Raw genomic sequence first — 56,293 nt, 5'->3', positions numbered from 1 at the left:
CCCCGTCCCTTCCGTGATCGCTGTGATGCGGCTAGTCGACGTCGGCAGGGTCGACCTTCTCGGGGCCGATCCCGAGCATCTCGAGCAGCATCAGGCACTCGTCGGCGTCTGCGGCGTACGAGGCCACGATCCTCTGGGCCTGATATGCGGTCTCGTCGGCGACGGGCTCGAGGTCGACGTCGAGCTCGGGCTCCTTGCTGGCCGCTGCGGCGGATGCCATGTGTGTCCTCCCGTGGTCGGTATGGGACGCAGGGCCCGTGTGGGCTCAGGCGTCCGACGTCATCTTACGTCACTGGTCGGCGGCGGCGGACCTGCGCAGATTACGCGTGACCCATTCGCCGAACACGATGCCGGCCGCCAGGGCCACCGCGATCGCCAGGGCCTGGAACATCAGTCCCACACCGATACCGGTCTGGTCACTGGTGAGGGCCGACAGTCCCCGATAGACGGACAGCCCGGGCAGGAGCGGTGTGATCCCCGCGATGGTCACGATCAGTGGCGGGACGGTCGCGATACGGGCGAGGATGCCGCCGAACAACCCCATCGCACAGGCCGCGAGCGCGGAACCCACCACCACGCCCAGCCCGGTCGTCGTGACCACCTGGAAGATGACCATCCCGATCGCCCCGACCGCCGCGGCGAGCCACGTCGCACGCACGGTGGCGTAACTGGCCACCGCGAAGCCGGCGGCCCCGACCCCCGCCGCGAAGACGGCGAGATACAGGGGCGCGTTGCCGGAGATGGTCGGGTCGATGGGGGGCGGGGACATGCCCAGCCGCGCGAACACCGCCAGGGCGATCGTGATGCCGCCGAGAACCCCTCCGGTGAGGATCATCGTCTCCACGCCGCGGCCGGCCGACGTCACGGGGAACCCGGTGATGGCGTCCTCGATCGCGCCGACGAGCGTGAGCCCCGCGAGGAGCACGATGATTCCCGCGGCGACGAGTGTGGATGGCTGGATGTCCACGAAGTTGTCGCTCAGGAACACGTAGGCCAACAGCGCCCAGGCGGCCGCGATGAACCCCCCGACGATCTGCTGGAAGAACTTCGGGAGGCGGTGGCCGTCCAGATAGCGGTTGGCGTACATCAGCGCGAACGTGGACACCATGGACAGGAGTCCGGCGAGCGGGCTGCCACCCAGTTGGATGACGACCGCGCAACCGAGCATCGCCCACCCCAGGACCGCGACCCGGAACGAGTGGGGGTGCGGGGAGGCGATGATCTGCTCGACCTCCGCCGTGGCCTGCTCGACGGTCAGTTGGCGCCGCACGATGAGGTCGGTGAGCCGGGCGACACGGGTCACCCGGGTCATGTCGATCGTGCGGTAGTTGACCACCCGGATGACGGAGATCGGCGGGCGACCACGTCGGCGGTTCACGCCGATGGTCAACGAGGTGAAGGTGACCTCGACGGTGGCGCCCGGCAGGCCGAACGCCGCCGCGACCGATTCCCCCTGGGCGACGGTGTCCGCCGCGCCCTCGCCGGAGGACAGGAGGATGCCGGCGATCTCGAGGGCGAGGTTCAGGACGTCGGTGACGGCGCCGTCGTCGTCCAGGTCGACCGGTGCCATCGGGGACAGGGGCGGCTCGACCGCCAGGTCCATCGTCGACTTGCGCAGACCCAGCCACGCCAGGGGGCGGGTGAACGGTGCGGGTGCGTCGCGGATCTCCACGTGGACACCGTAGTCAAGACCGCGGCGGTCGAGAGCGCGGCCCGGGGTCCGGTTAGGATGTGACCCGGACCCCGGCCGTGCCGGAGCCGTGCTGGAGTGGCGCAATTGGTAGCGCACCCGACTTGTAATCGGGCGGTTGCGAGTTCAAGTCTCGTCTCCAGCTCTCACCCGCCGCCCGGGGGAGCCGGGAGTGCACGCCACGCGCGCGCGGTATACGTTTAGTTTTCTCAGGTTTCTGGGTAGGATGTGGCAGGTGTTCAGCGACGGCGGGGGCTCCGGAGACGTGGACGGGGGCGTGGACGCTGAGTCCACCCGGCGGATCGCCGAGGCGTGGATGCGCGCCGTCACCTCATGTGACGTGGACGCCGCGCTGGCGCTCTCCTCGCCGTCGATCGTCTACACCAACGGCGGCCACCTCCGTCTCTACGAGGGGCACGACGGCCTGCGTGACATCATCGAGGATCTCGCGCGTCTGTCCGGGTTCCTCGACGTGGCCGTCCTGTCGGCGGTGGCGGAACCGGGGATCGTCGCGCTCAAGCGGCTGGAGACCTACACGCTGCCCGAGGGGGGCGTGGAGATCCCGGCCCTGTCGTTCGTCGAGGTGGAGGGCGGTGTGGTGACCCGCTGGGAGGACTACAAGGACCTACGTACTCTGAACACGATCTCGGAGTAGACGGTGGACGGGGGCGGTCCGATGGACCAGGACGAACGGCGCGGCGGCTCCGGAGAGGTGGCCAGGGCGCTCGTGGAGGCCACGTTCCGTGGTGACGTGGACACAGCGACCTCGCTGTGCACGCCCGACCTCGAGTTGCGGATCGAGGGCACCCAGGTGGTGCGCGGCCGCGACGGGCTGGCCCAGCTGATCGAGTTCAACGAGGAGGTCTCCACCGACGTCCGGGTGGAGATCCACCGGGTGCTGTCGTCGGGGGACACGGCCGCGGTGAGCAGGACCACGTTCCTCACGATCGGGGGCACACCCATCACACTCGCCGTCGGCGCGTTCTTCACGCTGCGTGACGGCCTGGTCAGCGAATGGTGCGACTACCAGGACATGGGCGAGGTGACGCGCGCGCTCGGGCACTGAGCCGGTCACCCGCCCGACCCGACCACCGGGGCGGCGAGTCGGGGTGGGCCGGTCAGTCCCCGGGCACGAACTCGTCGTGGCCGAGTTCCCGCAGAGCGCGACGGATCGTCGCGGCCGCCGCGTCCGACTCCTCCGCCGGGGCGTCGGGGTCCGCGCGGGACAGGTCGAAGCCGGACATGTCGTCGGCGGGGAAGACGTGGATGTGGGTGTGTGGGACCTCGAACCCCGCGATCAGATAGCCGGCCCGCGACGCCCCGAAACCCTCGACGACGGCCTCGCCGACCGCCTGGGCGACCTCGTTGAGCCGCGCCCACAGTCGGGGGTCCAGGTCGGTCCAGCGGTCGATCTCCTCTCGCGGGACGATGAGGGTGTGGCCGGCCGCGACGGGCGCGATCGTGAGGAAGGCGACCACCTCGGGGTCCTCCCAGACGAACCTTCCCGGCAGCTCACCGGAGATGATCTTGCTGAAAACGGTCGACATGCTCCCAGCCTAACCATCCGGGGCGGCCGCTTGCCGCTGATGCGCGGCGGTTCGTGATGTAATGAGGGGTACGCCACCCGGACATCGAGCGGCGAACGGTCCTTAGAGGATGGCGGAGGGACGGCAGATGATCGAGGCAACGGCACCGACGGCAGACGACACCGTCAAGAAGAAGTCCTACCACCACGGTGACCTGCGGAACGCGATCATCCACGAGGCCACCACGCGTGCGCGGTCCTCGGGGGAGAAGGCGATCGTGCTGCGGGAGATCGCGCCGGTCATCGGGGTGTCGGCCACCGCCGCCTACCGACATTTCACCAACCGGCAGCAGCTGGTCGAGGAGGTCTCGGCCCGCGGGTTCGCCGCGATGGGTGAGCGTGTCGCTCTCCCGGGTGTCACCGGCGCGGAGTCGGCCCCGGGGCTCGCGGCCTACCTGGACCTCCGCAACGCGGGGATCGCGATCGTGGCGTTCACGGTCGCGGAGCCCGCTTGGGCGCGGATGATGGTCGAGACTCTCGGGGAGTCGTCGACGGTCGCGTTCGCGGCCTCGGACGTCGCCGAGATCATGCAGCAGATCGTCGACCGCGGGATCACGGCGGGGATCTTCCGTCCGGGGACGAGGATCAGGGACCAGCGCGTCCTGTGGGCGGGGATCGACGGCCTCTGCTCGCACGCGATGTTCGGGCTCAAGCCGATGGGGACCCCGGAGGCGGACCACGCGACGGCGCGCACGCTCGATCTCTGCATGACGGACATGCTCACCGCGGAGGGGCTGCGGATCCGCGATGAGGCCACGTTGCCGGACGGGATCGCGACCGACCTGCCGAGCTGAGGTCCACCCGACGACGCCCGCACCGGCCGTGCCGGGTCACGTCGCCCGGGGGGCGCGACTACTGTGGTCGCTGTGCGAATTCTCGTGATCGGTTCCGGTGCCCGTGAGCACGCCATCCTCGTCGCCCTCGCAACGGATCCCGCGGTGACGGAGCTCCACGCCGCGCCGGGCAACCCCGGCATGGTGCAGGCCACGTGTCACGACGCGTCGGTGACGGATCCCTCGGCGGTCTCCGCGTTGGCACGGCGGCTCGAGGTGGACCTGGTCGTCATCGGCCCCGAGGTGCCGCTGGTGGCGGGGGTGGCCGATGCCCTCCGCGCGGCCGGCGTCCCGGTGTTCGGTCCCTCGGCCGAGGCCGCCCGGATCGAGGGCTCCAAGGCCTTCGCCAAGGACGTCATGGCCGCGGCGGGGGTCCGCACGGCGCGCGCCGAGGTCGTCGACTCGCCCGCCGACCTGGACGAGGCGCTCGACCGGTTCGGCCCCACCTGGGTGGTCAAGGACGACGGTCTCGCGGCCGGCAAGGGGGTCGTGGTCACGCCGGACCGCGCCGCCGCGCACGCCCACGCGCTCGCCTGCCTGGACGACGGGCACCCGGTTCTGCTCGAGTCCTTCCTCGACGGCCCCGAGGTGTCGCTGTTCTGTCTCGTGGACGGCGAGACGGTGGTCCCGCTCCTCCCCGCTCAGGATCACAAGCGTGTCGGTGAGGGGGACCGCGGACCCAACACCGGCGGGATGGGTGCCTACACCCCCCTGCCGTGGCTGCCGCAGGGGATGGTCGACCGGATCGTCTCCGAGGTGTGTGAGCCGGTCGCCCGCGAGATGGTCGCACGGGGATGCGGCTTCTCCGGTCTCCTGTACGCGGGTCTGGCGATCACCGCGTCCGGCCCCGAGGTCGTGGAGTTCAACTGCCGTTTCGGTGATCCCGAGACGCAGGCGGTCCTGGCGCTACTGGAGTCGCCCCTCGGGCAGGCCCTCCACGCGGTGGCCACCGGCCGTCTCGCCGAGCTGCCTCCGCTGGTGTGGCGCGACGGCGCCGCCGTGACCGTCGTGCTGGCCGCGGAGAACTACCCGTCCTCGCCACGCCGGGGGGACGTGATCGAGGGCGCCGAGCAGCCGGGGGTCTTCCACGCCGGGACGGCCCGGGACGAGAACGGGCGACTGGTCTCGGCCGGGGGGCGGGTCCTGTCGGTCGTCGGGACCGGTCCCGACCTCGCCGCCGCGCGCGCGGAGGCCTACCGGATCCTCGACGGGGTCGAGCTGGGCGGCGGTCACTTCCGTCGCGACATCGGCCTGGCGGCCGAGGAGGGACACATCAGCATCCCGGGCTGACCGCGGCAGCCCGCCGGGCTGACGGCCGATCCGCCGTCCTCAACGCGCCTGTCCTCACCGAGCCCGTCCTCAACGAGCGTAGAGGGCCATGCGCGGCGCCTGCGCGACCAGCCAGGGGCTGAACGCGAACGGCGTCGCGTCGATGGCCTTGCGCACGTCCTCGGGCCGGGCCCAGTGGTGGGCACACACCTCGTCCGCCCGCGGGGCCAGGTCGGCGCGGATGCGGGCGGTGAACACGGGGCAGATCTCGTTCTCCACGATTCCGGAGTCGTCCACCGCCCGGTACCGGAAGTCCGGCAACGCCGGCTCGATCCCGTCCACGCGCGTCCCGAGTTCCTGTTCCGCCCGTCGCACTATCGCCTCGGCGGGGTCCTCGCCCGGTGCGGGGTGACCGCAGAACGAGTTGGTCCACACACCCGGCCAGGCGCGCTTGTGCAGCGCGCGACGGGTGAGCAGGACGCGGCCCTCCTCGTCGACCACGTGGCACGAGAACGCCAGGTGCAGCGGGGTGTCGGTGGTGTGGACGGTGGCCTTGTCCGCGGAGCCGACGGGCTGGCCGTCCTCCGAGAGGAGGACCACGTACTCGGTGCCCGCGGGAGCGGAGGCGTCGGGGAGGGAGGACATGCCGCCAACCTTAGGCGCTCCGGGCCGGACGGGCCGCCGGGGACTCAGACGGCGAGGTCGCGGGCGATCACCAGTCGCTGGATCTGGTTGGTGCCCTCGAAGATCTGGGTGATCTTGGCCTCGCGCATGTACCGCTCCACGGGGAACTCCCGGGTGTAGCCGACGCCGCCGAGCACCTGGACCGCGTCCGTCGTGACCTTCATCGCCGCGTCCGTGGCGGTGAGCTTGGCGATCGAGGCCTGGCGGGAGTAGGGACGGCCGGCGTCCTTGCGCCGGGCGGCGTCGAGGTACGTGGCGCGGGCGGAGGTCACGGCCGCGGCCATGTCCGCCAGCAGGAAGCCCAGGCCCTGGTGGCCGATGATGGTCTTGCCGAACGCCTCGCGCTCATTGGCGTAGGCGACCGCGTCGTCGAGTGCCCGCTGCGCGATGCCGGTGGCCACCGCGGCGATCCCGAGCCGGCCCGAGTCCAGGGCGGAGAACGCGATGCGCAGTCCGTCGCCCTCGGCGCCCAAGAGACGGGCGGCGTCGACCCGGGCGCCCTCGTAGGCGGCGGTGGTGGTGGGCACGCCGTTCAGGCCCATCTTGTCCTCGGGCTTCCCGAACGTCAGGTTCTCGGTGTCGCGGGGGACCAGGAGACACGAGATTCCGCGGGACCCCTCGCCGGTGCGGACGAAGGTGTTGTACACGTCGGCGATCCCACCGTGTGTGATCCAGGACTTGGTGCCGGTGACCACGAACTCGTCACCCTCGCGCTCGGCGCGGCACCGCAGCGCCGCCGCGTCCGACCCGGCCTGTGGCTCCGAGAGCGAATACGCGCCGATCTGCTCGCCGGCGAGCATCCCGGGCAGCCACTCGGCCTTCTGCTCGTCGGAGCCGGCGGTGGCCAGGGGGAAGCAGGACAGACCGTGCACGCTCGTCGCGACGGCGACAGCCGCCCACCGGGCACCGAGCTCCTCGAGCACCTGCAGGTACACCTCGTACGGCTGGTCGCCGCCGCCGAACTCCTCCGGATAGGGCAGCCCCAGCAGGCCCACCTCGCCGAGTTGCGCGAAGAGCCCCTCGGGATAGGTGTGGTTCCGCTCGTGCTCGGCCGCGATCGGCTCGAGCAGCTTGTCCGCGACCGAGCGGGTCATGTCGAGGAGTTCGTACGCCTCGTCGCTGGGGAGCAGTCGGTCGACGGCCATGGGAGTCCTTCCGGGTACGTGCGGGAATCGTCGGGTGGTCCCATTAGAGTGCACGGCTCCGGAGCAGTCGTACCAGCCCCGAAAGCGGGGGTGCCCGTCGGTGGGTGGTGTGCGGCGGGCCTCTGCAGCAGTATCTGCAGACATGTCTGCAGATACGACCGAGACCACGCCGCCCACCGGTACGCCCCTGTCCCCGGACGAGCTCCTGGCGATCTACGACGTCCCCGGTGCGAGTGCGGCGGAGTTCCTGTGCGACCGCCACGACCCTGACGCCGTGGCCTTCACCGTGATCGACGCCGACCTGTCCGGTCGCGACATCACCTACGGCGAGCTGAAGGTCGGGAGCGAGAAGGTGGCCGCCGCCCTGGCGGCCCTCGGTGTGGGCGAGGGGGACCGGGTCGCCACGCTCATGGCCAAGTCCGCGGACCTGGTGTTCACGCTCATGGGGATCTGGCGCCTGGGCGCGGTGCACATGCCGCTGTTCACCGCGTTCGCCTGGCCCGCCATCGAGATGCGGATCACCGGCGGCGACGCCCGGGTGATCGTGTCCGACGCCGACCAGCGGGGGAAGCTCGAGAGCACGTCCGTCCCGGTGGTCGTGGCCGGGCTGGCGGACTGCCCCGGTGCCCGGGAGGGAGACCTCGACCTCGACACGATCGTCGGCAACCAGGAGCCCGGTCGCGGCGCCGCGGTCACCGGCCCTGACGCCGGGATGGTGATGCTCTTCACCTCGGGCACCACCGGCACCCCCAAGGGGGTCGTCGTCCCCGTCCGCGCGCTCGCCGCGTTCCACCAGTACATCGAGACCGGTCTGGACGTGCGCGCCGACGACGTGTTCTGGAACGGTGCCGATCCGGGCTGGGCGTACGGCCTCTACTACGGCATCCTCGGTCCGCTGGCGGTGGGCCGCCGCAGCCTGCTCCTCCACGCCCGATACACCCCGGAGTTGGCGTTCGCCGTCCTGCAGTACTACGGGGTCACCAACTTCGCGGCGGCGCCGACGGTCTACCGGACGATGCGCGCCAAGCGCGACATCGCGCCGGACGTGAGGCTCCGCCGGGCCTCCGCCGCCGGTGAGCCGCTCACCCCGGAGGTGATCGAGTGGTCGATCGAGCAGTTCGGTGTCGAGGTCCGGGACCAGTACGGCCAGACCGAGCACGGGATGTTCATCATCAACCCCTGGCACGACTCGCTGCGCGAGGACGTCCGTCCCGGGTCCATGGGAGTGCCGCTTCCCGGGTGGGGGTGCACCGTGCTCGCGGCCGACTCCGACGAAACCGCGCCGGTGGGGGAGCTCGGCCGCGTCGCGATCGACGTCCCCGCCAGCCCGCTCATGTGGTTCACGGGGTACCACGACGCGCCCGAGAAGACGGCCGAGCGGTTCAGCGCGGACGGCCGCTGGTACTACACGGGCGACGCGGCCAAGCTCGACGCCGACGGTCATTTCTACTTCTCCAGCCGCGACGACGACGTGATCATCATGTCCGGCTACCGGATCGGCCCGTTCGACGTGGAGTCCGTCCTGGCCAAGCACCCGGACGTGCTGGAGTCGGCGATCATCGGCGTCCCCGACGAACTGGCCGGTGAGGTACTCGAGGCGTACGTCGTGCTGCGCGAGGGTGTCGAGGGTGACGACGACAAGGCGGAGGAACTGCAGAAGTGGGTCAAGACGGAGTTCGCGGCCCACGCGTTCCCCCGGAAGGTCCACTTCGCCCGTGAGCTGCCCAAGACGCCGTCGGGCAAGATCCAGCGGTTCCTGTTGCGCAAGGAGCGCGGGGCGAGATAGAGAGCGCGGAGCGGGGCTCCAACCGGGAGTTACGTACGGTCACATAAAGACGGTTCATGGGTCTATGCTCGGCCGATGAAAATCTCGCGAGGAGCGCGCGCCCTCGGCGCCGCCGCGCTGGCCGTCGTCGTCCCCCTCGTGTCCGCCACCGCGGCGGTGCCCGCGGCCGCGAACCCGGTGATCTCCTCCATCGCCCCGGACCCGTCGGTCCAGAGGGGAGCGGACGGCGCCTTCCACGTCTACGCGTCCTCGGACGACTGGTCGGACGGTGCCGGGTACCGGCTCGTCCCGCACTTCCGGTCCTTCGACCTGGTCGAGTGGGAGTACGTGGGGGACGCCTTCGGATCCCGTCCCTCGTGGGCACCGTCGGGGTCGTACCTGTGGGCGCCGGACGTCCACGTCGCCGACGCCGGAGCGGTCATGTACTACACGACCGGCGGGCCGGCCCCCTGTATCGGGATGGCCACCGCGCCCGGGATCGAGGGCCCGTGGACCCACGGCGGTGCGCCGATCGTCTGCTACGGGGCCGACGCGCCCTATCGGGATCTGGATCCGATGGACCCCGAGGTGGTGTTCACGGCAGACGGCCCGGTCATGTTCATGGGGAACTTCGAGGGGATCCACGCGGTGCGGATGAACCCAGCGGGGACAGCTCTGATCGGCGACCCCGTCCTGGTGGCCGGTACGGGCGTCGAGGCCCCCGCCATCGTCAGCCGCGAGGGCAGGACGCACCTGTTCACCAGTGCTGGACTGTGTTGCAACGGCGAGCAGTCCCAGTACCGGGTGTTGGGTGGCCGCGCCGACGACGTGATGGGCCCGTACTCCGATCGGCAACAGCGCCCGTTGGTGCAGGGGCCGGGTTCCCCGCTGCCCGGCGACGTGATCCTCAAGGGTGACGCCGACTGGGTGGGACCGGGTCACGTCGACGTGACCACCGACGACGCGGGGCAGGACTGGATGCTCTATCACGCCGCCCCCCGCGGCAGCGCCGTGCTCCCCAACGGGGTGCAGCGGAGGTACATGATGCTCGACCGCCTGGACTGGGTCGGCGGGTGGCCCGTGGTCGGGGACGGCACCCCGTCCTCGACCCGGTCCGCCGATCCCGTCGTCTCCCTTCCCGTACGGCTCACGGCGGTGGGTGGTGCGGTGCTCCGGCCGGACCGGGACGGACAGGTGCTCGACGCCTCGGTCCGGATGGACTCGACGGGGTCCGCCTACTCCGGCGACCTGCGCGCCGCGCTCACCGGACCCGACAAGCGCCGGGTCGCGTTGCCCGTGCTCGTCGACGGGCAGGCGCTGCCGTCCGTCCCCCAGGCCGTCGGTGCGGGTGCGACCGTGACCCGCGCGCTGACCCTGCGCCCCGCTGCCCCGATGGCCCCGGGGCGGTACGAGCTCGTCGTGTCCGTGGGCGACGCCGGCGGCCCGGCTCGCGAGCTGGCCGTGTTCGGCCTCGAGGTGGCCCCCGACGGGTCGCTCTCGATGGGCTCGGGGGCGCTCGGTTCGGCGCCGCTGGGGTCGCTCGGGGGCTGATCGGCTGACCCGCGCCGGGATCCCGTTTACGGTGAGTACACGAATGTCCCGGGGGGCCGCTCCGGGACGCGTGGCGCGCGACGGAGAAGGCGATGGCAACCGGCGACCGTGATCGGCCGAGGGGCCGGAGTATGGTCATGGCCCCCCACCTGAGCGGCCTGGACCCGGACCCGGACCGCGGCGCGGAGATCGAGCAGAAGTCGCCCGGTGAGCGCGACGGCGCCGTGCCCCGCGGCGAGTTCGTCCGCAGTGTGGTCGGGACCGTCGCCGGGGTCGCGGCCGCGGTGCTGGTCTACACGGTCATGCCGGGGGACCTGGAGCACAACGCGCGACTGACCGCTGCCGTGGCGGTGCTGCTGGGGATCTGGTGGATGACCGAGTGCATCCCCATCCCCGCCACGGCGCTGGTGCCGCTCATCGCGTTCCCGGTGCTGGGTCAGGACATCTCGGTCGACGACGTCGGCGCCCAGTACGGCAACAACATCATCTTCCTGTTCATGGGCGGATTCCTCATCGCGATCGCCATGCAGAGGTGGAACCTGCACCGACGGATCGCCCTGCTGACGGTCCGGGCGATGGGCACCCGCTCGACACGGGTCATCGCCGGGTTCATGATCGCGACCGGCTTCCTGAGCATGTGGGTGTCCAACACCGCCACGGCCGTGATGATGCTGCCGATCGGCGTCTCCGTCCTCATGCTCGCCTCCGAACTGGGCGGGAACGGGTCCGGAGGGCAGGAGGACGACCCCGAGGGGTCGATGCCCCGGATGGACTCCTCGTCGGACCCGACGTCCGACGAGGTCAAGAAGGCCGTCATCCGGTCGAACTTCGGGACCGCCCTCATGTTGGGCATCGCTTACGCCGCGTCGATCGGATCGCTGGCGACGATCATCGGAACCCCGCCCAACACCCTGCTCGCCGGCTACCTCGAGAGCGAGCACGGCATCATCCTGGGTTTCGGCCGGTGGATGATGGTGGGTCTCCCACTGTCGATCGTGATGCTCCTGGTCGCCTGGTTCCTGCTCACCAAGGTGCTGTTCAAGCCGGAGGTGGAGCGGATCCCCGGGGGGCGGCAACTGTTCGACGACGAGCTGCGCAGCCTCGGCCCCATCTCGTCGGGCGAGAAACGCGTCCTGGCCGTGTTCGTCGCCGCCGCCGTCGCGTGGGTGACCGTGCCGTTGGTGTGGGAGGACCCGCCCGTCTCCGACGCGGGGATCGCGTTGATCGCCGGACTCGTGCTGTTCCTGCTCCCCGCCGGCACCGCGCGTGGCGTTCGCCTGTTGACGTGGGAGGCCGCGCTCGCCCTGCCCTGGGGGGTGCTCCTGCTCTTCGGCGGCGGGCTGGCGCTGTCGGCCCAGTTCTCCGGGTCCGGGCTCACCGACTGGATCGGTGAGAAGTCCGCCGCCCTCGGTGGCCTGCCGGTCGTCCTGCTGGTCGTCGTCGCCGCCGGCGGGGTCCTCATCCTGACCGAACTGACCAGCAACACCGCGACCGCCGCGACGTTCCTGCCGGTCGCGGGTGGGGTGGCGCTGGGTCTCGGGCTCGACCCGATGCTGCTGGCGGTCCCGGTCGCCCTGGCCGCCACCTGCGCGTTCATGCTGCCGGTGGCGACCCCGCCCAACGCCATCGCGTACGGATCCGGATACGTGGCGATCGGCCAGATGATCCGCGGCGGGGTGTGGCTCAACCTCGTGGGGATCGTGCTCATCACGCTCGTCACCATGACCCTCCTGGTGTGGGTGTTCGGACTGACCTCCTGACGGGGGCGATAGCGTCGGGGGCATGAGCGTCGCGCGTACCCCCTCTCTCAGGTCGGCCGTCGAGCCGTTCCACGTCATGAGTGTCCTGGCCGCGGCGGCGCGGCGTCAGGAGACCCACGGCGACGTGATCTCCCTGTGTGCCGGGCAGCCCTCGACCCCGGCGCCCGGGCCGGTGCTGGAGGCCGCACGGCGCGCGGTGGACGGCGAGATCCTCGGCTACACCGAGGCGATCGGAATCCGACCGCTCCGGGAGGCGATCGCGGACCACCACCGGCGGGTGGACGGTGTCGAGGTGACCGCCGACGACGTCGTCGTCACCACCGGATCCTCCGGCGGATTCACGGTGCTCTTCCTGGCCGCGTTCGACCCCGGCGACACCGTCGTCATGGCCCGCCCCGGGTACCCCGCCTACCGCAACACCCTCCAGGCCCTGGGCTGCCGCGTCCACGAGATCGCCTGCGGGCCCGGGACCCGGTACCAACCCACGGTCGCGCAGCTCGAGGCGGTCACGGTGGAGCTGGGCCACCCACCCGCCGGCCTCATCGTGGCCAGCCCCGCCAACCCGACCGGGACGATCATCGACGCCGCCGAACTCGCCGCCCTCGCGCACTGGTGTGAGGCCAACGGCACGTTGCTGGTCAGCGACGAGATCTACCACGGTGTCACCTACGGCCGGGAGTGCGCGAGCGCGTGGCGGACCAGCCGTGAGTCCGTGGTGATGGGCTCGGTGTCCAAGTACTTCTCCATGACCGGGTGGCGGATCGGGTGGATGCTGCTGCCGCGGTACCTGCGCGCCCCCGTGGACCGGCTCATCGGCAACCTCACCATCTGCCCGCCGGCGCACGCCCAGTTCGCCGCCGTCGCCGCGTTCACCGAGGCCTCGGCCGCCGAGCTCGACTCCCACGTGGAGCGATACGCCCGGAACCGCGAGCTCGTACTCCGCCGGCTCGCCGGTCTCGGAGTGGGGGAGACCGCACCTCCCGACGGCGCCTTCTACGCCTACTTCGACGTCTCGGAGTGGACCGACGACTCGGTGGCGTGGTGCGCCGAGATCCTCGAGCGCACGGGGGTCGCGCTGACACCCGGCGTCGACTTCGACACCGTCGACGGTCGGCACACGGTGCGCCTGAGCTTCGCCGGGGACACCGCCGAGATCGCCGAGGCGATGGACCGGCTGGAGGCCGTACTGGTCCCGCGTCAGCCGCCCACGGGTTAACGTCGGCGCATGGGTTCCGCCGAGATCATCACCACCATCGTCTACATCACCCGCCCGTGGCTGTTGCTCGAGGCGCCGCTGACGGTGGATCAGGTCTACCTCAACGCGCGCGAGATCCTCGCCGGGTCCACCGGCGGCTCGATGATCTCCTGACCGGGCTGCGATACTGGGGGCGTGACCGCCCAGAACGCCGTACCCGCCCGGGCCACCAAGCCCCGGATCTCCAACGTCCTCGCCTCGCGCTACGCGAGCGCCGACCTGGCCACTCTGTGGTCCGCCGAGCACAAGATCGTGCTCGAGCGGCAGCTGTGGATCGCCGTCCTGCGCGCTCAGCGTGATCTGGGAGTCACCGTTCCCGACGGTGTGATCGAGGCCTACGAGGCCGTGATCGATCGCGTGGACCTGGCGTCGATCGCCGAGCGCGAGCGGGTGACCCGGCACGATGTCAAGGCCCGGATCGAGGAGTTCAACGCCCTCGCCGGACACGAGCAGATCCACAAGGGAATGACGAGCCGGGACCTCACCGAGAACGTCGAGCAGCTCCAGGTGATCCGCTCCCTCGAGTTGGTCCGCGACCGCGGGGTGGCAGCGGTTCGCCGGTTGGCCGAGCACGCGGTGGCGCACCGCGACCAGGTGATGGCCGGCCGCAGCCACAACGTCGCCGCGCAGGCCACCACCCTGGGCAAGCGCTTCGCCTCCGCGGCCGATGAGCTGCTGTTGGCGCTCGAGCGGGTCGACTCACTGATGGAGCGGTACCCCCTGCGCGGTATCAAGGGCCCGATGGGCACCGCGCAGGACATGCTCGACCTGCTCGGGGGCGACGCCGGGAAGATGTCGGAGCTCGAGAGCCGCATCGCCGGGCACCTGGGCTTCTCCCGGACCCTGGACTCGGTCGGCCAGGTGTACCCGCGGTCCCTCGACCACGAGGTCGTCTCCGCGCTGGTCCAGTTGGGCGCCGGCCCGTCCTCGCTGGCCCACACGATCCGGCTGATGGCCGGACACGAGCTGGTCACCGAGGGTTTCCAGCCCGGCCAGGTCGGGTCGTCGGCGATGCCGCACAAGATGAACACCCGGTCCTGCGAGCGGGTCAACGGGCTCCAGGTGGTCCTCCGCGGGTACGGCTCCATGGCCGCCGAGCTCGCCGGCGCGCAGTGGAACGAGGGCGACGTCTTCTGCTCGGTGGTGCGTCGTGTCGCTCTGCCGGATGCGTTCTTCGCGCTGGACGGCATGTTCGAGACGTTCCTGACCGTGCTCGACGAGTTCGGGGCGTACCCGGCCGTGATCGACAAGGAGCTCCAGCGCTACCTGCCGTTCCTCGCCACCACCAAGGTCCTCATGGCGGCCGTCCGGGCCGGGGTCGGCCGAGAGGTCGCGCACGAGGCGATCAAGGAGAACGCGGTGGCGGTGGCGTTGGCGATGCGGGAGGAGGGCCGCGAGCCCGACCTCGTCGACCGGCTCGCCGCCGACGACCGGCTGCCGCTGGACCGCGCGGCGCTCGAGGGGGCACTGGCCGATCGCGCCGCGTTCATCGGTGCCGCCGGTGATCAGGTCGACGCCGTGGCCGCCCGCGTCGAGGCACTCGTGGCCCGGTACCCGGAGGCCGCCGGGTACGCCCCGGGCTCGATCCTCTAGCGGGAGTCACGCCCCGCCGGCGACCCCCGTCCGGTAGGCCCACACCACGGTCTGCAGCCGGTCCCTGGTGCCGAGCTTGGTCATGGCCCGCCCCAGGTGTGACTTCACGGTGGACTGTTCCACGTGGAGGGCGGCCGCGATCTCGGCGTTGGACATGCCCTCGGCGAGCAGCCGGACGATGTCACGTTCGCGGGGGGTGAGGGGGCCGGCGGCCTCCGCGGGGTCGGGGGCCCGGCGCCGGCGGGCGAACTCGGCGATCACGCGCCGGGTCACGGACTGGTCGACCATCCCCTCCCCGCGGGCGAGGCGTCGGATGGCCTTCGCGAGCTCGGCGGGGTCGCAGTCCTTGAGGATGAATCCGCTGGCCCCGGCCTCCAGGGCCCCGAACACGTAGTCGTCGAGATCGAAGGTCGTCACCACGAGTACGGCGGGCAGGTCGCCGTCGCGTTCGGCGACGATCTGCCGGGTCGCGGTGAGTCCGTCCCCGCCGGGCATCCGCACGTCCATGCAGACGACGTCGGGTCGGGTGCGGCGCACCATGGTGACCGCCTCGGGGCCGCTGGACGCCTCCCCGACCACGTCGAGGTCCGCCGCCTCCTCCAGCAGCACCCGGAACCCGGCGCGCACCACCGCCTGGTCGTCGACCAGTGCCACCCGGATCATGCGCGCCCCCCGTCATCCGTGGGCACGGGGACCCGCAGCCGCACCCTCCACCCGCCGTCATCGGTCCCACCCGCGTCGAGGGTTCCCCCGACGAGGTCCGCGCGCTCGCGCATCACCGCCAGTCCGGTCCCGCCGTGCGTGCCGCGGACCGGTGCCGGACCCTCGAGGGCGGGACCGTTGTGCACCTCGAGCACCACCCCGTCGACCTCGTAGGTCACCCGCACCGTCACCTCCGCGCCGCCCGCGTGCTGCCGGGCGTTCGTCACGGCCTGCTGCGCCACCCTGAACACCGACACGTCCACGAGGGTCGGGAGGGGGACCGGGTCGCCGACGAACCCGACGGTCACCCGGTCCCCGAGGGCCCGGGCCGTCCTGGTCAGGTGGTCGAGCGCCGCGATCCCCGGCAGGGGCGCCAGTCCGTCGCGGTCCCCGGCCTCCCCGGAGTCCTCGCGCAGCAGCCCGACCATCTGTCGCAGGTTGTCGAGGGTCTCGCGGCCCTGGTCCCGCAACCACACGGCCCCGGCCCGCGCGGCGTCGGGGTCGCGGCCGACGAGCCGCTCCACCGCCGCGGCCTGGACCACCATCCCCGACAGGTGGTGGGCCGCGACGTCGTGCAGCTCGCGGGCCAGGCGGGCCCGCTCCTCGGCGACGGCCGACCTCACCCGGGCGTCCCGGTCCCGCTCGAGCCGGTCGGCGCGCTCCTGCACGAGCTGCAGGTGGTCCCGTCGCGTGGCGAGATACACCCCGATCAGTACCGATGCCATCCACACCACAACTGTGGAGATCACGTGCTCGATCACGAGCCCGACCCCTGCGCCCCGGGCGAGGGAGACCGCCGCGACCGCCGCGGCCTCCACCAGTGTCGCGGCGACGGCCATCCGCAGCGCCCGCCCGGCCGGGAACATCGTCCCGAGAGTCACCGCCACGACGACCCCCGCGACCCCTCTCACCGAGACCTCCGGGTCGAGCGCCACCAGGCCGACCTGGGTGCCGATCACCAGCGCCGCGCACCACCCCACGCGTACCCGCCGCAGCACGAGTGCCAGGGACTGGACCACGACGATCACCACGAACCACGTCACCGTCCCCTCGGCGGGGGCGAGGTCGGGCGGCGCGTACCGCATGGCCGTGAGGACGAGCACGGCCATGACCGCGGCGACCGCCACCGCGAGCAGCGCGTCACGGGCCACCGGCCCGCGGACCCCCAGCCTGGTCAGGCGTGCATCCCACCAGGCCCCGGGGGCGGTGAGCTGGTCGGTGCGCATGACGGACATCTTGTCGTACCGGGCCGTCAGTAGCTGATGTCAGGGGACAGGAGCAGCAACTCGACCGCGCCGAACGTGAACGCCGCGAACCCGAGCAGCACCACGGCCGCGGCGGTCGGGCGGACCCACCCCGAGCGGGTGCGGATCTCGGCGGCCACCCGCCACACCGAGGCGGGCAGGCCGAGTACTCCCAGGGCGGTGAGGGCTTGCGCCGTCCGGATCACCGCCGTCGGCACCGCCTCCATGCCCATGACGCCGACGACGACGTAGGCCCAGGTGAGCATTCCCAGGATCGCCGCCAGGGCCGCGAGCCCGGTCAACATGCGCGGGACCCGGACGGGACCGTCTGCCGGCGCGTCACCGTGGGGAGCCCCGCGGCGTGTGCGCACCCGCCGGATCACGGCCGCGACGGGCCACGCCAGGACGGTCACCAGCAGCACCACGAGTCCGCCGGCGAGCCCCGGCAGCGCCACCGCCCGGGCTGCGCTCACCGGCTCCAGCGACATCGCCGAGTCGTGGCCGATGAGCTGCACCCGACCGTCGGCGTCCGTCCGTACCGTGAGGACCCGGTGGCCGTCGACCTCCCGGTACAGCCACGGCTCCGCCTCCTGATAAACGGTGGGCCGAAGCGCCACCCCGGGGGAGAACCGCACCTTGTCGCCGTCGACGACCTCCGCCCGGATCGGTTGGAGGGGTCCGGCCACGGTGAGGAACGTGGTGTGGAATCCGCGCGTGCTCTCGTAGGTGCCGGCGAGGGTTCGGGCGTGCTCCGCCCGGGTCGCGGGGTCGACGGTGCCGTGGGTCGCCGGATCGACGGTGCCGGGGGTCGCGCCGCCGGAGGGGAGGTATCGGTCGGCGAACCCGTCGAGCAGGTCCTCGCGCAACAGCAGCGCGGCGGCGTCGACGCCGGTGCTGTTGAAGGAGACGAAGAAACCCGTGTCGTCGTCGGGCCACAGCTGCATGTGGGAGTGGAACGCGAGGGTGTCGCCACCGTGCCCGACGACGGCCCGTCCGTTGCGGGATTCGTCGAACCAGCCCAGACCCATCCTCGGGCCGGAGGCCAGGGCGCCCAGGGTGTCGGAGTCGAGGGCGGGCTCCCGCATGAGCTGGAGGGTCTCGTCGCTGAGGATCCCCGTGTCCGCGCCCGCGCCCGCGCCGCCGCCGGCGCCGGCGGGGTGGTCGAGATGGGCGAGCATGAACCGGGCCATGTCCGTGGCCGTGGCGCTCAACGCGCCCGCGGGCGGCACCCCGACCATTTCGAAGGGGATCGCCGCCTCGTCCGAGGTCGGGTACCCCTGGGCGACGTGCGCCGCCAGGTGATCCGGGAGGGGTTGGTCGAAGGACGACGACGTCATCCCGACCGGGGCGAGGATGTTCCGGTCGACGTAGTCCTCGAACGGCACGCCGCTCACGGCCTCCACCACGTACCCGGCGAGCGCGTTGCCGTAGTTGGAGTACGCGGGCGTGGTGCCCGGCTCGTACACCTGGGCGGGTGGGTCCTCCACCAGGGCGCGGCGCAGGTCCACGCTCGCTCCCGGCGTGACGAAGAGGCCGGCGGCGCGCTCCTCGTACCCGGGGGTGTGGCTGAGCAGGTGCCGCAGCGTCACGGGGTGGTCGTGGGGAAGGTCGAGGCCGGTGTACTGCTCGACGTCGGTGTCCAGGTCGACCTCGCCGCGTTCGACGAGCTGCATCACGGCGGTCGCCGTCACCATCTTCGACACCGACCCCACCCGGAACAGGGTGGTCTCCGGGTCGACGACGGTCCCGGCGGCGACGTCGGCCTCGCCGAAGCCGCGGGCGGTGAGGATCTCGCCGTCGCGCACGACGGAGACGGTCGCTCCCGCGATCCGTCCGGACTCGAGCGCCGGCGGGATCGTCCGGTCGAGCCACGCGTCCACGTCCGCTCGGGTCAGGTCGGCGGCGAGGGCCGGCGGGGAGGGGTGCGTGTCGGGCGGTGGTTCCGCCGATCCGCAGGCGCCGAGGGTCGCGAACACGACCGCGCCGAGCGCCGCGGCGGCCGCACGCCGAGTCCGGCGAGTGAGCCGGGTGCCGCGGCGACCGGAGGTGGGCTCCGGCGCCGGTGCGAGGGTGGTGGGAACCACGGGGACCTCCTGCGCTGTGGGTGTCCGGACCGCGTCCGGACAGAATTCTCTGACCGGTTCCATGCTCGTCCGCGCGCGGCCGCCGGTCTTGAGGCCGGAGGTGGAGAACCGGTTGGCACCTTTGGGGGAGGCCGGCGGCCTCCGGGCGCTAGTCTCGGCGCATGCGCGAGACCGTCATCCCCGTCCCCGGTACCTCCGGCCTGCAGGCGACCCTGCACCACGCCGAGACTCCCCGGGCCCTGCTCCTGCTGGTCCACGGCTTCGGTGAGCACTCCGGCCGGTACGGGCGGACGGTGGGGTTCCTGGTGGACCGCGGCGTGAACGTGGTCACCTACGACCTCCGGGGGCACGGCACGGCCCCCGGACCGCGGGCCAGGGTCGCGACGGAGGCCCACATCCGGGACAACCTGGCCGTCCGCGACGCCGTCGTGGAGTGGTGCCGCTCCCCGCGGGGCGGAGGGGCCGAGTCCCTGCCGCGACTGCTGATGGGGCACTCGATGGGCGGGTTGATCGCCGGGGAGTCCGCTCTCCGGCGTCCGTGGGACCTGGCGGGGCTGATCCTGTCCTCTCCCGGCATCGTCGTGGGCGAGAGCACACCCGCGCCGCTCCGGGCGGCGGCCCCGGTGATCGCCCGCCTCCTGCCGTTCCTCCCGGTGGAGAAGCTGGACCCGAACGAGATCTCCCGCGTTCCCGAGTACGTGGCGGACTACACCTCCGACCCGCTCGTGCACCACAAGGGGGTGCCGGCGCTGGCAGCCGGGACCCTCCTCGCGGGCGGGCAGAAGTTCCTGCAGCGCTCGAGCGCCCTGCGGTTGCCGACCCTGGTGATCAACGGGTCGGCGGACTCCATCACCTCGCCGACGGGCGCCCGTCGGTTCGCCCAGGTCGCGGGATCGGACCACGACCCGCGGCCGGAGATCACCTACCGGGAGTTCGAGGGCGGCCTGCACGAGCTGTTCAACGACCGGTGTGCGGACGAGGCGTACGCGGCGCTCGGGGAGTGGCTGGACGCGCGGCTGGGCTGACGTCCCCTGGGTCCGCGGAGCGGGGCGCACCGGAATCCGGTGCGCCCCGTGTCACGTGCAGAGCTGGAGAGCGTCAACTCCCCAGCGAACCCGCGCCTAGACCGGGCGCGGCGGCGGCCTCGATGCTCACCGTCTTGCAGCCCAGCGAGGTGTTGTTCCACCCGACGCCCGTATTGATGGCGTAGACACAGACCTTCTGGGTTCCGGTCTTCTTCACGGCGAGCCGGTTGTCGAAACCGTGGTTCCCGGAGATCCCATGTGCGTTGTTCACGTCGGACCTGGCCACATCGGCCCTGATCTTGTGGACCTCCACGTTGGCGCTCCCGGCCTCTCCGCCGACGTAGACGTGCATCTCTAGCGCAGTGCTCGTCTTACTCCGGTCGAATGACCACCCCTTGACGTCGATCGTTCCGGGGACGGACGACGCGGCGGTTTCGAATTTCCCCAGGGGGTTGGGGTCGGGGATGGTGATCGTCCTGCAGCTGATGAGCGCGTTGCCACCGTTCCCCACGCCGATCGCGTACGCGCAGACCTGCTGGGAGCCCACTTTCCTGGAGTTAATGAACGAGTCGAAGCCGTGGTTTCCCGAGATATTGTGGGTCGAGTTGACGTCGGGCCGGCTCTTGTCAGCGCGGATCTCGTGGCCCTCGACGCCGGGAGCGCCGGCTTGACCGCCGATGTAGACGTGGACCGCGAGCGAACGGGCGGCGTCGTCCCTGTCGAATGCCCAGCCGCGGACCGCGATCCGGCCGGGTTCGGCCACGGCGACCGAGTCGAAGTGGCCCACCGGGGCGTGCCCTGTCGGCGCTGGCGGAGTCAGGTTCTTCGGCCGTAGGTAGCCGATGATCCCTGCTTTGCTCATCGAGATGATCTCTGTCGGGGTGGTGCCGTTGTACGGGGCGTGGTTGTTCTGGCTGAGGATGCGGACGCTCCCGCCCTGGTCGGCCAGGACGATCCCGGCGTGGCCGTATCCACCTCCGACCGAGGCTCCCCACACCGCGACGTCGCCTTTGACGGGCGCGGTTCCGGATCCGAGCTTGTGATAGTGGGTCCCCGAGGCGTTTCCGAAGAGGTCCTTGGCGTTGCCGGACAACCGGGGCGCACCGACCACATCGCGGTTGTAGAACTGGATGAGGTCGACGCACTGGGCTCCGTAGGCTCCGTCGAAGTCCCACTTCCCACCATTGTGTTTGGCCACGAACTGGTCCACGGACATGGCGGCGTGGGCCGGCGCGGGGACGGCGATCGTCGAGATGGCCAGGGCGAAGAGAGACAGGAGTGCGGCCAGGAGGAAGCGGACTCTCCTGCCGGGCGCGAGCGGGGACAAGGTGGTCATGGCGACTCCATGGTCTCGGGTGCAGGGGGTGAGCTGCCGTCCTGCGTCGGTGATCGGGTCAGGCAATTCTCTGCGCCGTCTGTTCCGCTGTCTGTCCTGCGTTCGAGCGACATCAGTGCAGCCTGACTGCACCGTGGGCCGCACCGACCCCCTCCGACTACGCTGACGCCCATGCGACCTGAGCTCTCTTCCTACCGCCATCTCGCCGCCGGGAAGGTCCGCGAGTTATACGAGATCGACGGCGAGACGCTGCTCCTGGTGGCCACCGACCGGATCTCGGCGTACGACCACGTGCTCGGCACGCCGATTCCCGACAAGGGCCGTGTGCTCACCGCCATGAGCGCCTACTTCTTCGACGCCCTCGATGTGCCGAACCACCTCGCGGGGCCTCTGGACGACGATCGGATCCCCGCCGAGGTGCTCGGCCGGGCGATGGTCGTGCGCCGCCTGGACATGGTGCAGGCCGAGTGTGTCGCCCGTGGGTACCTGACCGGGTCCGGGATGGTCGAGTACCGCGAGTCGGGGTCGGTGTGCGGTGTCGAGCTCCCCGAGGGGCTCGTCGAGGCCAGCCGACTGCCGGAGCCGATCTTCACGCCCGCCACCAAGGCGGCGGTGGGCGACCATGACGAGAACATCTCGTTCGAGCAGCTCTCCGGGATCGTCGGCGACGAGCTGGCCGGCCGGCTCCGGACCGCCACCCTGGAGGTGTACGCGAGGGCGGCTGAGATGGCCGCCGACCGCGGGCTGCTGCTGGCGGACACGAAGTTCGAGTTCGGGTTGTCCGAGGGCGAGTTGATCCTGGCCGACGAGGTGCTCACCCCGGACTCCTCCCGGTACTGGCCGGCGGACCGGTACGAGGCCGGCCGCGTCCAGCCGAGCTTCGACAAGCAGTACGTGCGCGACTGGCTCACCGGCCCGGACTCGGGTTGGGACCGATCCTCGGATTCACCGCCGCCCCCGCTCCCACCGGAGGTGGTCGAGGCGACCAGGGCACGGTACGTCGAGGCGTACGAGCGGATCTCCGGCCTGCGGTTCTCGGAGTGGCTCGGCGGTGAGTCCGCATGAGCGCCTATGACGCCACCGGCAGCGGGACCGACACCACCGCCACCGATCAGCGGGTCCCCGCGCCTCCCCGGGCCGAGCGCCGCCCCCACCGCCGTGAGCACCACGGCCGCGTCTTCGTGGACGACTACGAGTGGCTGCGCGACAAGGACGCCCCGGCGACCCGCGAGTACCTGGAGGCGGAGAACGCGTACACGGACGCGATGACGGCCGGGCAGAAGCCGCTCGAGGACGAGGTCTACGAGGAGATCCGTTCCCGCGTCAAGGAGACCGACATGTCGGTTCCCGTGCGGGCCGCCGGCTGGTGGTACTTCTCCCGCACATCGGAAGGCCTGTCCTACGCGCGGCACTGCCGCGTCCCCGTGCCTCGCGAGTTCGTGGCGGATCCCGGCGACCCGGCCGGGTGGGTCCCGCCTGAGGTCTCGCCCGGTGTCGAGCTCCCCGGGGAGCAGCTGTTGCTGGACGGCAACGCCGAGGCCGAGGGGCACGAGTACTTCGCGCTCGGCGCGTTCTCGGTCAGCCACGACGGCCGCGTCCTCGCCTGGGCCACCGACACCGAGGGCGACGAGCGCTACACCCTGCGTTTCCGATCCCTGGATCCCGACTACACGGCGCCTGACGAGGAGATCTCGGGCATCGCGGCCGGCGTGACCTGGTCCCGCGACGGCCAGTACGTCTTCTATGTGACGGTCGACGAGGCGTGGCGCCCCGACACCGTGTGGCGTCACCGCCTGGGGACGACCCGGGACGACGACGACGAGGTGTTCCACGAGCCCGACGAGTCCTACTGGATCGGGGTCGGTGAGACGCGCAGCGAGAAGTACCTGCAGATCGCCGCGGGGTCCAAGATCACCACCGAGGTGTGGTGCCTGGACTCCGCCGACCCGGCGGGCGAGTTCTGGTGCGTACGACCTCGCGAGGAGGGCGTCGAGTACGACGTCGAGCACGCGGTCGTCGGCGGCTTGGATCGCTTCCTCATCACCCACAACGCGGGGTCGCCCAACTTCGCCGTGGTCGAGGCCCCAGCCGGACCGGTCGACCGTGACTTCCGCGAACTGGACCCGCTCGTGCCGCACCGCGACGACGTGCGGGTGGAGGGGGTCGACGCGTTCGCCCGCGTGCTGGTGCTCGGGTACCGGGAGCAGGCGCTGCCCCGGTTCTCCCTGATGCCGCTGGATCCCGCCTCCACCGCGGGTGTGGAGGCGTATTCGGTGTTCACCCCCGTGGAGTTCGACGAGGAGCTGTTCACCTCGGGCCCGGGGTCGAACCCGGAGTGGGACGCGCCGGTGCTGAGGTTCGGGTTCGGCTCGTTCGTCACCCCGGGCCGGATCTACTCCCTGGCGCTGGCCACGGGGGAGCGCACCCTGTTGCGCGAGCAGGAGGTGCTGGGCGGCTACGACCCGGCCGGGTACGTGCAGCGCCGCGACTGGGCCACCGCCGAGGACGGTACCCAGGTGCCGATCTCCCTGGTGATGTCCGTGGCCACGGCCGCCCGGATCGACGCGGGTGAGCAGGTGCCGACCCTGCTGTACGGGTACGGCTCGTACGAGACGAGCATCGATCCGGCGTTCTCGGTGGCCAGGCTGTCCCTGCTGGACCGGGGCATGGCCTACGCCGTGGCGCACGTCCGCGGCGGCGGCGAGATGGGCCGCCTCTGGTACGAGCGCGGCAAGACCCTGACCAAACGCGCCACGTTCACCGACTTCGTGGACTGCGCCCGCCACCTGGTCGACAGCGGGCTGACCGCCCCGGATCGCCTGGTCGCGGAGGGCGGCAGCGCCGGCGGGTTGCTCATGGGCGCGGTGGCCAACCTCGCGCCGGAGCTGTTCGCCGGCATCCAGGCCGTGGTGCCGTTCGTCGACCCGCTCACCTCGATCCTCATGCCGGAGTTGCCGCTCACGGTGATCGAGTGGGACGAGTGGGGCGACCCGCTGCACTCGGCGGAGGTCTACGACTACATGGCCTCCTACGCGCCGTACGAGAACGTCGAGGCCAAGGACTACCCGGCGATCCTGGCGGTGACCTCGCTCAACGACACCCGCGTGCTGTACGTGGAGCCTGCCAAGTGGGTGGCCAAGCTGCGGGCGGTGTCGACCTCGGCCAACTCAGCGGAGCGCCCCGTCCTGCTGCGCTGCGAGATGAGTGCCGGTCACGGGGGAGTGTCCGGACGCTACGAGCGGTGGCGTCAGACGGCGTTCGAGTACGCGTGGACCGTCCGCACGGCCGGCGCCGGCTAGGAGACTGCTGAACAAGCTGTCTTCTTGGGGGTGCGGGATGTGGCTCTCTGTGGGTGAGGGGCCGGTTGGCCGGGGCGCGGAGTGCGGGGCTTGAGATGCCCGGGGTCGGTGATCCGGTGGTGGTGCTCATGGCGGGTCGTTCGAGCCTCTGCCCGGGGGCGGCCCTGACATGCTGGTCAGGCCAGGGCCCAGGTTCCGTTCTGGTGGGTCAGGCCCATGGTGAGCAGTCGCCGCAGGTTGAGGGCGGCGACGCGGTGGTGGAGCCAGTTGTTGTTCTTGTCGACCCCGCGGTACGGCCCGCGGCGAGCGCCTCGGGTGAGCCAGGCGATCGAGCGCTAAACCATGGGGCGGTGCTGTCGGTAGACGGTCTTAAAGTCCTCGTCACCAGCCCGCTGGCGGTGCTGGCGCTGGAGAAGGTGATGCTCGCCGAGCAGCACGGTGCGTCCCGTGGCCGAGGTGGTGCACCGCTGGCGCAGCGGGCAGCCGCGGCAGGCTGCTTTGAAGGTGGCGCGGCCGTGCACTGTCACCGTCCGCGTGATGTTGCCGGGGCAGGTCAGCATGCCCGCCGCCGCATCGAACGTGAAGTCGTCGAGGGTGAACCCGCCCTCGACCGTAGGCCGTAGCGGCCACGGTTTGACCAGGGGCAGCCACCCTTTGTCGGTAAGGGTGGCCAGCATGCCGCCGCTGGCATACGCCGAGTCACCGAGCACCTCGACCTTCTCGTCGGCGCCGATAGTGGGATCGGCGGTGACCAGCTCCGCACCGATCGCGACATCGGAGTTGGTCGGCCCGTTTGTTTTGGTCAGCGCGCACATGGTGGTCAGGCCGGTGTCGGGCTCGACCACGATATGGGCCTTGAACCCGTCCTGGCGCCGTTGCCGGGTCTTGTGCGCGTGCCGGGAATCAGGGTCCACGGTGGAGATCACCCGATCCGGTGCCGTGCGGCAGGCGATCCGCCAACGCCCGTCCGTGCCATCAGAGTCGTCGGCGGGCTCGACGTCCTGACCGGCCACCAGCGCCAACAGCGCCACCGCCTCGGCCGGTCTGCCGCCGGCGGCGGTGATCGCCTGGGCATCCAGAGCCTCAAGCAGTGCCAGAGCGTCCGCGACCAGGGCAGAGACCAGCTCGTCGCGGGCAGCCTGGTCATCCCAGGCGATGCGGGGCTTACCGGGCGCGGTGTAGTCCTGCCCGCACACTGCCGCCAGCCGGGTGCACTCGCAGGCGATCAGTTCCTTCGCACCCGGCACCTCGCGGCCGACCCGACGGATCTGGGCGATGAGTTGGGTGATCGTGTCCTGACGGGCCACCGCGTCATCCAAGACCGTCGAATCCAGGGCGCGGCGGGTCTTGGTCTTGACCGCCCCGGTCTCGGCGATGACCTGGCGCACCACCTCGAAGATCCGCTGCGGTCGGTCACTGGCCGCCAACCGGCGCCGCCAGTAGGTCAACGTCGACGAATCGAACCCCTTCGCATCGACCGCATACCCGCACGCGGCCTTCCACCGCAGATCAAACGTCAACGCATCGACCGCCTCACGGTCCGAGTGGCCGAACAGCGCTTGCAGCACGATGACCGAGGCGATCACCTCACCCGGGATCGACGGCCGACCCCGGCCCGAGGGAAACAGATCTGCGAACAACTCCGCCGGAAACAGGCGGTCACGATGCTCGGCCAGCAACGCGAACACACTGCCGGGCTCGAGCAGATGCCCCGCCACCGACTCCACATCCAACAGTTCCCGCTGCCGATCCGACTCACCCTGCATGAGGCACATCATTTCAAACCGGCACCAACACCGCAGGCGAGCCACGTCCTTTGTTCAGCAGTCTCCTAGTCCGGCCGCGCCGGCCCGCCCAGTTCGGCAGTGCCGGCCCGGCCAGTTCGGCAGCCGCGCGCACACGCTGCAGCCGCCCACGAAATAACGTGAGCGGCTGCAGGTGTTGCGCGCGGCTGTGGTGGCGAGTGGTGGTCAGTGGTCGTCGGCGGTGACGGGGTCCGCGAGGTCGTCGGTGTCTTCGGGGGCCATGGTGCCCGCCATCGCGGAAGCGGGGATGACTCCGCCGACGAAGACCGCCAGGATCGCGAGGCCGCCCATCGAATAGGCGAGCCGGTGGCCGTTGCCCATCTCGGTGGTCGACACCCAGATCAGGACTAGCCCGATGACGAAGCAGATGCCGACGAGCGCCGACAGCGCGGTGGACCGGGCCTGAAGCAGTGTCTGCGTCTCGAATTCATCGAGGTAGCGGGCCGGGGCAGAGTCCTTCACATCGATCACCGTGCGCAGCATCGTCCACACGGTGCAGATCGCGACCGTCATGGGGAGCCACGCGATCACGATGGGCAGCCAGAAGTACCCCGCCACCGCGATCGCGGTCATGACGACGATGCAGACCCAGTTGAGGCGGACGAGCAGGCGGCGGCGCTGCGGGGTGCGCCACGAGCGCAGGCTGCCCTCGGTGCGGGCGAGCAGCTTCTCGTAGCGGCGCTCCGCGGCCGTCAGAGTCTCGCCTGTACGGAGGGTCTCGGTGTGAGTGCTCATGATCGGTCCTCTCGGGTGCGGCGGTAGATCTCGGCGGACATCGGCTGGAACTCCTCGCGGGAGAACACGGCCTCGACGGGCAGGTCGAAGACCGCGCAGATCCGGAAGGCCAGATCCAGGCTCGGGTAGTGGTCGCCTCTCTCGAGCGCCCCCACGGTCTGGGGGTTGACCTCGATCTGCTCGGCGAGTGCCGCCCGGCTCAGGCGGTGTTCGGCCCGCAGGACGGCGATCCGGTTGTGGAGGGGGAGCTTTTCTCCCCGTCGGACTGGGCTCATGCATCTAAGTGTTGGGAAAACCCAACGATTTGTCAATGTCCTGTTGTGAGTAGGCTGGTCACATGAGCAGCGGAAGCGTCCACGACATCACCTTCACCACCATCGACGGCGAGCAGGCCAGCCTCGGTGACTACGCGGGCCACGCGGTCCTGGTGGTCAACGTCGCCAGCGAGTGCGGCCTGACCCCGCAGTACGAGGGGCTGCAGGAGCTGGCCGACGACTACCGCGACCGCGGACTGTTCGTCCTGGGCTTCCCGTGCAACCAGTTCTCGGGTCAGGAGCCCGGGGACGAGGATGCCATCAAGGAGTTCACTCGCGAGAAGTACGGCATCACCTTCCCGCTGGCGGCCAAGGTCGACGTCAACGGCCCGCAGCGCCATCCCCTGTACGCCGAGCTCACCAAGGTGGCCGACGCCGACGGTGAGGCCGGCGACGTGCAGTGGAACTTCGAGAAGTTCCTGCTCTCGCCTTCGGGGGAGGTCGTGGGACGCTTCCGGCCCAAGGTGGAGCCCGGCGCCTCCGAGCTGGTCGACGCCCTCGAGGACGTCCTGCCGGTGTGACCGGGTTCCGGCTGGCGCGATCGCCGGGCCGGGGCCACCGCGCCGGCCCGGCAATATGACGTACACCTCGTCGTCGTCGTGTCGTCACGGACGCCTGCGATGATGCCCGCATGACCCCGCGCCTCATCGTCTCCGTCTCCGGCCTGCGCGACTCCTCGCTCGACGACGCCGTGGACATGGTGGGCGAGCTCCAACGCCGCTCCGTCCCCGTGTCGCTGCTCGTCGCGCCGCGGCGGGGGAGCGAGTACCGGATGGCGGACGACCGGGCCACGCAGGAATGGCTGCGTCATCGCCGGAGCCGGGGTGATGCGATCGTGCTGGGTGGTTACGACGAGGCCGCCACCAGGCCGCGCCGACCCGAGTTCGCCTCCATCGGCCCCGCGGAGGCCGCCGTGCGACTGGCCGCCGCCGACCGCATCATGGCCGACATGGGCCTGCGGACGCGGCTGTTCGCCCCGCCCCGGTGGAACGCCTCCCCGGGGTGCCTGAAGGCACTGCCCGACGCGGGTTTCCGCGTCTGCGCCTCGCTGGCCGGCGTGCACGACGTGGTCCGGGGGACCACCGAACGCGGTCGCGCACTGTCGATCGGTGAGGGGTTCGTCTCCGATGCCTGGTGGTGCCGGGCACTGGTCGCCGCAGCCGGTCGCACGGCGGCGGCCGGGGGACTCGTGCGCGTCAACGTCTCCGCCAAGCAGCTCTCGCGGCGGGCGCCGAGGTCGGCGCTGCTGGACGCCGTGGACCGGGTGGTGGGCGAGCACGGTGCCGAGGCCGGGCGTTACGAGTGGCCCCCGGTCGCACTGGTCCGCGCGGCCTGATTCCGACCGGGTGGACCGGGCGGGTCGAGCGTTCGGTGGCCCCGCGGACTGCGGGTAGGATCGGTGGCTGAGTCCCGGTAGGTCCGGGTCCGACCCGCGTATCAATCAGTCGAGGAGTTCCCACCGTGGCCCGAGTCGTCGTCGAAGTCATGCCCAAGGCCGAGATCCTCGATCCGCAGGGTCAGGCCATCCACCGCGCGCTCGGCCGCCTCGGTCACGCCGGTGTCACCGACGTCCGGCAGGGCAAGCGGTTCGAGCTCGAGGTGGCGGACGACGTCTCCGAGGCCGAGCTCGAGGAGATCGCCTCGTCGCTGCTGGCCAACACCGTGATTGAGGACTGGAAGGTCGTCCGCGTGGACTCCGCCGAGGTGGCCTCGTGACCGCACGGATCGGCGTCATCACCTTCCCCGGAACGCTCGACGACATCGACGCCTCACGGGCCGTCACCAGGTCCGGCGCCGAGGCCGTCTCCCTCTGGCACGCCGACGCCGACCTCCGGGGCGTCGACGCCGTGGTGGTCCCCGGCGGATTCTCCTACGGTGACTACCTGCGCGCCGGCGCCATCGCGTCCATGGCCCCCGTCATGGGCGAGGTCATCTCGGCCGCCCGCGGCGGGATGCCCGTGCTCGGCATCTGCAACGGCTTCCAGATCCTGTGCGAGGCGGGCCTGCTGCCCGGCGCGATGGGTCGCAACCGGGACATGCACTTCATCTGCCGCGACGAGTGGCTGCGGGTCGAAAACACCGACACCGCCTGGACCAGCCGTTTCGAGAAGGGTGCGGAGATCCTCATCCCGCTCAAGTCCGGTGAGGGCCGCTACATGGCGACCGCCGAGACCGTCGAGGAGCTCGAGGGGGAGGGCCGCGTGGTGTTCCGCTTCGCCAGCGACGCCCCCAACGGGTCCACCAACGGCATCGCCGGCATCACCTCGGAGAACGGGCGCGTGGTGGGCCTCATGCCGCACCCCGAGCACGCGATCGACCCGCTGACCGGACCCTCTGACGACGGGCTGGGGCTGTTCCTGTCCGCGCTGGACGCGGTCGTCACGGTCTAGTAGACGCACGTCGCCCATAGCGTAGGGCCCGCCGAGATCTCTCGGCGGGCCCTACGGCTTCAAGCGATGGTCAGGCGTTGGGCGGCAGCATGCCGCCGACGATGCCAGCGATGATGGCCCCGAAATCGGAGCTGCCGGAGCTACCGAGGTCGCCGCCGATACCACCGATGAACAGCGCCAGCATGTTCAGGGCGATGGCCGGTGCCCCGACGAGCGTGTCGATGACAGCCGATCCCGTGCCCGACGAGCCGCCCATCAGCTCTGCGGACATGGGGAGGGTCTCGGTAAGGATCGAGCCGGTGAGGTCCATGGAATCTCCTAAGGGGATGCCCCGGCGCCGGGGCGCGGGGAAGTTGCCGACGGCCCGAGTGGCCGCACGTGCCTGATAATTCTGCATATTTCTTTAGTCGCAGTGTTCACATCGGCCACAGAAGTGACATAGATCACACGCCGGGTCTGGGGCGCCAGTAGAAGGCCGTCGCCCGGCAGTCGCGCGCGGTCGCGAAAATCACCGGATGCGGTAGAACCGTGGGGTGAGTGAATCCAGCACCAAGCCCGTGTCCGCGTCCGACAAGGCCGCCCGGCCGTTCGACATAGTCCTCTACGGGGCCACCGGGTTCACCGGCGGTCTGGTGGCCGATTACCTGCTGCGGAACCTGCCCGAGGGCGGGGCGTGGGCGGTGGCCGGGCGTTCGCGGACCAAGCTTGACGCGCTCGTGGCGCGGCTCGCCGTCGAGGAGCCCGATGTCCCGGCTCCGGGGGTCGTCGTGGCGGACACCGAGGACCCCGCGTCGTTGGCGGACATGGCGCGGTCGGCGCGCGTCATCATCACGACCGTGGGCCCCTATCTCGAATACGGAGAGCCGCTCGTCGCCGCATGCGCCGAGGCCGGGACCGACTACGTGGACCTGACCGGCGAGCCCGAGTTCGCCGACCGTATGTACCTCGAGTACCACGACAAGGCCGTGGCCTCCGGCGCCCGGATCATCCACGCTTGCGGGTTCGACTCCATCCCGCACGACATGGGCGTGTTCTACACGATGAAGCAGGTCCCCGAGGGCGTGCCGGTGGCGGTCTACGGGGCCGTGCACGCCGATGCGCAGTTCTCCGGGGGCACATTCCACTCGGCCATCGGCCAGTTCGCCCGACTGCGCGAGGCGTCCCGGGTCGCCAAGCAGCGGCGGGAGAAGCAGGGCAAGGCGGCCGGGCGGCGCATCAAGGCGGTCGCCGGCAAGCCGCACCGCGACAGCGTGCTGGGCCGGTGGCTGGTGCCGCTGCCCACCATCGATCCCCAGATCGTCCTGCGCTCGGCCGCGGCGCTCGAGAGCTACGGCCCGGACTTCAGCTATGCGCACTACGCGTCGGTCGGCTCGCCCGTCACCGCGACCGCCGGGATGGTCGGGGTCGGGGCGTTGACGGTGGGCGCGTCGATCGGTCCGATCCGGTCGCAGATCCTCAAGCGCATCGACCGCGGCGCCGGGCCCAGCGAGTCGCGTCGTGCCCGGTCCTCGTTCGATGTGACCTTCGTGGCACTCGCCGGCGGCCGGCGGATCGTCACCCGGGTCAGCGGCGGCGACCCGGGCTACACCGAGACGTCGATGATGCTCGCGGAGTCCGCCCTGTGCCTGGCCTTCGACGACCTGCCCGCGCTCTCGGGGCAGCTCACCACCGCGCAGGCGATGGGCGACGCTCTCCTGGACCGCGTGCAGCGCGGGGGGCTGACCTTCGAGGTGCTGTCCACCTAGACCCGCTCCGCCCAGACCCGTCCCACCCAGACCGCTCCCGTCCAGCCCCGTCCGGGAGCGGATTCGACCATGGATGCCGGTTGACTAGACTCGGGCGCGTGACCACTCACGTCGACTCCATCGCGCACGCCACCGACACCCCCGACCTCGCCCAGCCGTGGGCGGAACTCGGACTCAAGGAGGACGAGTACGCCCGCATCCGGGAGATCCTGGGCCGCCGCCCGACGGACGCCGAGCTGGCGATGTACTCCGTCATGTGGTCGGAGCACTGCTCCTACAAGTCGTCCAAGGTGCACCTGCGCTACTTCGGGGAGACGACCACGGACGAGATGCGCTCGTCCATGCTCGCCGGCATCGGGGAGAACGCCGGCGTCGTGGACATCGGCGGCGGCTGGGCCGTGACGTTCAAGGTGGAGTCCCACAACCACCCCTCGTACATCGAGCCCTACCAGGGCGCCGCGACCGGTGTCGGCGGGATCATCCGCGACATCATGGCGATGGGTGCGCGGCCGGTGGCCGTGATGGACCAGCTCCGCTTCGGCCCCGCCGACGCCGACGACACGCACCGCGTGCTCCCCGGCGTCGTGGCCGGGGTCGGCGGGTACGGTAACTGCCTGGGCCTGCCCAACATCGGTGGTGAGACGGTGTTCGACGAGTCGTACGCCGCCAATCCGCTGGTCAACGCCCTCGGTGCGGGCGTCATGCGCGTGGAGGACCTGCACCTGGCGTTCGCCTCCGGCACCGGCAACCGGATCATCCTGTTCGGTGCGCGCACCGGTCTCGACGGGATCGGTGGCGTGTCGGTGCTGGCGTCCGAGACCTTCGATGTGGACGAGGACGGAGCGCCGGTCAAGCCGCGCAAGCTCCCCAGCGTCCAGGTGGGCGACCCGTTCATGGAGAAGGTCCTCATCGAGTGCTGCCTCGAGCTGTACCGCGACGAGCTGGTCGTGGGCATCCAGGACCTCGGCGGTGCCGGCCTGGCGTGCGCCACCTCCGAGCTGGCCGCGGCCGGCGACGGCGGCATGCACATCGTGCTCGACAACGTCCCGCTGCGCGCGGAGGGCATGTCCGCCGCCGAGATCCTCTCCAGTGAGTCGCAGGAGCGCATGTGCGCCGTGGTGACGCCGGAGAACGTCGAGGCCTTCATGGAGGTGTGCCGCCGCTGGGACGTGTTGGCCGCCGACATCGGCGAGGTCACCGACGGCGACCGGCTCACCATCGAGTTCCGCGGTGAGACCGTGGTGGACGCCCCGCCCGAGTCGCTGGCCGACGAGGGGCCGGTCTACGAGCGCCCCCTCGAGCGGCCCTCCGACCAGGACGCCCTGCAGGCGGACACCACCGCGACCCTGGCCCGCCCGGCCACCGGCGACGAGTTGCGCCGGACCCTGGTGGACATGATCTCCAGCCCGGCCCTGTGCTCGCGCAAGTTCATCACCGAGCAGTACGACCGCTACGTCCGCGGCAACACGATCCTCGCGGAGAACGCCGACGGCGGTGTCCTGCGCATCGACGAGGAGTCCGGCCGCGGCATCGCGCTGTCGACCGACGCGTCGGGGCGCTACACCAAGCTCGACCCGTACACCGGTGCCCGGCTGGCCCTGGCGGAGGCGTACCGCAATGTCGCCGTCACCGGCGCCACCCCGGTCGCCGTGACCAATTGCCTCAACTTCGGCTCGCCCGAGGACCCGGGCGTGATGTGGCAGTTCCGCGAGGCCGTCCACGGACTGGCGGACGGTTGTGCCGAGCTCGGCATCCCCGTCACCGGCGGCAACGTCTCCTTCTACAACCAGACCGGGTCCACCCCGATCCTGCCGACGCCCGTCGTGGGCGTGCTCGGCGTGATCGACGACGTCGCCCGCCGCACGCCCACCGCGTTCGGTGACACCCCCGGCGAGAACGTCTACCTGCTCGGCGAGACCCGCGACGAGCTCGACGGGTCCATCTGGGCCCAGGTCGCCCACGAGCACCTCGGAGGCATGCCCCCGACGGTCGACCTGCGGTGGGAGGCCACACTCGCCCGGATCCTGGCCACGTGCTCCAAGGACGGCCTGATCACCGGCGCACACGACCTGTCGGAGGGCGGGCTCGCGCAGGCGCTCGTGGAGTCGGCCCTGGCCGGTGAGTGCGGCCTCCGGGTGGTGCTGCCCGCCGACGCGGACCCGTTCGTGTGGCTCTTCTCCGAGTCGGCCGGCCGCGTGATCGTGTCGGTCCCCCGGGGCGAGGAGATCCGCTTCCAGCAGATGCTCACCGCGCAGGACATCCCGCACACCCGGATCGCCGTCACCGACCCGGATTCGGGGACTTTCGAGGTCCAGGGGCAGTTCACCCTGACCACCGCGGAGCTGCGCGCCGCCCACGAGGCCACGCTGCCGGCACTGTTCGGCGTCGACCCGGTCTGAGACGGTCATCCTGAGACGGGCCGGCAGGGATCGGACCGGTCGGGCGCGACCCGATGCGTGATCTCCGCAGACGAGAGCGACTGCTCGCCGTCGTCCTGGCCGGCACGGCGGGGTTCGTCGACGCGGTCGGCTTCCTCGTGGTGGGTGGCTACTTCGTGTCGTTCATGAGCGGAAACTCCACGCGAATGGCCGTCGACCTGGTGCAGGGTGACCTCGGCGGCGCGGGGATCGCGGCCGTCGTCCTGGTCTCGTTCTTCCTCGGCGCGGTCGCCGGTGCGGTGGTCACCCGCCTCCGTCCCCGGGACGACCGCCCGGCCGTCCTGGCCCTGGTCGCCACCCTGCTGCTGGTGGCGCTCGCGGTGCACCGGCTCACGACCGCCACGGTCGTCGGGGCGCCGCTGTCGATGACGGTGGTCGCGGCGTCGATGGGTGCCATGAACTCGGTGTTCCACTCGCGGGGAGAGGTCTCGCTCGGGGTCACCTACATGACCGGTGCGGTGGTCAAGTCCGCCCACCGGCTGGTGGACGCGCTGGCCGGGGGGTCGTGGGCGCCCTATCGTCAGCAGGTCTCCCTGTGGGCTGCGCTCGCGCTCGGTGGGGTGGCGGGCGCGGTGCTCCAGGTGCGCCTCGGTGTGGCCGCGCTGGGCGTCGCGGCGGCGGTCGTGACCGGCGCTCTGCTCGTGACGGTCTGGGTGCGTGGTCGGGAGAACCGCGGGGCCTGAGGGTCGGGGTCAGCCTCGTCGTCGTGCCCGGTGGTAGGTCTCGCGCGCGGCGAGGCCGTGGACAACCTCGTCGATCATGGGGCGGACGAACCGCGCCCGGTGGGCGGAGTCGGAGGCCGCCGCCGCGGCCAGGTTGAGGGCGGAGAACGCCGCGAGGGTCAGCGCGACGCGCACCAGGGTCACGCTGACGGGCACGCCGGCCAACAGGCCACCCAGGTCCTCCGTCGGCCGCAGCGTCCACCGGGTCTCGGTGGCCTCCGGTATGGCTACCCAGCCCAGGAACACGAAGAACAGGAAGACCAGGCAGGCGAACAACACGGCCTGGATGAGGGTGGCCAGCACCGGGACCAGCAGGATGTTGATCCGCTCGGACATGCGCAGCTCCCGGCCCGGCGCCCGCGCCTCCAGCTCGTCGTGGAGGTCGTCCCGGGTGGTGATGGCCACCAGCAGGACGGTGAGCAGACCCATGACGCCCACCACGGCGAAGGTCCGCGGCCAGGACAGCGCCACCATCACCTGCCAGATCTCCGCGCTGAAGAACAGGAAGAGCACGGCCAACATGAGGACCGGCAGGACCCGGGCCACCATGTGGCCCATGGTGCCGAGCTCGCGCCGGACCCGCCGCGCGGCCCAGCGCACCAGCGAACCCACACCGATGTAGGTACCCACCAGCACCCCCGCCAGGAGGAGCGAGGTGGTGGCCGGGCCGGGGCCGTCGTGGGCCTCGAAGGTGAGAGGTGCCGCCACGACGAGGGCGACCGCCGAGACGAGACCGACGACCGAGCCGGACACCCGGTCCAGGCGTCGCACCACGCGGGCCACCAGCCACCCGATCAACGGCGCGGCGGCGAACAAGCCGAGCGCCAGCAGGAGCAGCAGGATGATCGGATCTGTGATCCCGATGTCGTCCAGCTCCGGTGAATCCTCACCGACCCGCTCGAGCAGGGCCACCGCGTAATCGTTCGAGCGGTCCAACGCGGAGAGACCCGACGTGGCCACCGCGAGACCGGCGCTGACTCCGGCGGAGCGGATGAGTATCTCGCGAGACCGCGTGGACGGGACGATCATCAGCGGCAGTCCCAGCGACCGCAGGTACTCCTCGTGGACACCCCGGCTGCTGGCCGGGGTCGGATCGGGCGTGGGCACGGGGACATTCTGGCAGTCATCGCGGTCCGCACGGCCGGTACCGCCTACTATCGTCTAGCCATGTCCACCAGTGAGCGAGCGGTGCAGACGCCCGGCGCGGAGCGGTCCGCGCCGACCGCGCCCCCGGTCTACGCCCGCCTGCCGTCCAAGGTGCGGGACGACGACGTGCGGCCGGCGCTGCCCGGCCAGGTCGTCGACACCGTGTTCTTCACCCTGGCCACCCTCGCGGCCGGATGGCTCGGCTGGCGGCTGTTGGACGACGTGTGGCGCCACACCTGGTGGCATCTGTTCCTCCTGATCCCGTTCTGGGCACTGGTCGCCTATCTGGTCCTGCCCCGGCTGCAGACGCTGATCACCTCGGTGTACGTGCCGGGATACTTCATCGCGCGGACCCGGACATCGGACGGGTTGCTGGGGGACCCGGTCAACCTGGCCGTCGACGGCACCGCCCGTCAGATCCACGAGACCATGACGGCCTGCGGGTGGGTGCTGGCCGACGACATCACGGTCCGGTCCTCCTGGGGCATCATCATGTCCTCGGTGCTCCGGCGGTCCTACCCCTCCGCGCCGGTGAGCCCCCTGCGGCTCTTCGGACGCAGGCAGTGTCTGGCCTACCAGCAGGAGGTCGAGGGCAACGCCGCGCAACGGCACCACGTCCGGTTCTGGCGGTGCCCAGACGGGTGGCTGCTGCCCGGCGGCCACCGCGTGCAGTGGCTCGGGGCCGGCACCTACGACCGGGCCGTGGGGTTGTCGCTGTTCACCCTCCAGGTGACGCACAAGATCGACGCGGATATCGACGTGGAGCGCGACTACATCGTGGACTCGATCCGCTACCACGTCCCCGCCGCGGGTGTTCGGGTGCTCGAGAACTTCTCCGCCGGCTACCACTCCCGCAACGGCGGGGGTGACGCGATCCGCACCGACGGTGACCTACCGGTGGTGGACCTGAGGTCCGTGCCGGTCCCCGAGGCGTCGGCGGCCGGGCTCCCGGCCGGGGTGGTGCGGGCCGCCCGCGGGTACGACGACCCCCAGGCGGAGGGCGGGCTGGCGTCGGGGGACGCCGACCGGCCGGCCGACGACGTCGCCCCCGATCCCGGGCATCTCCCCCGTCCGGCCGCGCTCACCGCCGGCTGCGGACTGGTCGCGGCGTCGGTCCTCGTCCTGCTGATCCTGGCGCTGCGGGACATCCTGGGGGACCAGGGCATGGAGGAGTTCGCGGGCCTGGACCGGTCCGAGGTGGTGCCCGCGATCATCGTGCTCGCGGTGTTCATCGGCGGCGTCTACGGCGCGATGGGCGTCCTGGCGCTGCTGACCTACCTGGGGTACGCCAGACCACGCGTGTGGTTGCTGACGCTGACGGTGGTGAGCATCATCTCGACCGAGTCCGGCCGCGTCACCACGGATGCCGAACTGGGTACCGTCCTCGGCGGCTACCTCGCCCTGGCGGTGAACGTGCTGATCCTGCTGTTGCTCACCAGCCAGGCCACGCGGACGTGGAGCCGCAGGACCGCCCAGGAACGGAGGCGGACGCGGCGTTCCCGGCGTCGGGGGCTCCCGCCCGCGGGATCGGAGCCGGAGCCCGATCCGGTTCCCCCGGCCGCGGGTGACCGGACATGAGGCGCGTCCCCGACGGTGCGGCGGTCCGCGCCGCGGTCGAGGAGGTCGGGAACTGGCTCGACGACGACGAGGCGGACGCCCCCGGCCGGTCCGCACTCGCGGCGGCCGTCCGGACCACGACCGCCGTGTTGGCCGCCGAGCTCCCGGGCCGGGCGGTCGAGGTGCGGGTGCCGCCCTACGCGGCCGTGCAGTGCATCGACGGACCGCGCCACACGCGGGGGACCCCGCCCAACGTGGTCGAGACCGACCCCAGGACCTGGCTCGAGCTCGCCACCGGTCGCCGCAGCTGGGAGTCCGCGGTGGCCGCGGGGCGGGTCCGGGCGTCGGGGACCCGGGCCGACGAGGTCGCGGCGGGGCTGCCGGTGGTGCGTCCCGGCTGAGCGTTCGGCGACCCGGGCGGGTCAGGACGAGCTGCGGATGAGAAGGGGCCCCACCCGCGGGACGGGGACACGGGACTGGGGTCACGGGGGTCGGGGAACGTACACTCGAACAGCACCGCCGGGGTCCGTCCGGGCGGACCGCCCCGAAACATGAGGGAGCACCACCAGGTGGAGAGCACGTCGTCACGTCCGGCCCCGTCCGGATCACTCCGCCGCACCAGTGGCCGCGCCGCCGTCGGTCTGGGTCTGCCCGACCCGTCCGTTCCCGGCCCGACCGGCCTGCCGATCGACACCGAGCGCATCGGTCCGGTCGAGGAGTGCGGTGTCTTCGGTGTCTGGGCTCCGGGCGAGGACGTCGCCAAGCTCACCTACTACGGCCTGTACGCGCTGCAGCACCGTGGCCAGGAGGCCGCCGGTATCGCCGTCGCGGACGGCGAGCAGGTCCTCGTCTACAAGGACCTCGGCCTGGTGAGCCAGGTCTTCGACGAGAAGACCCTCGAGTCGATGAGCGGACACGTGGCCATCGGCCACTGCCGGTACTCCACGACCGGCGCCGCGTCCTGGGACAACGCACAGCCCATGTTCAGGCCCACCACCGGCGGAGGGTCCGTGGTGCTGGGGCACAACGGAAACCTGGTCAACACGCAGGAACTCAAGCGCTACGCCACCACGATCGGCATCCGGGGTTACACCGAGAACAGCACCCACTCGGACTCGGACATCGTCTCCACCCTGCTCGCGCACGAGGCGGGCGACGGGGGCCTCGAGGAGGCGGCGGTCCGGTTGTTGCCGCGACTGCGCGGTGCCTACTGTCTGACCTTCTCCGACGAGAACACGCTGTACGCGGCCCGGGATCCGCACGGGGTGCGCCCGCTCGCGCTCGGTCGGCTCGAGAGGGGCTGGGTGGTCTCGTCCGAGACCTCGGCCCTCGACATCGTCGGGGCGTCGTTCGTCCGCGACATCGAGCCCGGCGAGCTGATCGCCATCGACGCCGACGGCGTCCGCTCGCGCAAGCTCTCCGAGCCCACCCCCAAGGCCTGCGTCTTCGAGTACGTGTACCTGGCGCGTCCCGACTCGGTGATCAACCAGCGGCTGGTCAACTCCGCCCGCGTGGAGATCGGTCGCAAACTGGCGGTCGAGCACCCCGTCGAGGGGGACCTGGTGATCCCGGTGCCGGAATCGGGGACACCGGCCGCCGTGGGCTACGCCCAGGGCTCCGGGATCCCCTTCGCCCAGGGGCTGACCAAGAACGCCTACGTCGGCCGTACGTTCATCCAGCCCAGCCAGACGATCCGGCAGCTCGGCATCAGGCTCAAGCTCAACCCGCTGCGCGAGGTCATCCAGGGGAAGAAGCTGGTGGTGGTGGACGACTCGATCGTCCGCGGCAACACCCAACGGGCCCTGATCCGGATGCTGCGGGAGGCGGGCGCCCTCGAGGTGCACGTCCGCATCGCCTCCCCGCCGGTGCGCTGGCCGTGCTTCTACGGCATCGACTTCGCGAGCCCCGCCGAACTGATCGCCAACGGGGTCGACGCCACCGACGGGATGCTCGAGGGCGTCCGCAGGGCGATCGGGGCGGACACCCTCGGGTACATCTCGGTGGACGGGATGATCTCGGCCACCGGGCAGCCGCGGGACGAGTTGTGCGCCGCGTGCTTCGACGGCCACTACCCCATCCCGCTCCCGGACGACTCGCCGATGAGCGCGGCCGTCCTGGCACTGGCCGCCCAGGTCGACGGTGAGACACCCGACCGGCACCTGGTCCTGCACGACAACGCGGACGCCGTCCGCCGACCCTGACCGGGCGCCCGACCACGGGCGCCGATGAGGAGAACCGAAGATGACCGAGAACCCCCACCCCGCGAGCGGCGCCTCGTACGCCGCCGCCGGAGTCGACATCGACGCCGGCGAACGCGCCGTCGAGCTCTTCGCGCCGCACGCCAAGCGCGCGACCCGGCCGGAGGTGATGGGTGGCCTCGGGGGCTTCGCCGGGCTGTTCTCGCTGAGGAACTCCTACCGTCAACCGCTCCTGGCCTCGTCGACGGACGGCGTCGGGACCAAGATCGCGGTGGCGCAGGCCATGGACGTCCACAACACGGTGGGCATCGACCTCGTGGCCATGGTGGTGGACGACCTGGTGGTGTGCGGGGCCGAGCCGCTGTTCCTCCAGGACTACATCGCGATCGGCAAGGTCGTGCCGGAGCACGTGGCCGACATCGTCGAGGGGATCGCCGAGGGCTGCGTCCGGGCCGGCTGCGCACTGCTGGGCGGCGAGACCGCCGAGCACCCGGGACTGATGGCCCCCGGCGAGTACGACATCTCGGGCACCGGGGTCGGGATCGTCGAGGCCGACGAGGTCCTCAAGGCGGAGAACGTCCGCCCCGGCGACGTGATCGTGGGGATGGCGTCCTCGGGCCTGCATTCCAACGGGTACTCGCTGGCCCGGCACGTGCTCCTGGAGCTCGCCCGCCTCCCGCTGGAGGGGCACGTGGAGGAGTTCGGTCGGACCCTGGGCGAGGAACTCCTCGAGCCCACCCGCATCTACGCCCTGGATTGTCTGAGCCTCATCGCCGAGACCGACGTCCGGGTGTTCAGCCACGTCACCGGCGGAGGGCTGGCGGAGAATCTCGCGCGGGTCATGCCGCGCGGACTGGTCGCGCGTCTCGACCGTGGCCGGTGGCCCGTGCCCGCCGTGTTCGGCACGATCGCCCACCACGGCCGTGTCGAGCAGGCCGAGATGGAGCGGACGTTCAACATGGGCGTCGGGATGATCGCCGTCCTCCCGGCCGAGGACGTGGACCGCGCGCAGGCGGTGCTCACGGCCCGGCACGTGGACAACTGGGTGATCGGTCACGTGGACAAGGCAGGGGAGGTCGCCGCGGACGGACCGCGCGTCGTCCTCGAGGGATCACACGCCCGCTTCTAGCCGGGCGGCGCACCCCGCCACACGGACGTGGGCCGGGCATCCTCGCTGGATGCCCGGCCCACGTCCGTGTGGCGTTCGGGGAGTGCGGTCAGAACCTGCTGTCGCCGTCGGACCACGACCCGTAGGGGTCGTCGTCCTCCTCAGTACCGGGCCGTTCGGAGCTGAGTCGTGTGGTGGGTGCGCCACCACCGGCCAACTCCGCCTGGAGACGTTCTAGGTCCGTCTGCGGAGTGTTGTACTTGAGTTCGCGAGCGACCTTGGTCTGCTTCGCCTTCGCGCGGCCTCGGCCCATTGACCTGACCCCCTCGGAAACGGTGCTGGGCCACCTCGGGGGTGCCCATCAATGTGAGTATCTGCCTGTCCACAGGATAGCGTGCCCGGCGCGGAATGTCCGCCCGGGTGTCGTGGGGGCCACGTCCGGCTCCTACGCCTGACCGCGCAGCCTGCGGATCGCCTCACGTCCGGCCTGCGGGCCCGAGTCGTGCGGGACGGAGTCGGGATCGATGGCGGCGGAGACACCCTCCACCTCGAGAACGGTGTCCGGGGCCACCGACCTCTTGATCAGGGCGAGCGCCACGGGGCCGTATTCGTGGTGTTGGACGACGGTCCCGACGCGCCCGACGGTGCGGCCACCGGCGAGGACCTCGGCGCCGGGGGAGAGCGACTGGTCGCCGCCGGAGCCGTCCAGGTGCAGCCGTACGAGGACCCGGGGGGACTTGCCGAGGTTGTGGACGCGGGAGACCGTCTCCTGGCCCCGGTAGCACCCCTTGTCCAGGTGGACCGCGCCGCGCTGTGCCACCTCGCCGATCCACGTGGGGACCTCGTGGGGGATGGTCTTCTCGTCGGTGTCCACGCCGAGCCGGGCCCGGAGTGGGTCCGTCTCCACCGCGCGGAGGGCCTCGAACGCCCACGAGCCGGCCGGACGGGCGCCGGCCCGGACCGCTGCGTCGAACCAGGCGGGCAGTCCGGCCCGGGGGACGAGGAGATCGACCGAGCCCGCCAACGGCCACGGCATCCGTCGCGCGATCCCGCCCCCCGGCAGCGGGACGCTCGCGTAGTCGCCGACGGGGAGCTCCACCGTGGTCCCGTCCGGAGCGGTGAGGGCACCGGGGAGCCCGGTGCCGGCGAGGGTGACGACGACGAGGTCGGCGGCCTCCGGAGTCGCGTCGGCCCAGAAGACCATCCGGGACAGGAACGTGAGCAGCGCCGCGCCCCGGCCGGGTTCGGTGTCCATGACGAGGGTCCCGTCGACGTCGGAGAGCACCATGTGGTGCTCCACCCGGCCGTTGGCGTCCAGGATCAGCGTCTCGCCACCACGGCGGTCCGCGAGTTCGGACACGTGCTGGGAGACGAAGCCCTCGAGCCAGGTCAGCCGCTCGCCGCCGCCGATGGTCAGCACGTCGCGGTGGGAGCGGTCGACGACCACCACGGAGGTGGTGGCCGCGCGCTGCTCACCGAAGGGGTCGCCATAGTGGAACGGGACCCCGGCGTCCGGGCCCGGTCCCGTGGTGTCCACGGCACCGGGACGGGTCAGGATCGGGCTCTGGTAGCCATCGTCGGTCCGGTCTGGCACAGCTGGGACGGTCACGATCGCGATCCTACGTGCGTCGTCGTAGTGTTGCCGCCATGGGCACTGCGGCAGGAGAAGGAGCGGACCGGGCGACGGACCGGGGGGCGGACGCGCGGGTGGTCGTCCTGGTCGCCGGCGGGCCGGACGGCCCACACCCCCGGGTGCACCCCGCCGGCGAGCCGTTGCTGCTCGCCGACGACCTCGCCGCCGTCCGGGGGGACGGGTGTTTCGAGACCCTGCTCGTCGTGGGTGGTCGACCGGCCAAACCGGAGCGACATCTCGCCCGGTTGGCCAGGTCGGCAGCTGCTCTCGGTCTCACCGGACCCACGGCCGGGGAGTGGGGGGCGGGGATCGCGTTGGCCGCGCGGGAATGGGGCCCGGGTTCCGAGGGGATGCTGCGCCTGGTGCTGTCCCGTGGCCCCGAGCGCGGGGGGCCGGAGACGGCCTACATCACCGTCGCCCCGGTCGGTCCGCACGCCGTGCGGGCGCGTGCGGAGGGCATCGCCGTGACCGTGCTGGGCAGGGGGTTCCCGGCGGACTTCGCCGCGTCGGCGCCCTGGATGCTGCTGGGCGCCAAGACCCTGTCCTACGCGTCCAACATGGCCGCCCTACGCCACGCGGCCGCCGACGGGTACGACGACGTGGTGTATCTGTCCTCCGAGGGAGAGGTACTCGAGGGCCCCCGGTCGACGATCCTCATCGCCCGATCGGGTGAACTCGTCAGTCCGCCGGCGGAGGTCGGGATCCTCGAGGGCACCACGCTCGGGGCGCTCGCCGAGGTCGCGGAGCGGGAGGGTGTACCGGTCCGCCGCGAACGGCTCCTGCTGTCGGATCTGCTCACGGCCGACGCCGTGTGGTTGCTCTCCTCGGTCACCCTCGCCGCCCGGGTCCGCCGGATCGACGACGTGACGCTGGACGGGGCGTATCCCGGGATCGACGTCGCCGGGATGGTCGACCGGGCGGTCGGGCGGGCCTGACGTCCCGTGCGGGACATCGGCCGACACCCGTCGCCGGTCCGAAGGCCGACGCGGACCACGGGTCGGTAGGCCGACGCCGGGCGCGGTCAGCCGGCGACGGGCGCGGTCAGCCGGCGACGGGCGCGGTCAGCCGGCGACGCGCCGCAGGCGCGCCGACATGTGCGGGACCAGGCCCTTCTCCGGGTGGACGCGCTCCTCGACCCACCCCAGGTCGCCGCCCTCGACGATCCCGTAGATGCGCTTGGCGCCGCCACGCTCCGGGCCGGTGGGGGAGGCGAGCACGACGTCGGTCGCCATCTCCCACGCGGCCTGGTTGATCGGCGCCCCGTAGTACATCTCGATGACCCCGGAGGCGTGCGCCACCAGGAACTCGAGCTGGTCGTCCGCGGAGATCCGCCAGAACCCCGACTCGCGGTAGGCGGCGTCGTCGACCGCCCCGCCCGTGTCGAACGTCCAGGCGCGGGAACTCCAGCTCAGGTAGTTCTCCCCGTCGTGGGAGACGACGATCTGCTGGCCGAAGCGGTGCTCGCCCCGGTCGGCGGTGTCCGCCTCGCCCTCGCCCTCCCAGACCCCCACCAGGGGGAGCAGGGCGAGAAGGCCCGGGTGCAGGTCAGGACCGAACCGGAGGTTGGCCGTGTCCCCCGGGACCGGGAGGTCGGAGAACGCCGGGATGTTCCGACCCGCGGTCTGCTCGGAACGCTGCGCCGCGGCATCGACCGCCGCGTTCGCGGACCCGCGGACGGCCGAGCCGCCGTCTCCCCCCTCGGGGGTGGACGACGTCGGGTCGACCGCGCCGGTGTGGCCGCCGTCCGTCACGACTCGTCGGTGACCGTGCGGTACACGATGTAGCAGGTGACCCATGTGATGGCCAGCGTGCAGAGGACGAGGAGGATCTCGAAGAAGAGCACCATGGTCTAATCCTAACCCCGAGGGTGTCAGCCGAGTGAGATGCGGGCGTCGATCGAGTGGATCAGGCAGTCCTCGGGGGGTACCACGAAGTCCTCGCTGACCCGTGCCCTGAGCCCCACCACGGTCACGAGGGTGAAGTCCGCGTGCACGACGCCCTCGCGTCCCGGCGGATCGACGGTGATCACGATGTCGCGCACCTCCCGGATGGTCGAGTACTGCAGGTGCAGGTGCAGGTCCCACTTGAGGTGGTCGGCGCCGAACCCGGTCCTGAGCCCGTTCTCCCGCCGGACGCAGTCCGGCGCGAAGGGCACCCGGAACGCGGCCGCGGGCAGCGTGAGCGCGGTGAGGTACATCCGCACCGCCGCCTCGCGCTCCGCGGGGGAGTACGGGCCGGGGTGGTCCGGGACCTGGGGGACCGCGCCCCGTCGCTGGTCGACGCCGACGATAACGGCGGAGGCCACGGAGGCGCCGACGGCGACGACGGAGGCGCGTGCGGCCAGTCCGAACGCTCGGGAGAGAAGTGACATGCCCCAGAGATTAGCGAGTCGATCGCCCGAGCGGGGCGAGGAGGATCCTCACCGCTCGACCGGGACACCGATCAGTGAGCCGTACTCCACCCAGCTGCCGTCGTAGTTGACCACGTCGGGCTGGTCGAGGAGCTCGTGGAGGACGAACCACGTGTGGCTGGAGCGCTCACCGATCCGGCAGTAGGTCACCACGCGGCGACCGGGTTCGTCGAGGAAGTCCGCGTAGATCTCGCGGAGGTCGGCGTCGGTGCGGAAGGTGCCGTCGCGGGTCACGGCGCGGTTCCAGGGGATGCTCACGGCGCCCGGGATGTGTCCGCGTTGACGCCCGCCCTCCTGGGGTAGCCCGGCCGGCGCCGCGAGCCTGCCGGTGTACTCGTCGACCGAGCGGACGTCCACGAGCGCGTCGTTGCCCAGCCCCGCCAGGACGTCGTCGCGGAACGCGCGGATCGACAGATCCTGCGGGTCGGCCACGTAAGCGGTCACCGGACGCCGGGGTACATCGGTGTCGAGAGGTAGTCCGTCGCGCTCCCACCGCATGCGACCCCCGTCGAGCAGCCGCACGTCGGCGTGGCCGTAGAGGCGCAGATACCAGTAGGCGTAGGCGGCGAACCAGTTGTGGTTGCCGCCGTACACCACGACCGTGTGATCGCGGGTGATCCCGCGTTCGGACATGAGTTCGCCGAACCTCTCGCGGCCCACGAGGTCCCGCGTGTACTCCTCCTGCAACTCCGTGCGCCAGTTCAGCGCGACGGCCCCGGGGATGTGGCCGTCGGTGTGATACGCCGACACGTCCTCGTCGACCTCGAGGAAGACCACCGAGTCATCGTCGAGGCGCGATTCGGCCCAGCGGGTGCTGACCAGTACGTCGTCGCGACTCATGTCGGGGAGTCTAGTGGTCCGGTCGGGCCAGGTCGCCGAGCGGCGTAGTGCCCGGGCCGGCGGTACCGCCGGCGGTGATCGTCCCACCCCGCACGGTGAGGGTCTCCACCGCGATCCCGAGGGGGAGGACGTCCGGGGAGAGGGTCAGCGCGGTCCGGCGCACCGCGAGGTCGGGGTCCTGGTCGGGGAACCCGGAGGGTCCCGTCGCGGCCCCGACCGGGACGAGGTGCGCGCCGGACTCGTCGACGACCAGGTCGACGATCGCCGACACCCGGGTGTCGGTCCCCGCGAGGGTCCCGGTGACGCGGGCCCGGTGCTCGACCCCCCCGGCGAGGCTCGGGTCGTCGGCGCCGCCGACCAGGACGTCCCGCATCCCCAGGGCGGGGCCGAGCGAGTCTCCGGTGATCTGGACGGAGACGGTGACCGCACCCGCGGTCATGTCGGCGGACCGGTCCTCCGGCACGGACAGATCGGTGACGGCCGCCTCCACGGCCACCGGACCGAGACCCGGGCGGGTGACACCCTCGACGCGGATCGACGCCGACGCCAGTGTCCCGGGCCCCGCCCACCGTGTCGACGGGCCCCCACCGATCATCACCGACGGGGCCGCGACCCCCGGGGTCGCCGGGCGGATCCGGGTGGACACGTCCGCCTCCACCATGGAGGCGTTGACGGAGTCCACGGTGAAGGCGCCGACCACCACGACGGCCAGGGCGGCGGTCGCCACCGTGACACTGCGACGGGCTCTCATGGGGTTCAGGTCTACTCCGATCGTCGGAACTGGGGGACGGGTCGCTAGTATCGTCTGGGCGCCCGGACGAGGAGGAAGCGACACATGGACGTAGTGCTCCTCACGACCGAAGCCGACCCCGAGGCGGTGGTCCCCGCGCTGTCGCTCCTGCCGCATTCGGTCAGACTGCTGCCGGCCCTCGCCTCCTCCGTGGCCGAGCTGTCGGGGGCCGCGCTCGCCGTCGTCGACGCACGGAGTGATCTCGCGGCGTCCCGCGCGCTCTGCCGCCTCCTGTCGGGGAGCGCGGACATCTCCGTCATCGCGGTGGTCTCGGAGGGCGGGCTCATCGCGGTCAGCGGGGACTGGGGTCTCGACGACATCATCCTGCCGACCACGGGACCGGCGGAGGTGGACGCCCGGTTCAGGCTCTCCGCCGCCCGTCACTCCGCGCAGGGGGAGTCCGACGGCGGGTTGCTCACGGTGGGCGAGCTCGTGATCGACGAGGAGACCTACGTCGCCCGGGTGAAGGGGCGACCCCTGGACCTGACCTACAAGGAGTTCGAACTCCTCAAGCACCTGTGTCAACACCCCGGACGCGTGTTCTCCCGCGCCCAGCTCCTCCAGGAGGTCTGGGGATACGACTTCTTCGGCGGAACCCGGACGGTCGACGTCCACGTCCGACGGCTGCGGGCCAAGCTGGGGCCCGACCACGAGTCCCTCATCGGAACCGTGCGTAACGTCGGGTACAAAGCGGTCCGGCCGACCGACCGCAGGGAGGACGGGGGAGACGCATGACCGCCATCGAGCACGCGGTGGACGACGAGACGGCCGCGCTGATCGAGGCCGTCGCCCGGGACGCCGCGGCCGAGGACGGGGTGGCACCGCTCGGCGAGCAGCCTCTGCGGTCGCTCCGGTCGGGCGACGAGCAGGCCGTCCGCCATCTCCTGGTCCGCGGAGACGAAGGTGATGTCGCGGGCTACGCCCAGCTCGACGGCAGCGGCGGGGAGGCGACCGCCGAGATGGTCGTGGCCCCCGGGCACCGTCGACGCGGGGTCGGGTCGGAGCTGGTCCGCGCGGTGTTCGACCTCGAACCCTCCGCCGCGGTGTGGGCGCACGGTGACCTGCCGGCCGCGCGCGCACTCGCCGGCTCGGCAGGGCTGGTCCGTACCCGTGAGCTGCTCAAGATGCGTCGGCGCACCCCCGCCGGCTCCACGCCTCCCGCCGCGCGGCCCGCCGAGGGGATCGAGACCGGCACACTCGCCGAGGCGGCCTCCGAGGGCGGCACCCGATGGCCCGGACTGGACGCCCGCGAGGAGTTCCTCCGCGTCAACAACGCCGCGTTCTCGTGGCACCCGGAGCAGGGCGGATGGACCCGCGCCCAGCTCGATGAGCGACTGGCTGTGGAGTGGGTGGACCCCGGGGCGATCTTCCTGGCCGTCGACACCACCGGTCCGGTGCCCCGGCTCGCGGGCTTCCACTGGACCAAGACGGTGAGTGAGCCCGGTTCCCCCGTGGAGGGCGAGGTCTACGTCGTGGCGGTCGACCCGTCCGACCAGGGGCGCGGGCTCGGAGGGCTGCTCACCTCGCTGGGGGTAGCTCACCTGGAGGGTCCGGTGGGCGCGGAGTCGGTCGTCCTCTACGTGGAGGGTGACAACGCGGCGGCCATCCGGACCTACGAGAAGCTCGGATTCACCGTCGAGCACCGAGATGTGACCTACGCCTCGGCGTGAGACCCCCGTCCGGGACCTCGGAGGTCGGCGATCACCCCAGGTGGGGGCGCCGTACGAATCCCCCGAGAGGTCATAACCGTGACGCATCCACTGAGTTCATCTCTCGTTCATCTCGACCGGCGAGACCGTTCATATCGGACCCTTAGGTTCTGTGCTCGTCGGGTCTCGGTATCGGCCCGGCTTTGTGTTGCAGTCGCCACAGACGTGTTCGGGGGGCTATCCGCCGGACGAACCAAGGAGATTCAGTGAACCTCAAGCGCACCGGTGCTCTTCTCGGCCTCACCGCCCTCACGGCGGTCGGGCTCGCCGCCTGCTCGGATGACAACACCGGAAGCGGTGACACCGCGGCGCAGAGTGTCTCCGACGCGGAATGCGCGGGCAAGGAGACCCTGACCGCGTCGGGCTCCTCCGCCCAGAACAACGCCATGACGATCTTCGCCAACTCCTACGCCATGAGCTGCGAGGGTCAGACGCTGAACTACAACTCCAACGGCTCCGGCGCCGGCGTGAGCGAGTTCACCGGCGGGATCACGGACTTCGGTGGATCCGATTCCCCGCTCAAGGATGCCGACTACGCGGCGGCCGAGGAGCGGTGCGACTCCGAGGCGTGGCACATCCCCGCCGTCTTCGGCCCGATCGCCGTGGCCTACAACCTCGACGGCGTCGAGCTGAAGCTCTCCGGCCCCACCCTCGCCAAGATCTTCAACGGTGAGATCACCACGTGGAACGACCCGGCGATCGCCGAGGAGAACGAGGGCACGGACCTCCCGGACGAGCCCATCACCGTGATCTTCCGGTCGGACGAGTCCGGCACGACCGACAACTTCCAGAAGTACCTGGAGGCGGCGTCGGAGGGTGCGTGGACGCAGGGCGCCGGCAAGACCTTCACCGGTGGTGTCGGCGAGGGCGCCCGCGGCAACGAGGGTGTCTCGGGTGCCATCGGGCAGACCCCGGGGACCATCACGTACACCGAGTGGTCGTACGCGAAGAACCAGGACCTCTCGATGGTCAAGGTCATCACCCCGGCGGACCCGGAGGGCGTCGAGCTCAACGCCGAGACCTCGGGTGTGACCATCGACTCGGCGCGGCTCCAGAACGAGGGCACCAACGACCTCGTCATCGACACCTCGTCGTTCTACGTCCCCGAGGCCGCCGACGCCTACCCCATCATCCTCCCCACCTACGAGATCGTCTGCTCCTCGTACGCGGATCCGGAGACCGCCGCGGCCGTCCGGTCGTTCCTCAACATCGCGGTGGCCGAGGACGTCCAGGCACAGCTCGAGGACGAGGGCTACATCCCCGTGCCCGACGCCTTCCGCGAGCAGCTCCTGACCGCCATCTCCGAGATCTCCTGATGCACCGGGTCACCGGCCCGCCGCTGATCGCGGCGAGCCGGTGACCGGCCATCTCATCCCCCGAGCGACTGAAGGTCCCATGACAGTTCACGAATCCGTCGACCGCCACGCCGACCGGAACACCGGGCAGTCCGGCGGGCTCCCCGGCAGCTCGGGGTCGGTGCCGGATACGGAGAAGGGCGCCAAGGGCGACCTCCTCGAGGGCCGGTCCTCGCAGAAGGCGGACGCGGTGTTCCGGGGCGTCACGGTGGCGGCCGGCGCCGTCATCGTCGCTCTCATCGCCCTGATCGCGATCGTCCTGGTCATGCAGGCGACGCCCTCCCTCCTGGCGAACAACGTCAACTTCCTCACGTCGTCCGAGTGGAACACGAGCGATCCGGACAACATGCGGTTCGGCATCCTCGACATGTTCAGGGTGACCGTGCTGAGCTCGCTCTTCGCGTTGTTCCTCGCCGTTCCGGTGTCCATCGGCATCGCGACGTTCCTCGTGCAGTACGCACCGGCCCGGCTGTCGAGGTCGCTGTCGGCGCTCATCGACCTGCTCGCGGCGGTCCCGTCGATCATCTACGGCATGTGGGGCCTGATCGTGCTCGGGCCGTTGTTGGTCCCGTTGTCCACGTGGCTCAACGAGAACCTCGGATGGATCTTCCTCTTCGGCGACGGCAACGTGTCGATCGCCGGCGGCGGGACCATCTTCACCGCCGGGGTGGTCCTGGCGATCATGATCCTGCCGATCATCACCTCGATGTCGCGCGAGACCATCCGCCAGACCCCCTCGCTCCACCAGGAGGCCGCCCTCGCCCTGGGCGCCACCAAGTGGGAGAAGATCCGGATGACGTGCTTCCCCTACGCCAAGTCCGGCATGATCGCGGGCTCCATGCTCGCGCTCGGCCGGGCGCTCGGCGAGACCGTCGCGGTCCTCATCATCCTGCGGGCCGCGAGCGCCCCCGGCACGCTGTCGCTCTTCGACGGCGGCTTCACGTTCGCCTCCAAGATCGCGTCGGGCGCGGCCGAGTTCAACCACCCGCTGCCGACCGGTGCCTACATCGCGGCGGGTCTCGTGCTCTTCATCCTCACCTTCTTCGTCAACCTCATCGCACGCTCCGTGTCCGGTGGAAAGGTCAACGGCTGATGACCCAGGCAACTCCCGACCTCGCCAAGCCCGCCAAGCCGTCGGACACGTTCCTGCCGATCGCCGGCAGCCGCAGGATCAAGGACAGGGCGGCGACGGTGATCTTCTCGCTGTGCTTCGTGCTGGCCGTCATCCCGCTGGTGGCGCTGCTCTACAAGGTGATCGAGTCCGGTATCCCCGCGGTCATCAACCCCACCTGGTGGACGAACTCGTTCTTCCTCGTCTCCCCGTCCTCGATGGGTGGCGGTGTGGGGCACGCCATCTACGGCAGCCTCGTCCAGGCGATCATCGCCGCGGTCATCTCGATCCCGCTGGGGGTGGCGGCGGGCATCATGCTGGTCGAGTACCCCGAGTCGAGGCTGGCCAAGCCGACCACCTTCATGGTCGACGTGCTCGCGGGCGTGCCCTCGGTCGTGGCCGCCATCTTCATCTTCGGCGTCTGGGTCTCGGTGCTGAGGTTCCAGCTCAGCGCGTTCGCGGTGAGCCTGGCGCTGGTGTTGCTCATGCTGCCGCTGATCGTGCGCTCCACCGAGGAGATGCTCAAGCTCGTCCCGGACGAGCTCCGTGAGGCGTCCTACGCGCTCGGCGTGCCCAAGTGGAAGACCATCGTCAGCATCGTGGTCCCGACCGCGCTGTCGGGCATGATCTCCGGGGTGTTCCTCTCGATCGCCCGGGTGATGGGCGAGACCGCCCCGGTACTGATCCTCGTGGGGTACACGGCGAGCTTCAACTACAGCCTCTTCGAGGGCAACATGGCCTCGCTGCCGCTGCTGATCTTCAACCAGCTCTCGAACCCGACGGAAGCCGGCCAGTACCGGATCTGGGGCGCCGCCCTCACCCTGATCATCATCATCGCGCTGGCGAACGTCCTCGCCACGTTCGCCTCCAAGGCGCTCGCGCCGAAGACCAAGTAAGGACCCTGTCATGGCCAAGCGACTCGACCTCGAGAACGTCGACATCTTCTACGGTGACTTCCACGCCGTGAAGGACGTCGACCTCCACGTCCCCCCGCGCTCGGTGACCGCGTTCATCGGCCCGTCCGGCTGCGGCAAGTCCACCGTGCTCCGCTCGCTCAACCGTATGCACGAGGAGATCGCGGGCGCGTACGCCACGGGATCCATCAAGCTCGACGGCGTCGACATCTACGACAAGAAGGTGGACCCCGTCGCCGTCCGACGGACCATCGGCATGGTGTTCCAGCGGCCCAACCCGTTCCCGACGATGTCGATCAAGGAGAACGTCACCGCCGGTCTCAGGCTCCAGGGCGTCAGGAACAAGAAGACCCTGGACGAGGTGGCCGAGAAGTCGCTGCGCGGCGCCAATCTGTGGAACGAGGTCAAGGATCGACTGGACAAGCCGGGCGGGGGGCTCTCCGGCGGTCAGCAGCAGCGCCTGTGTATCGCCCGCGCGATCGCCATCGAGCCCCAGGTCCTGCTCATGGACGAGCCCTGCTCCGCGCTCGACCCCATCTCCACCCTCGCGGTGGAGGACCTCATCGCCGAGCTCAAGAGCGAGTTCACCATCGTGATCGTGACGCACAACATGCAGCAGGCGGCGCGCGTGTCCGATCAGACCGCGTTCTTCTCGCTCGAGGCCACCGGCATGCCGGGCCAGCTGGTGGAGGTCAACTCGACGGAGAAGATCTTCTCGAACCCGGACCACAAGCAGACCGAGGACTACGTCTCCGGCCGATTCGGCTGAGCCGCCGGATACAGCCGAGCGCCCCGGTACCCGCCCACGAGGCGGGTACCGGGGCGCTCGTCGTCGCGGCCCGGCCGGCTGTCAGCTGGGTCCGGATTTCCGGCTCTTCGCATCTGAGCGTGGGGTCAGGTCCGTAGCCCGCCGGCGATGAGGAGCATCCGCAGGCGATAGTTGTCGCGGTTGCGGTAGCCGCGGGCCAGGCGCCGGTGGAGTTCGATGAGGCCATTGATCGCTTCGGTTCCTCCGTTGTTGGAGCGGCCGGTGGTCCAGTACGCGAGGAAGGCGGCCTTCCACTTGCGGAGCGTTCGTCCTAGTCGGGCGATTTCCGGGATCGGGCAGGATGGCAAGGTCGCGAGTACCTTCTCCGCAGCGCTGCGCCCGGCAGGCAGGTCTTTGTGGTGGTAGGCCTGTCGGAGTTCGTGGGCGACTTGCCAGGCGATGAACAGTTCCTCGTGTCGGGGGTCGGCGGCCAGGGCCTCGTCGAACCGCCGCCACTGGCGCTCGGTGAGCCTGTCGGGGTCGCAGCGGATGATGGTGCGGATCCCGTAGAGCGGGTCGCCTTTACGTCCGCGGTGACCGCAGATCTGCTGCTGCAACCTCCGGCGGACCTCGTCCACGGCGCCAAGGGCGAGCTTGACCACGTGGAAAGCGTCGAGAACAGCGGTGGCATCCTCGAGTTCGTCATCGATCGCTCGCTTGTAGCCGTGGAACGGATCCAACGCGGCGATCTCGACGCCGCTGGTGAAACCCTTGCCCCGCGCGGTGAGCCAGTCTGCGAACACCACCCCGGAGCGGCCTGGCACGAGGTCGAGCAGCCTGGCCTGTACTTTGCCGTCCCCGTCGCGGGTGAGGTCGACCATCCCGGTCAGTTCCTTGGGGCCGCGCTTACGCCGGGAGACATGGTGCCAGATGTGTTCATCGACGCCGAGGGTGCGGACGCCGTCGAAGCGGGCCGGATCATCGGCCAACGCCTCCAATGCAGCCTTGACCGGCGTCCACACCGTGTGCCACGCGGTACCGAGCTGACGAGCCAGTCCGCTGACGGTGGCGTGCTCCCGGCGCAGCTGTCCCACTGCCCACTCCACGACGCGGGCCGTGGTGGCATGCCGCGGCGAGGCAAGCCCAGGCAGGTTCTCCACGAACGTCACACGTTCGCACGCCCCGCCTGGGCAGACGAAGCGGCGTTTGCGCCAGATGATCGTGACGGGGCGGCCGAACGCGGGGATGTCGACCAGACGCACCACCTGCCGTCCATGCCCCACCCCGGCGGCGCCGCAGTCCGGGCATCCGACCGGTCCCGGCTCGGATTCGACGGTCACCTCCAGGTGCTCGCCACGCAGACGCGCATCAAGGACGTACACGTCGTCGAGCCCGACGAGAAGATCGCAGCGGACACAACGGGGCGCAGGTGCGGTTCCGGTGGCAGACCGGCAGCACCCGATAGGCTCAGACATGGGTCGAGGCCCTTTCAGGATCGGATGTAGTGGTACTTCCAATCCTTCAGGGCCTCGACCCTCTCGTCTCCCTACCGCCTCACCGGCGTGTCGTCCTCACCCACGCTCAGATGCGAAGAGCCGGATTTCCCCGGGTCGTCCCCCGAGACGCGGTGCGTCAACGACCTGTCGGTCTCGTTGAAGCGGCGGACCAGCTCCTCGTTGGAGGCGGAGGAGTGCTCGGGATCGTCCTCCGCCAGGGTGGCGTACTCGCCGGTGGCGAGGAAGATCACGCGCTGCGCCACCTCCACCGCGTGGTCCGCGAACCGCTCGTAGTAGCGACCGAGGAGGGTCACGTCGACCGCCGACGCCACTCCCCACTTCCACTCCCGCACGGTGAGCAGGGTGAACAGGTGGCGGCGGAGGTCGTCGACGGCGTCGTCCTGCTGGGCCAGGGTGGCGGCCTGCTCGGCGTCCCGGTTGAGCAGCACCTCGGTGGCGGACCGGCCGAGCGAGACCGCGACCCGGCCCATCTCGGCGAAGTACCCGTTGACGGGCTCCGGGAGCACGCTCTCCGGATGCCTCCGACGGACGATCTTGGCGACGTGCCCTGCCAGCGTGCCCATCCGGGTGAGGTCCTGGACGAGCTGGATGGAGGTGACCACCTGCCGGAGATCACGGGCGACCGGCGCCTGGAGGGCCAGGAGCGCGAACCCGCGTTCCTCGTTCTCGGTCGCCAGCCGGGACATCTCCGTCGAGGACTGGAGAACCCTCTCGGCGGCCACGAGGTCGACCTGGAGGAGGGCGTGGGTCGCCAGCTCCATGTCGTCGGTGGCGAGGGAGCACATCCGGGCCATCGAGGTGGCCAGATCCGCGAGTTCTTCAGAGTAGACGAGACGCATGTGAACCAGCATACGGGCATGTCAACCGCACTATCGATACCGGCGATGAACGGCCGATGAACAGGGGGACACGTCATCCGCGCCGGTGCCGGAGGTGCCGGTTCAGCCGCCCGAGTTCTCCGCGTCCGCACCCTCGAGAGCCACCGCGTCGTCCTCCGGATCGTCCAACCACCCCTCGGGCAGGAGAACCCGGGAGGGCGATCCCTGGCGGCCGCGCGGGCCGTACCCGTCGGCGGGGAAAGGCTCGTCGGCGGGCAGATCGGCGAGCATCTCCGCAAGGTCGTCCAGGGTGCGGACGGCCGCCAGGGCCACCCGCTTGCCGGAGCCGGCAGGGAACCCCCGCAGGTACCACGCCACGTGTTTGCGGATGTCGCGCATCCCCTTGTTCTCACCGTGGTGTTCGGCGAGGAGTTCGCCGTGGCGGTACATGATGCGGCCGACCTCGCCGAGCGTGGGCGGGGCCGGTGCCTCGCGCCCGTCGAGGGTGGCGGCGAGCTCGGAGAAGAGCCACGGCCGGCCCAGACAGCCCCGGCCGATCACGACGCCCGCGCACCCGGTCTGCTCCCGCATCCGGACGGCGTCCTCGGCGGAGAAGATGTCGCCGTTGCCCAGCACCGGGACATCAGAGACCGCGCCGATGTGCTCGACCAGGCGGGAGATCTGCGACCAGTCCGCCTCGCCGGAGTACCGCTGGGCGGCGGTCCGTGCGTGCAGTGCGACGGCCCTGGCGCCCTCGTCGACGGCGATGCGGCCGGCGTCGAGATGGGTGTGGTGCTCGTCGTCGATCCCCACCCGCATCTTCACCGTGACCGGGATGTCGGTGCCCTCGGTGGCCCGGACCGCCGCGGCGACGATGGAGCGGAACAGCCGCCGCTTGTAGGGGATCGCCGACCCGCCGCCGCGTCGGGTGACCTTGGGGACCGGGCACCCGAAGTTGATGTCGATGTGGTCCGCCAGGTCCTCGTCGACGATCATCTTGGCGGCCGCGTAGGTGTACTCGGCGTCCACCGTGTACAGCTGCAGGCTGCGCGGGGACTCGTCGGGCGCGAACGTGGCCATGTGCAGGGTTCCCGGCTGGCGTTCGACGAGCGCCCGCGCCGTCACCATCTCGCAGACGTAGAGCCCGGACACCGAACCCTGCTGCTCACGTTCGAGTTCGCGGCACAGCGTGCGGAAGGCGACATTGGTGACGCCCGCCATCGGCGCCAGGACGACCGGTGAGGCGAGCTCGAGGGGGCCGATGCGCAGGGCGGGCCCGCCGGTGGCGGTGGGTGCGGACATGATCCGAGTGTCCCAGCGCGGGGCGGGCAGGTCCAATGGGGGCGCCCTGTGCCGCCCGGCCGATCGTGGTGCCCCCAGTCGGGCTCGAACCGACGACCTGCGGATTAAAAGTCCGTAGCTCTACCAAACTGAGCTATAGGGGCGTGATCGAGGATAGCAACGTGGTCC

Annotated in this window: 53 protein-coding genes, 2 tRNA genes and 1 pseudogene; 32 read left to right on the top strand and 24 right to left on the bottom strand. The window is 70.9% G+C overall.

The features are described from left to right. Nucleotides 1-31 precede the first annotated feature (31 nt). Nucleotides 32-220 (bottom strand): hypothetical protein, encoded by a 189-nt coding sequence (locus ABD250_RS05235; protein WP_107748799.1) that lies wholly within the window; start codon nt 218-220, stop codon nt 32-34. Nucleotides 221-289: 69 nt separating this feature from the next. Further along, complete coding sequence (locus ABD250_RS05230; protein ID WP_182610390.1) at nt 290-1,672, bottom strand: threonine/serine exporter family protein; 1,383 nt, start codon at nt 1,670-1,672, stop codon at nt 290-292. Nucleotides 1,673-1,762: 90 nt separating this feature from the next. Between ABD250_RS05230 and ABD250_RS05225 the strand changes: the two genes are divergently transcribed. The 3 genes from ABD250_RS05225 (at nt 1,763) to ABD250_RS05215 (ending at nt 2,756) form a co-directional block, all read left to right on the top strand. Continuing rightward, nucleotides 1,763-1,835, top strand: a tRNA-Thr gene (locus ABD250_RS05225). Nucleotides 1,836-1,925: 90 nt separating this feature from the next. Beyond that, nucleotides 1,926-2,345, top strand: a complete 420-nt coding sequence (locus tag ABD250_RS05220; RefSeq protein ID WP_338404119.1) for a nuclear transport factor 2 family protein — start codon at nt 1,926-1,928, stop codon at nt 2,343-2,345. Nucleotides 2,346-2,366: 21 nt separating this feature from the next. Then, complete coding sequence (locus tag ABD250_RS05215; RefSeq protein WP_182615625.1) at nt 2,367-2,756, top strand: nuclear transport factor 2 family protein; 390 nt, start codon at nt 2,367-2,369, stop codon at nt 2,754-2,756. 52 nt (nt 2,757-2,808) lie between these two features. Here the strand turns inward: ABD250_RS05215 and ABD250_RS05210 are convergent, their stop codons facing one another. After that, nucleotides 2,809-3,237 carry an HIT family protein gene (locus tag ABD250_RS05210; RefSeq protein ID WP_107748802.1) on the bottom strand — a complete coding sequence of 143 codons (429 nt, stop codon included), beginning with the start codon at nt 3,235-3,237 and terminating at the stop codon, nt 2,809-2,811. A gap of 127 nt (nt 3,238-3,364) precedes the next feature. Here ABD250_RS05210 and ABD250_RS05205 point away from each other — a divergent pair, with 127 nt between their 5' ends. Beyond that, the gene (locus ABD250_RS05205) at nt 3,365-4,069 is read left to right on the top strand and encodes a TetR/AcrR family transcriptional regulator (protein WP_182657862.1); all 705 of its coding nucleotides are present in this window, start codon (nt 3,365-3,367) and stop codon (nt 4,067-4,069) included. A 72-nt stretch (nt 4,070-4,141) separates the two neighbouring features. Further along, nucleotides 4,142-5,398 (top strand): phosphoribosylamine--glycine ligase, encoded by a 1,257-nt coding sequence (gene purD / locus ABD250_RS05200; protein ID WP_344391067.1) that lies wholly within the window; start codon nt 4,142-4,144, stop codon nt 5,396-5,398. Between the two features lie 69 nt (nt 5,399-5,467). Here purD and idi read toward each other — a convergent pair whose 3' ends face one another. Both idi and ABD250_RS05190 read right to left on the bottom strand, forming a co-directional pair. After that, nucleotides 5,468-6,022: an isopentenyl-diphosphate Delta-isomerase gene (idi, locus tag ABD250_RS05195; protein ID WP_182658328.1), complete on the bottom strand. Its 555-nt coding sequence runs from the start codon at nt 6,020-6,022 to the stop codon at nt 5,468-5,470. A 44-nt stretch (nt 6,023-6,066) separates the two neighbouring features. Continuing rightward, nucleotides 6,067-7,206 carry an acyl-CoA dehydrogenase family protein gene (locus ABD250_RS05190; protein ID WP_107748804.1) on the bottom strand — a complete coding sequence of 380 codons (1,140 nt, stop codon included), beginning with the start codon at nt 7,204-7,206 and terminating at the stop codon, nt 6,067-6,069. Nucleotides 7,207-7,348: 142 nt separating this feature from the next. Here ABD250_RS05190 and ABD250_RS05185 point away from each other — a divergent pair, with 142 nt between their 5' ends. The 6 genes from ABD250_RS05185 (at nt 7,349) to purB (ending at nt 15,130) form a co-directional block, all read left to right on the top strand. Beyond that, nucleotides 7,349-8,992 carry an AMP-binding protein gene (locus ABD250_RS05185; RefSeq protein WP_182658329.1) on the top strand — a complete coding sequence of 548 codons (1,644 nt, stop codon included), beginning with the start codon at nt 7,349-7,351 and terminating at the stop codon, nt 8,990-8,992. A 75-nt stretch (nt 8,993-9,067) separates the two neighbouring features. Continuing rightward, nucleotides 9,068-10,522, top strand: a complete 1,455-nt coding sequence (locus tag ABD250_RS05180; RefSeq protein ID WP_304814113.1) for a family 43 glycosylhydrolase — start codon at nt 9,068-9,070, stop codon at nt 10,520-10,522. A 137-nt stretch (nt 10,523-10,659) separates the two neighbouring features. After that, nucleotides 10,660-12,282: an SLC13 family permease gene (locus tag ABD250_RS05175; protein ID WP_241730524.1), complete on the top strand. Its 1,623-nt coding sequence runs from the start codon at nt 10,660-10,662 to the stop codon at nt 12,280-12,282. 22 nt (nt 12,283-12,304) lie between these two features. After that, complete coding sequence (locus ABD250_RS05170; protein ID WP_182658109.1) at nt 12,305-13,498, top strand: aminotransferase class I/II-fold pyridoxal phosphate-dependent enzyme; 1,194 nt, start codon at nt 12,305-12,307, stop codon at nt 13,496-13,498. A gap of 9 nt (nt 13,499-13,507) precedes the next feature. Beyond that, entirely contained in the window at nt 13,508-13,651 is a 144-nt protein-coding gene (locus tag ABD250_RS05165) for a hypothetical protein (protein WP_159110286.1), read from the top strand. Between the two features lie 21 nt (nt 13,652-13,672). Further along, complete coding sequence (gene purB / locus ABD250_RS05160) at nt 13,673-15,130, top strand: adenylosuccinate lyase (protein ID WP_179524592.1); 1,458 nt, start codon at nt 13,673-13,675, stop codon at nt 15,128-15,130. Nucleotides 15,131-15,136: 6 nt separating this feature from the next. Here the strand turns inward: purB and ABD250_RS05155 are convergent, their stop codons facing one another. From ABD250_RS05155 to ABD250_RS05145, 3 genes are read right to left on the bottom strand one after another with little or no spacing between them, the layout of a single operon-like run. Then, entirely contained in the window at nt 15,137-15,793 is a 657-nt protein-coding gene (locus tag ABD250_RS05155; protein ID WP_179524593.1) for a response regulator, read from the bottom strand. Continuing rightward, nucleotides 15,790-17,058 (bottom strand): sensor histidine kinase, encoded by a 1,269-nt coding sequence (locus ABD250_RS05150; RefSeq protein WP_344391052.1) that lies wholly within the window; start codon nt 17,056-17,058, stop codon nt 15,790-15,792. Before ABD250_RS05150 ends, ABD250_RS05155 begins: the two co-directional genes overlap by 4 nt. Before the next feature lie 26 nt (nt 17,059-17,084). Further along, nucleotides 17,085-19,160 carry a serine hydrolase domain-containing protein gene (locus tag ABD250_RS05145; protein ID WP_344391049.1) on the bottom strand — a complete coding sequence of 692 codons (2,076 nt, stop codon included), beginning with the start codon at nt 19,158-19,160 and terminating at the stop codon, nt 17,085-17,087. 161 nt (nt 19,161-19,321) lie between these two features. Here ABD250_RS05145 and ABD250_RS05140 point away from each other — a divergent pair, with 161 nt between their 5' ends. Beyond that, nucleotides 19,322-20,185 (top strand): alpha/beta hydrolase, encoded by an 864-nt coding sequence (locus tag ABD250_RS05140; protein ID WP_182659537.1) that lies wholly within the window; start codon nt 19,322-19,324, stop codon nt 20,183-20,185. Between the two features lie 73 nt (nt 20,186-20,258). On the opposite strand, the gene ABD250_RS05135 is transcribed toward ABD250_RS05140, so the two are convergent. Next, nucleotides 20,259-21,521: a CHAP domain-containing protein gene (locus ABD250_RS05135; RefSeq protein WP_182659536.1), complete on the bottom strand. Its 1,263-nt coding sequence runs from the start codon at nt 21,519-21,521 to the stop codon at nt 20,259-20,261. A 171-nt stretch (nt 21,522-21,692) separates the two neighbouring features. On the opposite strand from ABD250_RS05135, the gene ABD250_RS05130 reads away from it, so the two are divergent. Continuing rightward, complete coding sequence (locus ABD250_RS05130) at nt 21,693-22,586, top strand: phosphoribosylaminoimidazolesuccinocarboxamide synthase (protein WP_182659535.1); 894 nt, start codon at nt 21,693-21,695, stop codon at nt 22,584-22,586. Then, nucleotides 22,583-24,820 carry a S9 family peptidase gene (locus ABD250_RS05125; RefSeq protein ID WP_182659534.1) on the top strand — a complete coding sequence of 746 codons (2,238 nt, stop codon included), beginning with the start codon at nt 22,583-22,585 and terminating at the stop codon, nt 24,818-24,820. The genes ABD250_RS05130 and ABD250_RS05125 overlap by 4 nt, the downstream gene beginning before the upstream one ends. 176 nt (nt 24,821-24,996) lie before the next feature. Here ABD250_RS05125 and ABD250_RS05120 read toward each other — a convergent pair. From ABD250_RS05120 to ABD250_RS05110, 3 genes and pseudogenes are all read right to left on the bottom strand, one after another. Then, nucleotides 24,997-26,586 (bottom strand): annotated as a pseudogene (locus tag ABD250_RS05120) (IS1182 family transposase). A 204-nt stretch (nt 26,587-26,790) separates the two neighbouring features. Beyond that, a complete protein-coding gene (locus ABD250_RS05115; RefSeq protein WP_182659532.1) occupies nt 26,791-27,360 on the bottom strand; it encodes a hypothetical protein in 570 nt (189 codons plus the stop codon). Continuing rightward, on the bottom strand, nt 27,357-27,635 hold the full coding sequence (locus ABD250_RS05110) for a helix-turn-helix transcriptional regulator (protein ID WP_182659531.1): 279 nt from the start codon (nt 27,633-27,635) through the stop codon (nt 27,357-27,359). Before ABD250_RS05110 ends, ABD250_RS05115 begins: the two co-directional genes overlap by 4 nt. 62 nt (nt 27,636-27,697) lie before the next feature. Between ABD250_RS05110 and ABD250_RS05105 the strand changes: the two genes are divergently transcribed. The 4 genes from ABD250_RS05105 to purQ all read left to right on the top strand — a co-directional run bounded on the left by ABD250_RS05105 (nt 27,698) and on the right by purQ (nt 30,064). Beyond that, nucleotides 27,698-28,195 (top strand): glutathione peroxidase, encoded by a 498-nt coding sequence (locus ABD250_RS05105; RefSeq protein WP_182659530.1) that lies wholly within the window; start codon nt 27,698-27,700, stop codon nt 28,193-28,195. 110 nt (nt 28,196-28,305) lie between these two features. Beyond that, nucleotides 28,306-29,010: a DUF2334 domain-containing protein gene (locus tag ABD250_RS05100; protein WP_344391043.1), complete on the top strand. Its 705-nt coding sequence runs from the start codon at nt 28,306-28,308 to the stop codon at nt 29,008-29,010. A 125-nt stretch (nt 29,011-29,135) separates the two neighbouring features. After that, nucleotides 29,136-29,390 (top strand): phosphoribosylformylglycinamidine synthase subunit PurS, encoded by a 255-nt coding sequence (purS, locus tag ABD250_RS05095; RefSeq protein ID WP_182659335.1) that lies wholly within the window; start codon nt 29,136-29,138, stop codon nt 29,388-29,390. After that, complete coding sequence (purQ, locus tag ABD250_RS05090; protein ID WP_182659334.1) at nt 29,387-30,064, top strand: phosphoribosylformylglycinamidine synthase subunit PurQ; 678 nt, start codon at nt 29,387-29,389, stop codon at nt 30,062-30,064. The genes purS and purQ overlap by 4 nt, the downstream gene beginning before the upstream one ends. 70 nt (nt 30,065-30,134) lie before the next feature. Here the strand turns inward: purQ and ABD250_RS05085 are convergent, their stop codons facing one another. Further along, on the bottom strand, nt 30,135-30,374 hold the full coding sequence (locus ABD250_RS05085; protein WP_182659333.1) for a hypothetical protein: 240 nt from the start codon (nt 30,372-30,374) through the stop codon (nt 30,135-30,137). A 223-nt stretch (nt 30,375-30,597) separates the two neighbouring features. On the opposite strand from ABD250_RS05085, the gene ABD250_RS05080 reads away from it, so the two are divergent. The 3 genes from ABD250_RS05080 to ABD250_RS05070 all read left to right on the top strand — a co-directional run bounded on the left by ABD250_RS05080 (nt 30,598) and on the right by ABD250_RS05070 (nt 34,930). Continuing rightward, a complete protein-coding gene (locus ABD250_RS05080; RefSeq protein WP_182659332.1) occupies nt 30,598-31,809 on the top strand; it encodes a saccharopine dehydrogenase NADP-binding domain-containing protein in 1,212 nt (403 codons plus the stop codon). 98 nt (nt 31,810-31,907) lie between these two features. Further along, entirely contained in the window at nt 31,908-34,208 is a 2,301-nt protein-coding gene (gene purL / locus ABD250_RS05075) for a phosphoribosylformylglycinamidine synthase subunit PurL (RefSeq protein ID WP_344391039.1), read from the top strand. A gap of 53 nt (nt 34,209-34,261) precedes the next feature. Then, nucleotides 34,262-34,930, top strand: a complete 669-nt coding sequence (locus ABD250_RS05070) for a YoaK family protein (RefSeq protein ID WP_179524609.1) — start codon at nt 34,262-34,264, stop codon at nt 34,928-34,930. A gap of 9 nt (nt 34,931-34,939) precedes the next feature. On the opposite strand, the gene ABD250_RS05065 is transcribed toward ABD250_RS05070, so the two are convergent. Continuing rightward, nucleotides 34,940-36,076 (bottom strand): hypothetical protein, encoded by a 1,137-nt coding sequence (locus ABD250_RS05065; RefSeq protein WP_182644548.1) that lies wholly within the window; start codon nt 36,074-36,076, stop codon nt 34,940-34,942. 60 nt (nt 36,077-36,136) lie between these two features. Here ABD250_RS05065 and ABD250_RS05060 point away from each other — a divergent pair, with 60 nt between their 5' ends. The 4 genes from ABD250_RS05060 to purM all read left to right on the top strand — a co-directional run bounded on the left by ABD250_RS05060 (nt 36,137) and on the right by purM (nt 40,999). Continuing rightward, nucleotides 36,137-37,693, top strand: coding sequence for an LssY C-terminal domain-containing protein (locus tag ABD250_RS05060; RefSeq protein WP_182652611.1), 1,557 nt, complete (start codon nt 36,137-36,139; stop codon nt 37,691-37,693). After that, nucleotides 37,690-38,073, top strand: coding sequence for a sterol carrier family protein (locus ABD250_RS05055; RefSeq protein WP_259848262.1), 384 nt, complete (start codon nt 37,690-37,692; stop codon nt 38,071-38,073). Before ABD250_RS05060 ends, ABD250_RS05055 begins: the two co-directional genes overlap by 4 nt. A 150-nt stretch (nt 38,074-38,223) precedes the next feature. Beyond that, nucleotides 38,224-39,873 carry an amidophosphoribosyltransferase gene (gene purF, locus ABD250_RS05050; RefSeq protein ID WP_182659464.1) on the top strand — a complete coding sequence of 550 codons (1,650 nt, stop codon included), beginning with the start codon at nt 38,224-38,226 and terminating at the stop codon, nt 39,871-39,873. 40 nt (nt 39,874-39,913) lie between these two features. Beyond that, nucleotides 39,914-40,999: a phosphoribosylformylglycinamidine cyclo-ligase gene (gene purM / locus ABD250_RS05045; RefSeq protein ID WP_182659463.1), complete on the top strand. Its 1,086-nt coding sequence runs from the start codon at nt 39,914-39,916 to the stop codon at nt 40,997-40,999. 88 nt (nt 41,000-41,087) lie between these two features. Here purM and ABD250_RS05040 read toward each other — a convergent pair whose 3' ends face one another. Together ABD250_RS05040 and ygfZ are read right to left on the bottom strand one after the other, a co-directional pair. Then, nucleotides 41,088-41,291, bottom strand: coding sequence for a DUF3073 domain-containing protein (locus tag ABD250_RS05040; RefSeq protein WP_182659462.1), 204 nt, complete (start codon nt 41,289-41,291; stop codon nt 41,088-41,090). 132 nt (nt 41,292-41,423) lie between these two features. Then, nucleotides 41,424-42,587, bottom strand: coding sequence for a CAF17-like 4Fe-4S cluster assembly/insertion protein YgfZ (ygfZ, locus tag ABD250_RS05035; RefSeq protein ID WP_182659461.1), 1,164 nt, complete (start codon nt 42,585-42,587; stop codon nt 41,424-41,426). 38 nt (nt 42,588-42,625) lie between these two features. On the opposite strand from ygfZ, the gene ABD250_RS05030 reads away from it, so the two are divergent. Beyond that, on the top strand, nt 42,626-43,546 hold the full coding sequence (locus ABD250_RS05030; protein ID WP_241730827.1) for an aminodeoxychorismate lyase: 921 nt from the start codon (nt 42,626-42,628) through the stop codon (nt 43,544-43,546). Nucleotides 43,547-43,672: 126 nt separating this feature from the next. On the opposite strand, the gene ABD250_RS05025 is transcribed toward ABD250_RS05030, so the two are convergent. From ABD250_RS05025 to ABD250_RS05010, 4 genes are all read right to left on the bottom strand, one after another. Continuing rightward, entirely contained in the window at nt 43,673-44,362 is a 690-nt protein-coding gene (locus ABD250_RS05025) for a heme-binding beta-barrel domain-containing protein (RefSeq protein WP_182659298.1), read from the bottom strand. A gap of 119 nt (nt 44,363-44,481) precedes the next feature. Next, nucleotides 44,482-44,982: a DUF8021 domain-containing protein gene (locus ABD250_RS05020; protein WP_182644798.1), complete on the bottom strand. Its 501-nt coding sequence runs from the start codon at nt 44,980-44,982 to the stop codon at nt 44,482-44,484. Between the two features lie 48 nt (nt 44,983-45,030). Next, nucleotides 45,031-45,861: a sulfurtransferase gene (locus ABD250_RS05015; RefSeq protein WP_182640001.1), complete on the bottom strand. Its 831-nt coding sequence runs from the start codon at nt 45,859-45,861 to the stop codon at nt 45,031-45,033. A 10-nt stretch (nt 45,862-45,871) separates the two neighbouring features. After that, nucleotides 45,872-46,612, bottom strand: coding sequence for an LmeA family phospholipid-binding protein (locus tag ABD250_RS05010; protein ID WP_182659297.1), 741 nt, complete (start codon nt 46,610-46,612; stop codon nt 45,872-45,874). An 84-nt stretch (nt 46,613-46,696) separates the two neighbouring features. Between ABD250_RS05010 and ABD250_RS05005 the strand changes: the two genes are divergently transcribed. From ABD250_RS05005 to pstB, 6 genes are all read left to right on the top strand, one after another. After that, complete coding sequence (locus ABD250_RS05005; RefSeq protein ID WP_179524621.1) at nt 46,697-47,386, top strand: winged helix-turn-helix domain-containing protein; 690 nt, start codon at nt 46,697-46,699, stop codon at nt 47,384-47,386. Continuing rightward, nucleotides 47,383-48,321, top strand: coding sequence for a mycothiol synthase (gene mshD, locus ABD250_RS05000; protein WP_344391024.1), 939 nt, complete (start codon nt 47,383-47,385; stop codon nt 48,319-48,321). Before ABD250_RS05005 ends, mshD begins: the two co-directional genes overlap by 4 nt. A 245-nt stretch (nt 48,322-48,566) precedes the next feature. Then, nucleotides 48,567-49,676, top strand: coding sequence for a phosphate ABC transporter substrate-binding protein PstS (pstS, locus tag ABD250_RS04995; RefSeq protein ID WP_182659483.1), 1,110 nt, complete (start codon nt 48,567-48,569; stop codon nt 49,674-49,676). A gap of 79 nt (nt 49,677-49,755) precedes the next feature. Continuing rightward, nucleotides 49,756-50,808, top strand: coding sequence for a phosphate ABC transporter permease subunit PstC (pstC, locus tag ABD250_RS04990; RefSeq protein WP_182618104.1), 1,053 nt, complete (start codon nt 49,756-49,758; stop codon nt 50,806-50,808). Next, entirely contained in the window at nt 50,808-51,722 is a 915-nt protein-coding gene (gene pstA / locus ABD250_RS04985) for a phosphate ABC transporter permease PstA (protein WP_179524625.1), read from the top strand. Before pstC ends, pstA begins: the two co-directional genes overlap by 1 nt. Nucleotides 51,723-51,732: 10 nt before the next feature. Beyond that, nucleotides 51,733-52,509 (top strand): phosphate ABC transporter ATP-binding protein PstB, encoded by a 777-nt coding sequence (gene pstB / locus ABD250_RS04980; RefSeq protein WP_179524626.1) that lies wholly within the window; start codon nt 51,733-51,735, stop codon nt 52,507-52,509. 125 nt (nt 52,510-52,634) lie between these two features. On the opposite strand, the gene ABD250_RS04975 is transcribed toward pstB, so the two are convergent. The 4 genes from ABD250_RS04975 to ABD250_RS04960 form a co-directional block, all read right to left on the bottom strand. Beyond that, nucleotides 52,635-53,963 (bottom strand): ISL3 family transposase, encoded by a 1,329-nt coding sequence (locus tag ABD250_RS04975; protein WP_366222776.1) that lies wholly within the window; start codon nt 53,961-53,963, stop codon nt 52,635-52,637. A gap of 71 nt (nt 53,964-54,034) precedes the next feature. Continuing rightward, nucleotides 54,035-54,844, bottom strand: a complete 810-nt coding sequence (phoU, locus tag ABD250_RS04970) for a phosphate signaling complex protein PhoU (protein WP_182658567.1) — start codon at nt 54,842-54,844, stop codon at nt 54,035-54,037. Nucleotides 54,845-54,946: 102 nt separating this feature from the next. Continuing rightward, complete coding sequence (gene dusB / locus ABD250_RS04965; protein WP_179524628.1) at nt 54,947-56,125, bottom strand: tRNA dihydrouridine synthase DusB; 1,179 nt, start codon at nt 56,123-56,125, stop codon at nt 54,947-54,949. Nucleotides 56,126-56,191: 66 nt separating this feature from the next. Beyond that, a tRNA-Lys gene (locus ABD250_RS04960) sits at nt 56,192-56,268 on the bottom strand. Nucleotides 56,269-56,293: the final 25 nt, after the last annotated feature.

Origin of the sequence: Dietzia cercidiphylli, assembly GCF_039531545.1 — a bacterium.
Classification (GTDB): domain Bacteria; phylum Actinomycetota; class Actinomycetes; order Mycobacteriales; family Mycobacteriaceae; genus Dietzia; species Dietzia natronolimnaea.
The sequence above is the reverse complement of the archived record's forward strand: the minus strand, read 5'-3'. Positions and strand labels throughout refer to the sequence as shown.

Bases quoted from the DNA above. Each gene is read 5' to 3' on its own strand.
- ABD250_RS05235 (WP_107748799.1), bottom strand. From the start codon at position 220: ATGGCATCCGCCGCAGCGGCCAGCAAGGAGCCCGAGCTCGACGTCGAC.
- ABD250_RS05215 (WP_182615625.1), top strand. From the start codon at position 2,367: ATGGACCAGGACGAACGGCGCGGCGGCTCCGGAGAGGTGGCCAGGGCG.
- ABD250_RS05210 (WP_107748802.1), bottom strand. From the start codon at position 3,237: ATGTCGACCGTTTTCAGCAAGATCATCTCCGGTGAGCTGCCGGGAAGG.
- ABD250_RS05205 (WP_182657862.1), top strand. From the start codon at position 3,365: ATGATCGAGGCAACGGCACCGACGGCAGACGACACCGTCAAGAAGAAG.
- idi (WP_182658328.1), bottom strand. From the start codon at position 6,022: ATGTCCTCCCTCCCCGACGCCTCCGCTCCCGCGGGCACCGAGTACGTG.
- ABD250_RS05190 (WP_107748804.1), bottom strand. From the start codon at position 7,206: ATGGCCGTCGACCGACTGCTCCCCAGCGACGAGGCGTACGAACTCCTC.
- ABD250_RS05185 (WP_182658329.1), top strand. From the start codon at position 7,349: ATGTCTGCAGATACGACCGAGACCACGCCGCCCACCGGTACGCCCCTG.
- ABD250_RS05180 (WP_304814113.1), top strand. From the start codon at position 9,068: ATGAAAATCTCGCGAGGAGCGCGCGCCCTCGGCGCCGCCGCGCTGGCC.
- ABD250_RS05175 (WP_241730524.1), top strand. From the start codon at position 10,660: ATGGCCCCCCACCTGAGCGGCCTGGACCCGGACCCGGACCGCGGCGCG.
- ABD250_RS05170 (WP_182658109.1), top strand. From the start codon at position 12,305: ATGAGCGTCGCGCGTACCCCCTCTCTCAGGTCGGCCGTCGAGCCGTTC.
- ABD250_RS05165 (WP_159110286.1), top strand. From the start codon at position 13,508: ATGGGTTCCGCCGAGATCATCACCACCATCGTCTACATCACCCGCCCG.
- ABD250_RS05155 (WP_179524593.1), bottom strand. From the start codon at position 15,793: ATGATCCGGGTGGCACTGGTCGACGACCAGGCGGTGGTGCGCGCCGGG.
- ABD250_RS05150 (WP_344391052.1), bottom strand. From the start codon at position 17,058: ATGCGCACCGACCAGCTCACCGCCCCCGGGGCCTGGTGGGATGCACGC.
- ABD250_RS05140 (WP_182659537.1), top strand. From the start codon at position 19,322: ATGCGCGAGACCGTCATCCCCGTCCCCGGTACCTCCGGCCTGCAGGCG.
- ABD250_RS05135 (WP_182659536.1), bottom strand. From the start codon at position 21,521: ATGACCACCTTGTCCCCGCTCGCGCCCGGCAGGAGAGTCCGCTTCCTC.
- ABD250_RS05130 (WP_182659535.1), top strand. From the start codon at position 21,693: ATGCGACCTGAGCTCTCTTCCTACCGCCATCTCGCCGCCGGGAAGGTC.
- ABD250_RS05125 (WP_182659534.1), top strand. From the start codon at position 22,583: ATGAGCGCCTATGACGCCACCGGCAGCGGGACCGACACCACCGCCACC.
- ABD250_RS05115 (WP_182659532.1), bottom strand. From the start codon at position 27,360: ATGAGCACTCACACCGAGACCCTCCGTACAGGCGAGACTCTGACGGCC.
- ABD250_RS05110 (WP_182659531.1), bottom strand. From the start codon at position 27,635: ATGAGCCCAGTCCGACGGGGAGAAAAGCTCCCCCTCCACAACCGGATC.
- ABD250_RS05105 (WP_182659530.1), top strand. From the start codon at position 27,698: ATGAGCAGCGGAAGCGTCCACGACATCACCTTCACCACCATCGACGGC.
- ABD250_RS05100 (WP_344391043.1), top strand. From the start codon at position 28,306: ATGACCCCGCGCCTCATCGTCTCCGTCTCCGGCCTGCGCGACTCCTCG.
- ABD250_RS05085 (WP_182659333.1), bottom strand. From the start codon at position 30,374: ATGGACCTCACCGGCTCGATCCTTACCGAGACCCTCCCCATGTCCGCA.
- ABD250_RS05070 (WP_179524609.1), top strand. From the start codon at position 34,262: ATGCGTGATCTCCGCAGACGAGAGCGACTGCTCGCCGTCGTCCTGGCC.
- ABD250_RS05060 (WP_182652611.1), top strand. From the start codon at position 36,137: ATGTCCACCAGTGAGCGAGCGGTGCAGACGCCCGGCGCGGAGCGGTCC.
- ABD250_RS05055 (WP_259848262.1), top strand. From the start codon at position 37,690: ATGAGGCGCGTCCCCGACGGTGCGGCGGTCCGCGCCGCGGTCGAGGAG.
- purF (WP_182659464.1), top strand. From the start codon at position 38,224: ATGAGGGAGCACCACCAGGTGGAGAGCACGTCGTCACGTCCGGCCCCG.
- purM (WP_182659463.1), top strand. From the start codon at position 39,914: ATGACCGAGAACCCCCACCCCGCGAGCGGCGCCTCGTACGCCGCCGCC.
- ABD250_RS05040 (WP_182659462.1), bottom strand. From the start codon at position 41,291: ATGGGCCGAGGCCGCGCGAAGGCGAAGCAGACCAAGGTCGCTCGCGAA.
- ABD250_RS05030 (WP_241730827.1), top strand. From the start codon at position 42,626: ATGGGCACTGCGGCAGGAGAAGGAGCGGACCGGGCGACGGACCGGGGG.
- ABD250_RS05020 (WP_182644798.1), bottom strand. From the start codon at position 44,982: ATGTCACTTCTCTCCCGAGCGTTCGGACTGGCCGCACGCGCCTCCGTC.
- ABD250_RS05015 (WP_182640001.1), bottom strand. From the start codon at position 45,861: ATGAGTCGCGACGACGTACTGGTCAGCACCCGCTGGGCCGAATCGCGC.
- ABD250_RS05010 (WP_182659297.1), bottom strand. From the start codon at position 46,612: ATGAGAGCCCGTCGCAGTGTCACGGTGGCGACCGCCGCCCTGGCCGTC.
- ABD250_RS05005 (WP_179524621.1), top strand. From the start codon at position 46,697: ATGGACGTAGTGCTCCTCACGACCGAAGCCGACCCCGAGGCGGTGGTC.
- mshD (WP_344391024.1), top strand. From the start codon at position 47,383: ATGACCGCCATCGAGCACGCGGTGGACGACGAGACGGCCGCGCTGATC.
- pstC (WP_182618104.1), top strand. From the start codon at position 49,756: ATGACAGTTCACGAATCCGTCGACCGCCACGCCGACCGGAACACCGGG.
- pstA (WP_179524625.1), top strand. From the start codon at position 50,808: ATGACCCAGGCAACTCCCGACCTCGCCAAGCCCGCCAAGCCGTCGGAC.
- pstB (WP_179524626.1), top strand. From the start codon at position 51,733: ATGGCCAAGCGACTCGACCTCGAGAACGTCGACATCTTCTACGGTGAC.
- ABD250_RS04975 (WP_366222776.1), bottom strand. From the start codon at position 53,963: ATGTCTGAGCCTATCGGGTGCTGCCGGTCTGCCACCGGAACCGCACCT.
- phoU (WP_182658567.1), bottom strand. From the start codon at position 54,844: ATGCGTCTCGTCTACTCTGAAGAACTCGCGGATCTGGCCACCTCGATG.
- dusB (WP_179524628.1), bottom strand. From the start codon at position 56,125: ATGTCCGCACCCACCGCCACCGGCGGGCCCGCCCTGCGCATCGGCCCC.